The sequence below is a fragment of the Polaromonas sp. P1_F4 genome (assembly GCF_056405675.1).
The window spans coordinates 109563-166415 of the sequence record NZ_JBFUBP010000007.1 but is presented as its reverse complement, the minus strand read 5'-3'; the positions used below and the strand labels follow the sequence as shown (position 1 = coordinate 166415).

Here is a 56853-nt window from a genome sequence, read left to right as displayed (position 1 = left end):
GGCACGCTGCCCATGGCCACGTCTGATCCGGCGCGCGCGCGCAACTGTTCGCTGGCCTATGCGCCGACGGGTCAATGCATCGCGCGGTACGACAAGATCCATCTTTTTCGCTTTGCGCAGGGAAAGGAAGACTATGACGAGACGCGTGTGCTGGAGCCCGGCGCGCAGCCCGTCCGGTTTGATCTGGCTTCCCGCGATGGCCATGTCTACGCTGTCGGCATGAGCATTTGTTATGACCTGCGTTTCCCGGAGCTTTACCGCGCGCTGAAGGCCGATGTGCTGCTGGTGCCCAGCGCGTTTACCTACATCACCGGGCAGGCGCATTGGGAAGTGCTGCTGCGTGCACGCGCCATTGAAAACCAGGCCTATGTCATTGCGGCGGCGCAGGGCGGCACGCATGAAAACGGCCGCCGTACCTGGGGCCACAGCATGCTGGTGGATCCCTGGGGTGAGGTGATGGCTCAGCAGGCTGAAGGCGCAGGCGTTGTTCTGGGTGAAATCTCCAGCACTCACACGGAAGGTGTGCGAAGCCGTTTGCCTGCATTGAACCATCGTTTCCTATGAGGCCGGCCGCGTGAGGCTTCCGTTTGCAAACGGCGTCAGCCGCGCCAGCAAGCGCTGGTCCCTGTGGGCGCTGCTGGTGGCGCTGCTGGTGGCGCTGCTGGGCATTCTGGTGTGGCTGGCGGGACGTTATGAGTCCAGCATGGTGCAAAGCCGGCTGGAGCATGACGCAGCGGAAGCCGTAACAGACATCCGCTCGGGGCTGACGCGCAATATCCAGACCTTGCAGGCGCTGCAGTCCAGCGACCGCACGCCGGAGCCGTGGCATTCATCCGCCGCTGAGCTGCTTCGCGAGCGCCGTGAAATCATGCGGCTTGAATGGCGCAACGAAGCGCTCGATGTGCTCGGGTTTGTGGAGACGCCCTATCGCACCTCGGTGTTCGAGCGGCTCGGGCGGGGCAGTTTGCAAACCGACGTGGGCCTGACCTGCACCACGGCCCGGCGCCTGAGCGGTGCGGCTTACTCCATCAGTTATTTCATGCCGCAGCGCGATGGCCTGGGCCTGGAAGTGCTCGACATGTGCCTGCCCGTCGTGGTGGCGGGGCGACTCACGGGCTATAGCGTGGTCACCTATTCGCTGCAGGACATTCTGGGGGAACTGGTTGGCCGCCAGCTCGCCCGGGGCATCGGTCTGTCTTTTACCGAAGCGGACGGCACGCGCCTGGCCCTGCAAGGCGTGCCTTCGCGCGGCAGCCGGATTTATATTGCGCAACAGCTGCTGGACCTGCCCGGCAATACGCTGGTGGTCAGGATGGAAAGCCGGCTGGGCACGCCGGCCCTTTTCCCCAATGTGCTCACCGCGCTGGTAACCGCCATGTCACTGGCGCTGCTTGCCGTGCTGTACCTCCTCGCAAGGGATATGCGACGCAGGCTGAAAGTCGAGCATGACCTCGGCGAAGCCCTGGCTTTTCGCAAGGCCATGGAGGACTCTGTGCTGACCGGCCTGCGCGCGCGCGACCTGCAAGGGCGCATCACTTACGTGAACCCGGCGTTTTGCAAGATGGTTGGCGTGGACGCCAAGGACCTGCTCAACCAGAGCTTTCCCTCACCCTACTGGCCACCCGAACTGGCCGGCGTGTACCAGCAGCGCCAGGAAATCCGGCTGGCGGGCAACAGCCTGCCCAGGGAGGGCCACGAGTCGGTGTTCATGCGGCGCGATGGCACGCGGTTCCCGGTGCTGATCATGGAGGCCCCGCTGATCAATGCCGTGGGCAAGCACACCGGCTGGATGAGCGCGATTCTGGACGTCAGTGAACAGCGCCGGGTGGAAGAGCTTTCCCGTGCCAGCCAGGACCGCCTGCAGGCCACCGCACGGCTGGCGATGGTTGGCGAGATGGCCTCGCTGCTCAGCCACGAACTCAACCAGCCGCTGGCCGCCATTTCAAGCTACGCCACCGGCTCGCTCAACCTGCTGCAGGACGGCATGGACCATGACAAGCCGCTGGCAGCGAACGCCAGCTCAGCGGTGGCGCCGTTGTCGGAAGATTTGCAGCTGGCCATGCGCCGCATTGCAGAGCAGGCTGAACGCGCGGGAAAGGTCATCAAGAGCGTGCATGACTTCGTGAGGCGCCGCGATCAGGTGCGCGAAGCCGTGCAGCCTCGCGCCCTGCTGGACGCCATCATGCCGCTGGTGACCCTTCAGGCACGCAAGCTCGGCGTGCGCGTGGTGATCGAGGTCGACGAGACCTGCACGCCCGTGCTGTGTGACCGCACCATGGTTGAGCAAGTGCTTCTCAACCTCTCGCGCAACGGCATGCAGGCCATGCAGGCTGTGACACATGAAGGCGGGGCGGCGGAGGCGGCTTCGCGGGAAAAAGTGCTGACGCTGCGTATCCGTCCGGCCGCATCGAACGCGCAGAGCCGCTGGGTGGAATTTTCGGTGACGGATTGCGGTGAAGGCATTCCCAGTGAAGTGGCCGAGCAGCTCTTCACGCCATTTTTCACCACCAAGGAAGAGGGCATGGGGCTGGGCCTGAGCCTGTGCCGCACGGTGATTGAGCAGCACGGCGGCTTCCTGGGGTTTGAGCCCGGCCAGCCGCGGGGTACGATTTTCAGTTTCACCCTGCCGGCGGCGCTGCCGCATGATGCAGGTGCGCCTACAGCCTGAAGGACACAGCATGGAACCCATTCAAAATGCCACGGTTTATATCGTCGACGACGATGCCAGCGTGCGCGACGCGCTGGCCTGGCTGCTGCGCTCGCGCCGCCTGTTGAGCGAAACCTTCGACAGTGCCGAGGCGTTTGATGCGCGCGTGTCACAGCACTTCGCTGTCAAGTCGCCTTCCTGCGTGCTGCTGGATGTACGCATGGCGGGCCTGAGCGGCCTGGCCATGTTCGAGAAACTGATTGCTTACGGCTTGCTGCCCACGCTGCCGGTGATCTTTTTGACGGGCCATGCGGACGTTCCCACGGCGGTCGACGCGGTCAAGCGCGGCGCTTTTGATTTTTGCGAAAAGCCCTTTTCAGACAACGCGTTGGTAGACCGCATTGAACAGGCGCTGAACCATTCCGCCGGGGCACTGGCGCAGCACAGCGAGTCGACCGGCCTGCAAGCCCGGCTTGACGGCTTGACGGACCGGGAGCGCGATGTGATGAAACTGGTGGTGGGTGGGTTGCCCAACAAGCTGGTGGCGGACCAGCTTGACATCAGTGTGCGCACGGTGGAGGTCCACCGTGCCCGGGTTTTTGACAAAATGGGTGTCAAGTCGGCTGTGGAACTGGCCAATCTGCTGCGCAACCTGTAGCTGCGGCGCGGCGCCGGCTTATTCTTTTCCGGGCTCGGCAGGAGTCTCTGAATGGACTGGTTCCTTCAACTCGCCATTTTTGCGGCCCGAAAACATCGTCCACCACACAATGAACACCAGCAGCAGCAACGCCCCCAGGGCTTCGAGCAAAAGTAGGGCCATGACATTTCCTTGGATTTCAAAAAAGGCTTCGATGCCTGTGCTGCCGTCAATGCGCTCATTGCGGCTTGTCCCAATTATCGCCATGGTGGCGCTGCTCGCTTCCTGCGCAAGCCCGCCCCGGCCGCCTTCGACCGTCCCGGCGGGCGAGCCCACAGCCCCGGGCGTCCGCGCCGGCGATACCGGCCCATTGCCCGCGCCCATGGTGCAGGGGAAAAGCCGCTGGGTCGCGGTCCGCTGGGCCGAGTTGCCCGGCTTCGAAGAAGACGCGCTGTTTGAGGCCTGGAACGCCTGGCTCAAGAGCTGCGAGCGTCCCGGCCCAGGTTTTGCGCCCCTGTGCGGCGAGATCCGGCGCCTCAGCATTGCGCCTGCCGATGAGCAGCGCAACTGGATGGTCAGGCGGCTGCAGCCCTACCGGGTGGAGAGCCTGCAAGGCGTTGCCGAGGGGCTGCTGACCAGTTACTACGAGCCTGTGCTCAGGGCCAGCCGCCAGCCTGTTGCGGGCTACGAGGTGCCGCTGTACCGCCCTCCCGCATCGCTGGGCAGCCGCAAACCGTGGTTCTCGCGGCAGGAAATCGATACCCTTGCCGAAGCCAAAGCCGCGCTGCGCGGCCGCGAGATCGCCTGGCTGGCCGACCCGGTTGAGGCGATGTCGCTGCACATACAAGGCTCGGGCCGGCTGAACATCACGGAAGCCGACGGCTCGCAGCGTGTCGTGCGCGTGGCCTACGCAGGCACGAACGAGCAGCCGTTTCGCAGCGTGACCCAGTGGCTGCTGGAGCAGGGCGAAGGCCGCATGACGGCGCCCTGGGTGGAGTCCACCAAGGCATGGGTTGCGAAAAATCCGCAGCGCGCCCAGCAAATGCTCTGGAGCAACCCGCGCTACACTTTTTTCCAGGAGCAGCCCCTGAGTGAACTGGATACCGCCTTTGGGCCCAAGGGTGCGCAGGGCGTGGCGCTGACACCGGGCCGCTCGATTGCAGTTGACCCGGGAAGCATTCCCTACGGCACGCCGGTGTGGCTGGCGTCCCGCGGCGGCGCGGCCAACCTGCAGAAGCTGGTGCTGGCACAGGACACCGGCAGCGCCATCGTGGGTGCGGTCAGGGCCGACTACTTTGCCGGAACCGGCCCCGAAGCCGGCCTGCTGGCGGCACGTGTCAACCAGCCGCTGCGGCTCTGGGTGCTCTGGCCGAAGTGAGTGCTCGAAACGTTGGGCAAGCTGAAGGAGATTCCATGAAACAACTGTCGACCCGGACCGGGATGGGCTTTGTAGCGGTGACCGGAGCGCTTGTGCTGGCAGCCTGCGCGGCGGGTGGCGGGCCTTCGTTTGCCGCGCAGTACCGCTGCGAACACGGCGCTGACTTCAAGGTGAAGTTTGTGGACGACACCGCCGTGCTGGATAGCGCCGGCGGCTCGGACCTGCTGTTTCGCGACGCAGGCGGCCAGGGTGCGCAGCAGACGGTGTACAGCAATCCGCGCATACGCGCCGAGTTTGGCCTGGGCGCCAGCGGCCGCGAGGCGGTGCTGCGTTATCCGCTGCTGCCGCTGGTCGCGCGCTGCGTGCGCGACTGACTCCCCGGAGTCGCTCAAAACCCTCCCGGCGTTGTCGCGCCGCCCAGCCATGCCAGGACCGCTTCGCCGGGTTTTGTGAGCGGCTCTTTTTTAGCGCACGGAGAGGCGGACTTCCACCCTCATCCCGTCCCGACGGGTGGATTGCCGGCTGTCGGCGATGCCGCTGCTGCTGCCGGCGCCCGTATCGTCCGACTCGGCCACGGTGACCCATTCCCCGAGGCGAACGGTCAGCGAGGTGCTGGTGGACGATGAGGACAGGGGCGCCTGCGGCGACGAGCCTGTGCGGCTGGCCTGCCCCGCGGCCAGTTCCAGCTCCACGTTGTCGCCGCCGTACCAGGTGGGCCTGGCTGAAAAGCCGCTGTTGGCCTCGATGAACACGGTGCCGGCCTGGCGCGCCTGCACCAGCCGCAATGGCTGGCTGTTGCCCAGGTTGATGTTGGCGTTGCGCCCGTTGAGCACCAGCACGCGCTGCACCAGGTCGCGTGAATCGCTGCGCTGGCTGTCCTGGGCTGTGATCTGGGCATTGAGGCCCGAACGGCCCGGTTGCAGCACAACACCGCCCTGTGCGCCCAGGGCACTCTGGGAGCGCAGGCTGCTGCCGGCCTGCCGCACTTCTATCTGCAGGTTGCGCATGGGCAGCGCCTCCGGGTTTGCTCCTGAATTGATAGCTGGTTGCGCTTGCAGGGCGGGCGCCAGGGCCATAAAAAGCATAAAGGCCAAAGAGGCGGGACGGGCGGATGGTTTCATGCGGGGCTCCTTCAGGCGTTATCTTGCAGGTGTTTCATGTGCCGGCCATGTGCACAGCGAGCGAGTTTGGTGCTATTAAATAAATAGCTGGTTGCGCCCGTCGGTAAAGGGTTTCAGGCACTATTTTCTTGAATTTTAGGCTGTAACCCGCGTCAGGTGCCCGAGCGGCAGCGCGCTGCTGGCTTTGACTTCGCCCAGCGAAAAACTGGTGTGCAAGTCTTTCACATTGGGCAGGTTGATCAGGTTCTGCAGCGCAAACTTGCTAAAGGCTTCCAGGTCTTGCGCCACCACCTGCAGCTCAAAGGTGCCGGTGCCGCTGATGTAGTGGCAGGAGACGATTTCGGGCAGCTTTTTGATGGCTTCTTCCAGCTGGCGCGTTGCGTCGCCACTGTTGCGGTCAGCGTCCAGCCGGACAAAAGCCAGGACGCCCAGGCCGATCTTGTGGCGGTTGATCTCGGCCCGGTAGCCGGTGATGAAGCCCGATTCTTCCAGCGCCCGCACCCGCCGCCAGCAGGGCGCGGCCGACAGGCCCACACGGGAGGCCAATTCCGTGTTCGTCAACCGGGCGTCGAGTTGCAACTCATTCAGGATGGCGATGTCAAACTTGTCTAATGTTTCCATATTCGCCACTTTACAGCAAGATTCTTTCCGGAAGTGGCCTAAATCGGGCAAACAAAGCAAAGACATATCACGGCTGGCGGCATACACTTTGCATGCAACTAGAGGGCGCCCCCTATCCGGGGGACCCTTCTGCCAGCCTGCCCACAAGGCGGTACTAACAAACAGTCCTGGAGACCCACGAACATGAATGCGCCCTTACCTGAACACATCCGCAAAGCGCTAGAGACCGTCACGCTTGACGATAAATATTCTTTAGGCCACGGCCGCGCTTTCATGAGCGGCGTCCAGGCGCTGGTCCGCCTGCCCATGTTGCAGCGCACGCGCGATGCGATCGAGGGGCTGAATACGGCGGGTTTTGTCAGCGGCTACCGCGGCTCGCCGCTGGGTGGTTATGACCAGGCCCTGTGGGCCGCCAAAAAGCACCTGGCTGCACAAAACATCGTATTCCAGCCCGGCGTCAATGAAGAATTGGGCGCCACGGCCGTCTGGGGCACGCAGCAACTCGACCTGTACCCGCAAAGCAAAAAATTCGACGGTGTGTTCGGCATCTGGTACGGCAAGGGCCCGGGCGTGGATCGCTGTTCGGACGTCTTCAAGCACGCCAACATGGCGGGCACAGCCAAGCACGGCGGCGTGATCGCCATCGCCGGCGACGACCATGTGTCCAAGAGTTCCACCGCCGCGCACCAGAGCGACCACATCTTCAAGGCCTGCGGCCTGCCGGTGTTCTTCCCGTCCAACGTGCAGGACATCCTCGACATGGGGCTGCATGCGTTTGCCATGAGCCGTTTTTCCGGCGTCTGGTCGGGCATGAAAACCATCCAGGAAGTCGTCGAGTCCTCGAGCTCCATCCTGGTCGACCCGGACCGCGTGAAGATCATCATCCCGGAAGATTTCGAGATGCCGCCCGGTGGCCTGCACATCCGCTGGCCGGACGCGCCGCTGGAGCAGGAAGCCCGGCTGATGGACTACAAGTGGTATGCGGCGCTCGCATACATCCGCGCCAACAAGCTCAACTACAACGTCATCGCCGGCCCCAAAGACCGGTTCGGCCTGATCGCCAGCGGCAAGGCCTTCAACGACACGCGCCAGGCCCTGGCCGACTTGGGCCTGGACGAAGAGACCTGCCACCAACTGGGCATCCGCCTGCACAAGGTCAACGTGGTTTGGCCGCTGGAGGCCACCATCACGCGTGACTTTGCTGAAGGCCTGCAGGAAATCCTCGTGGTCGAAGAAAAGCGCCAGGTCATTGAATATCAGATCAAGGAAGAGCTCTACAACTGGCGTGCCGACGTGCGCCCCAATGTGCTGGGCAAGTTCGACGAACCCGAAGGCGACCAGTCGGGCGGTGAATGGGGCCGCTCCAACCCGAGCGACAACTGGCTGCTGCGCGCCAAGGCCGACCTGACGCCGGCCATCATCGCCAAGGCGATTGCCAAACGCCTGAAGAAGCTGGGCGTGCCGGCCGACATCATTTCCCGCATGGATGAGCGCCTGGCCGTCATCGAAGGGCGCGAGCGCGCCCTGGCCGCCGGCAAGGCCGACACCGGCGAGCGCGCACCGTGGTTTTGCAGCGGCTGCCCGCACAACACCAGCACGCGCGTGCCCGAAGGCTCGCGCGCCGTGGCCGGCATCGGCTGCCACTACATGGCGACCTGGATGGACCGCTCCACCTCCACCTTCACCCAGATGGGCGGCGAAGGCGTGACATGGGTGGGCCAGGCGGCCTTTACGACCGACGAGCACATCTTTGCCAACCTGGGCGACGGCACCTACTTTCACAGCGGGCTGCTGGCGATCCGCCAGGCCATTGCTTCGGGCGTGAACATCACCTACAAGATCCTCTACAACGACGCGGTCGCCATGACAGGCGGCCAGCAGGTCGGCGAGCGGCCCGAAGGCCATTCGGTGCTGCAGATCATGCAGAGCCTGTGTGCCGAAGGCGTGGCCAAGCTGGTCATCGTGACCGATGAGCCGCAAAAATATGACGGCGCGCCGCTGCTCGACGGTGTGACGGTGCACCACCGCGACGAGCTGGACCGCATCCAGCGCGAGTTCCGCGAGCTCAAGGGCACGACCGCCATCATTTACGACCAGACCTGCGCGACCGAAAAGCGCCGCCGCCGCAAACGCGGCACCCTGGTGGACCCTGAAAAGCGCGTGGTGATCAACGAGCTGGTCTGCGAGGGCTGCGGCGATTGTTCGGTGCAATCCAACTGCCTGTCGGTGGAGCCGCTGGAGACCGAGTTCGGCCGCAAGCGCCGCATCAACCAGAACACCTGCAACAAGGATTACTCCTGCGTGAAGGGCTTCTGCCCCAGCTTTGTCACTGTCGAAGGCGGGCAGCTGAAGAAGCCTAAAAAAGACAAGAAAGGCGCGCCCAGCAGCCTGTTTGCGATTCCTGAACCCGTGCTGCCGGTGGCTGAAAACGCCTGGGGCATTGTCGTGGGCGGCGTGGGCGGTACGGGTGTGATCACCATCGGTCAGTTGCTCGGCATGGCGGCCCACATTGAAGGCAAGGGCGTGGTCACGCAGGACGCCGGCGGTCTGGCGCAAAAAGGCGGCGCGACCTGGAGCCACATCCAGATCGCCAACCGGCCGGAAGCCATCTACACCACCAAGGTCGACACCGCCAAGGCCGACCTGGTGATCGGCTGCGACCCGATCGTGGCCGCCAGCAAGTACACGCTGACCGTCATGCAGCCGGGCCGCACCTACGTAGCCATGAACTCGCACGGCGCGCCGACGGCGGCCTTTGTGACCAACCCTGCCTGGCAGTTCCCTGGTGGCAATTGCGAGACGGCCGTGACTGCTGCAGTGGGCGCTGACTTGCTCGGTAGCTTTGATGCGGAGCAGGTGGCGGTGCAATTGGTCGGTGACTCGATTTATACCAATCCGCTGATGTTGGGCTTTGCCTGGCAAAAAGGCCGGGTGCCGCTGTCGCATGCTGCGTTGATGCGGGCCATTGAGCTCAATGGCGTGCAGATTGACAACAACAAGACGGCTTTTGAGTGGGGCCGGCGCTGCGCGCACGACCTGGCTGCGGTGCAGGCCCTGTTCAAGGCTGCCCAGGTGATCGAGTTCGTCAAGCGGCCCGCACTGGCCGACATGCTGGCCAAGCGGGCTGACTTCCTGACGGCCTATCAGAACGCGGCATATGCGCAGACCTACCAGGCTTTTGTGGAGAAGGTGCGCGCTGCGGAAGCGCCGCTGGGCAAGACGCTGCTGACCGAGGCGGTGGCCCGGTACCTTTTCAAACTCATGGCTTACAAAGACGAGTATGAAGTGGCGCGCCTGCACACGGACACCGGCTTTCTGGATAAGGTTAACGGCATGTTTGAAGGCGACTTCAAGCTCAATTACCACCTGGCGCCGCCCATGATTGCGTCCAAAAACGACAAGGGCGAGTTGCAGAAGAAGCAGTTCGGTCCCTGGATGCTGGGTGCGTTCAAGGTGTTGGCCCGCCTCAAGGGCCTGCGTGGCACGCCGCTGGATGTTTTCGGTCGTACCGAAGAGCGCCGCACGGAGCGGGCGCTGATTGAGGAATACCGTGCCAGCGTGGAAGAGGTTTTGGCCGGCCTGAGCGCTGAAAACCATGCCGTGGCGCTGGAAATTGCCCGGATTCCGGAAATGATCAAGGGTTATGGCCATGTCAAGGCGCGCCACCTGGCCGCCGCGCGGCCCCAGTGGGCCGCGTTGATGGAATCCTTTCGTACCCCCGGATCTACCGTCCAGCGGGTAGCGGCTTAAAGCCTGGACCAGCGCTGGCCTCGCCGCCGGTCCGGTGTTTCCTTCATGGGACGGCTTTGCTGCGGAGCTTGCAGCAGCCCCTTGCGCGCACCCCCGGCTTGAAAAGCCCCTGGCGCGCGCCAGTTACCCCTTTCTGCGGATGCCCCGCCGCATACAATCGTGAACTCTGTGCGCTGTCCGTGCCGGATGGCGCGCGCCAGTGTGTCTTTTAAATCGTTGTGGAGTTAGCCGTGTTCATTTCTTCCGCCTTTGCCCAAACCGCTCCCGCTGCCGCTGCCGGCGGTGACATGATGTCCTCGCTGACGGGCATGCTGCCTCTGGTGCTGATGTTCGTGGTGCTGTATTTCGTCATGATCCGCCCGCAGATGAAAAAGCAGAAAGAGCATCGCGCCATGATTGAGGCGCTGGCCAAGGGCGATGAAGTCGCCACCGCAGGCGGCCTGCTGGGCAAGGTGACCAAGCTGGGCGACGTGTACCTGACCCTCGAACTGGCGCCAGGCGTCGAAGTCCAGCTGCAGCGCAGCGCGATCATCCAGGTGCTGCCCAAAGGCGCTATCAATCCAGCCAAATAAGGCTTTCGCCGGCCGCAACGGCCGGCAGGCCTGACTTTGTTCATCCGTCCACCAGGAACAGCCCTCTCATGAATCGTTATCCGGCCTGGAAGTACGCCATCATTGTGATCGCGCTCATCGTCGCAGCCCTGTACACGCTGCCCAACTTTTTCGGCGAAGCGCCTGCGGTCCAGGTTTCCAGCGCCAAGTCCACCGTCAAGATCGACAGTACGACGATGGCGAAAGTGGAGCAAATACTGAAGGAAGCCGGCATTGCGGCCGATGCCGTCGCCCTGGACGATACTTCCGTCAGGGCGCGGTTTGGCGATACCGATACGCAACTCAAGGCCAGGGACGCGATCCAGAAAGTACTGGCGCCGGATTCCGAAGATCCTCCGTATGTCGTTGCGCTCAATTTGCTATCGCTCTCACCTCCCTGGCTAGCCCGGCTTCATGCTTTCCCAATGTACCTCGGGCTTGACTTGCGAGGCGGCGTGCATTTGATGCTGCAGGTGGATATGCAGGCCGCGCTAACCAAGCGCGCCGAGTCCCTGGTTGGCGACCTCCGGACATCGCTGCGTGAGAAAAATATCCGGCACGGCGGCATCGCCCGTAATGGACAGGCCATTGACATCAAGGTGCGTGACTCTGCCACGCTGGCATCAGCCAAAGCCCTGATTCAAGACCAGTTTCCCGACCTCCAGACTGCTGAGGTCCCCGAGGGCACGGAATACAAGCTTACGGCTACGATCAAGCCTGAGGCGGCGCGCCGCATTCAGGACCAGGCTCTCAAACAGAACATGGTGACCCTTCACAACCGGGTCAACGAGCTGGGCGTGGCAGAGCCGGTAATACAGCAGCAGGGCATAGATCGCATTGTTGTGCAACTACCGGGTATTCAGGATCCTGCCCGGGTCCGGCTAATTATTGGCCGTACCGCCACCCTGGAAATGCGTCTGGTGGATGACAGCGCTGAGGCCCGTGCAGCCATGACCGGGGGAGGCATGGTGCCCTTCGGCTCGGAAAAATTCCCCGATATCAGCGGCAATCCGGTGATTGTGAAGAAGCAGGTTCTTGTTACCGGCGAGAGCCTGACGGATGCCCAGGCCGGCTTCGATTCGCAAAAGCAGGAGCCCAATGTATCCCTGACGCTGGATGCCAAGGGTGGGCGGGTGATGCGCGAAACAAGCCGCGAGAACATGGACAAGCCGATGGCCATCCTGCTGTTCGAAAAGGGCAAAGGGCAGGCTATTTCGGTGGCAACCATTCGTGGTGAACTGGGTACACGGTTCAGCATCTCGGGCGCCATGAATATCAATGCCGCCAACGATCTCGCCCTGTTGCTGCGTGCGGGCTCGCTGGCCGCCCCCATGGAAATCATTGAAGAGCGCACCATCGGCCCGACGCTGGGCGCCGACAACATTGCCAAGGGCTTTCACAGTGTGTCGTGGGGCTTCGTCGTGATCGTGGCGTTTATGGCGGCCTATTACATGCTTTTTGGCCTGTTTTCCGGCCTGGCGCTAGCCGTCAACCTGCTGTTGCTGGTCGCGGTGCTGTCAATGCTGCAGGCTACCCTGACCTTGCCTGGCATGGCGGCCATGGCGCTTGCGCTGGGTATGGCCATCGACTCCAATGTGCTGATCAATGAGCGTGTGCGGGAAGAGTTGCGAAACGGTGCCTCCGCGCAAGCGGCGATTCATGCAGGTTATGAGCGGGCCTGGGCAACCATTCTGGACTCCAACACCTCGACATTGATCGTGGGTCTTGCGTTGCTGGCTTTTGGGTCCGGCCCGGTCCGCGGCTTTGCCGTTGTGCATTGCATCGGTATCCTGACCAGCATGTTCTCGGCGGTGTTTTTCTCGCGCGGCCTGGTCAACCTCTGGTATGGCCGCCAGAAGAAGCTCAAGACGGTTTCCATTGGCACCGTATGGCGGCCCGCCACTTCGGGTGTGGTTGCGAAGTAAGCCCGGCTCTTTTTCCTGAATTTCCCAAGGACTCCAGATGGAATTTTTCAAAATCCGGCGTGACATTCCGTTTATGCGGCACGCCCTGATCTTCAATGCCATCAGCTTTGCCACGTTCGCTTTGGCCGTATTCTTCCTGTTCTCGCGGGGCTTGCACCTGTCCGTGGAATTCACCGGTGGCACCCTGATGGAGGTGAACTACACCCAGGCTGCCGACGTCGGGAAAATCCGCGATACGGTGGCTGGGTTGGGCTTCGCCGATGTGCAGGTCCAGAACTTCGGCACCTCACGCGACGTGATGATCCGCCTGCCGGCGCAAAAGGGTGTAAGCACTGCGCAGCAAAGCGACAAGGTGCTTGCAGCCCTGAAAACTGCCAGCCCGGATGTGACGTTGCGGCGCACTGAATTTGTCGGCCCGCAGGTGGGCGAGGAACTCGCCCACGACGGGCTGAAGGCGCTCGCCATGGTCGTTTTCGGCATCATGGTCTATCTGGCTTTCCGCTTTGAATGGAAATACGCCGTGGCGGCCATCATCGCCAATTTGCACGACGTCGTGATCATTTTGGGATTCTTCGCTTTCTTCCAATGGGAGTTTTCACTGGCTGTGCTTGCTGCTGTGCTGGCGGTGCTGGGCTACTCTGTCAATGAGTCGGTGGTGATTTTTGACCGGATCCGCGAGAATTTTCGACGCTATCGCAAGATGAATACCACCGAGATCATCGACAACGCGATCACGTCCACCATCAGCCGTACCATCATTACCCACGGTTCCACCCAGATCATGGTGCTGTCCATGCTTCTCTTTGGCGGCCCGACCCTGTTTTACTTTGCCCTGGCGCTGACCATCGGCATCCTGTTCGGGATCTATTCGTCGGTGTTTGTTGCCGCTGCAATCGCCATGTGGCTAGGCATTCGGCGTGAAGACCTGATGAAAGGGCCGGCCAAAAAAGACGAGGATCCCAATGACCCCAACGCCGGGGCCACGGTGTAAGCTATGACTTAATCATCCTAGGGCGGCTGTGGCTCCAAGTAACAAAAATAGCAGGGTTCTGGTCGAGCAGGCACGTGCGCTGTTTGCGGAGCGCGCTGTACGCGTACTGCCTGCGCTGGCGAAAACCATTCAGGACAGGCTCACTGCCGCGGTTGATCAGCCCGGTAGCGTCCGGGAAATGCAGGACCGGCGTGATGCCTGGATGGCTTTCCAGAAAAGTGGTGCCACCTGGGTCCGTGGCACAACTGCCGCATGGACCACTGCCCAGACGATTCCCGCACCAAACTCGCCCTCGAGGTTTGCCGACAGCGGCAAATTTGAATTGATGGGTAACGACGTGATGGAGGACAAAATCCTTGCTTCGCGGCTCGCGCTTCGGTTGCTGGACTTCGCAAGCTGGGAGTTGAACGACCTGCGGTTGCGCATCCAAAACCTGGAGGCCGTCACGGAATTGCACAAGCAGGACATTCTTCGCCCCGAGGTGCTTGCACAGCACATGGTTGAACAATGGAGTCTTGCATCGCTGCCACGGGATGTCTGGCTTGTTGTCCAGGATGTCATCCAGAAGGACATGGGTACGCACCTGCTGGAGACTTACCATGCCACCAACGAGTTTTTGGTGCAGCAGGGGGTGATGGCGGAAATCGACTTACGGCCGCTGGTCAAACGCACTCCCTCCGCGGCGGATGCCGGGGCGTCTGCCAGGAAAGCCTCCAGTCCCGAGAAGGAACGCGGCAAATTCGGCGGCGAAACCGGGTTCAGGGCCGGCGGGTCTGAGGGCGGTGGTGCACGTGGTTTTGGTGGAGGCCAAGGCGATGGGCCTGGTGGCCGGGTTCAGGGTGTGGGTGGCGGGCGATCTTCAGCCTCTGCCGGCCGTCAGGGTGCAGCTTCTCCAGGTGCAGCGTCCGAAGGAGCAGGGTCGCAGCCAGGCGTATCCAGGCAAGGCGGCGCAGTCTACGATGAAACCCGCATGCAAACGGCGACGACGCCGCTCGCCAGGGCGCGCATGAGGGCCCAGGGCGTGATGGGGCACCTCAAGCGTTTGCTGTCGAACCAGGTCGCAGGCTTCGACGATACCCACCCCACGCAGGCTTCCCCTCAGCTCGCGCAGGCCATGGTGAGTGTGCAGAAGCTGGAAGAAACCGGTGCAGAGCGTACCTTGCTCGCAGATGCGCAAGGCCAGATCTATGGCCAGGTGCATGTCGACAATGCTGCTACTGCCTTGCGGGAACGAACCAATACGCTTAAGCAGGCGGCGTCCACCTCATCCGAGAAGGCGACGATTGAAATCGTGGCCCTGATGTTCCAGAGCATTCTTGCCGAAGACCGCATTCCGCCTGTGATCCGGGTCTGGTTTGCCCGTTTGCAGATGCCGGTATTGCGTGTGGCGATTTCCGAGCCAGAGTTCTTTGAGTCGCTGCAGCATCCTGCACGCCGGTTGATCGACCGCATGGGTTCCTGCGTATTGGGCTTTGACGTCACGGTGGCCGGCGGGGCCATGGAATCTGAAGTCAAGCGCATTGTGCAAGTGATAGAGCAGTATCCCGAAACAGGGCGCCGGGTGTTTCAGCTGGTTTATGACGAGTTCGAAAAGTTTTTATCCAAATTCCTTTCCGAGCATGGCAGCGCCGCCCGTGTTGTGAGTGTCGCGCAACAGGTCGAACAAAAAGAGACCATGACGATCCAGTACACCATTGAGATGCGGAACATGCTCAATGACATGCCGGTTCGTGACGAGATCCGCGAATTCCTCTTCAAGGTATGGGCTGAGGTATTGGCGATCGCCGCGATGAAGAACGGGCCGCAGCACGAGGAAACCATCACGCTCAAGCGGGCTGCCGCTGATCTGGTGTGGGCCGCGAGCGCCAAACCGAACCGCAATGATCGCGCCCGCGTGATTGCAGACCTGCCGAAATTGCTGCAGCTGCTGCGCCTGGGCATGTCCATGCTGGGCTTGGGTGTGTCTGACCAGGACGGGCACCTGAAGACCATCAGCGATACGCTGGCCGATGCATTCATGTCCAAAACCGACACCATTTCGCAGGAGCGGGTGGAGATCATGGCCAAACGGCTGATGAACCTGGAAGATTATCTTTCCGATGAGGACGTCGGCGACCTGCCGCTGGATACTGACAGCCTGGTCACCATGATCGGGATCGATGCTACCGACATTGAAGTGATCGCCGATGGCGGCAGCCAGCCCACGGAAGCCATGCGCGCATGGGCCCGGGAGCTCCAGGTAGGTACATGGTTCAGCCTGGACCACAACGGCAAGATCAGTCATGTGCAGTTTGCCTGGTGCAGTGATCGCAAGCAGTTGCACCTGTTTGCTTCTGCCGATGGCCGGAACTTCCTGATCCAGGCTCGTCGGCTCGCGGCCTACCTGCAGTCGGGTTTGCTGGTGCCTACTGAAGAGGAGGCGCTCACGGTACGTGCCACGCGCGACGCGCTTGCCAAGCTGGATGCAAATCCCGAGCGGTTGCTCGGCTAAGCGCCTCGTTGTCCGGCGTGCCCGGGCAACCGGTTCAAAAATGTCGTTTTTGTGCCGCAGTGCTATTCAGTGAGCAAGGCGACCTTCCGCGTCGTCGCACAATTCGTCCAGAACCAGCGCATCGGGTTCTTCGCCGAAGCTCCAATAGACCATCAATACGATGATTTTCAGGTCATCCAGCGTGACGGGGTCGCCCGGTGCCGCCATGGCACGGTCAATCACAATCTCGCGCATGTGCGGAGGCAATACGCCGGACGACTCAAGGAAGCTCACAAATCCCAGGCTCTGTGCGCCGAGTTGTGTTTGCTCGGCAACCGAATAAACGCGAAGGCTGTCGGGGGATTGGGGCTGAATGAGCGGATGTGCACCGGGCTCAGTGAGCTCTGACGGGGCACTGGCCGGCAGGCTGATTTGCGTGCCTTGGGCAGCGATATTCAAGCCGTCGAGCCAGACGAGGGCCGCCTGGATTTCTTCCGCCTCAAAACCCGCCGCTGTCAGTTTGCGGCCGAGCCGCTGAAGTTCGGGGCAAGCGTCACCTTGCCAGTAATTTTCGTAGACGTACACGAGTACTTCGAACATGCGTCCAATATAACGCAGTTGGCGGCAGCATTGTCAAGCCGGTGAAAAGAGTGCGGTGTTTATGCGTCAGCGCGTCGCTGGAACAGGCCGCCGGGAAGCCTGAACACCTGCCCGTCGAGTTCCAGCTCAAGTAGCTGTGCCTGCAGCAAGGCTGTTTCGATCCCGGTTCGCGCCTGTAGTGTGTCCAGGCTCACCACGTCGAATCCCAGCGCGGCGATCAGGGCGGTAGATGGAGGGGGTTCGACCAGGGGACCGGTTTCTTCCTCTGTTGGCGTATGCGCCGCTGCACCCGGCGCCATGCCCCGTGCAGGGAGATTTAATTCCTCCGATACGTCCTGCGCAGTTTCCACCAGCTTGGCTCCCTGCTTGATCAGTGCGTGGCAGCCGCGCGACTGGGGCGAATGGATGGAGCCGGGTATGGCAAACACTTCTTTGCCCTGTTCGGCCGCCAGCCGTGCGGTGATCAGCGAGCCGGATTGCAGAGCCGCCTCGATGACCAGAGTGCCCAGCGACAGGCCGGAAATGATGCGGTTGCGTCTCGGGAAGTTCGCGGTCAGCGGTGGCGTGCCGAGCGGGAATTCGCTGATGAGCATGCCTTGCTGCGCAATACGGTGCGCCAGCTCGAGATGTTTTTTGGGATAGACGCGGTCAAGTCCGGTACCCACCACGGCAATGGTATCTCCACCGGCCTGCATGGCGCCGTCATGCGCCGCGCCGTCGATACCCAAGGCCAAGCCTGACACAACGCAGAGTTTGGCACCGGCCAGGGCCTTGGCGAATTGGCGCGCATTAGCTTCGCCCTGCGGCGTCGGGTTGCGGCTGCCTACAATGGCTATATGGGCCACGTGGGATGGCGATAACGTCTGCGGCTGGGTTGCATGCTTGCCGAGCATGTAGAGCATCAGCGGGGGATCGGCGATATCGAGCAAGGCCGCAGGGTAGGCCTCATCTCCCAACGCGACCACCCGCCGGTCATCCCCAGCCTGCAGCCATTCCAGTGTCATTTGCAACTGGGCTGCCAGATTCGGAGGCGCTGTCTGGAGAGTTCGTGCCAGTTTCTCAGACCCCAGTTGTTCCAGAGTAGTCGAATTCTGGTCAAAAATCGCCTGCGCTGAGCCAAACACGGCTAACAGTTTGCGGGAATTCTCATTTCCTACCCCCGTCGAGAGGGTCAGGCGCAACCAGGCCCGGAGCTCTTGTTTTTCCACGTGATGGCCAGGGCTAAAAGAAAAACAGGATCAACGAATTCGAGAATATCTCGAATGTCGATGGACCTGGCTTGCCCAAGTTCTTGCGTTGCTTGTCCGCCGGTTAATTGGGGTTGACGAAGCGATCTCCAACCTTCACGCCATCAGTCACCTGTAAGACGAGGGCATAGGAAACGGCATCGAAAGTACGAAACACCATCAACAGGCCATTTCGCTCGTTGGGCAGCTTGATCTGCGCGCGGCTACTGTCAGTCTTGTCTTGGAGTCGTGCACCGTCCTTGAGGATGGCCATAACATGGCCACGCTCCATGCCATCCTTGGCGCCGCGATTGATGACTACGACCTGGTTTTCCGCCGCATTGGTCACGGCGCTGCCGTAAATCGAGACGATTTGTCCGGCAACGGCAGTGGAGGGTGCATGCGGTATGTAGTTCAGCAACTCGCGTGGTGGTTCCACCAACAGCCGGTCACCTACACGCATTTCCTCTTTGGTGGCAACAATGTCAATTGTGGCGGGCACGATTTCGGATTGCAGCTTGCCGTCTTTACCGGCTATCTCCGCAACGGATTCGCCGCGCGCTATTTCCGCCTTGCCGACGTATTGCGCCTCGTAGCCCAGAATCGCCTGGGTCGTCGGGTCTTTGAGCGGCGTTGCGTTGCGAAACACCCGGTAATTGACCGGTTCGCCTTTTTCAATACTCAGGGGCTTGCCGGTGGTGCTGCCGGCACCGTATTGGCTACGCGCATAGGCGCGATCTCCGCGGCTAAGCAGGACACGGCCTTCCTGGGCCGCCACAATGCGGGGAGCGTTGGACAGCATGGCCTCATCAACAATCAGGGCCTCATTCAGGAAGGGCTCGATCAGGTTGGGCGCGATCGTGGGAATGGAGGCGTCTGCCAGGGTTTCAAAGCGGGTGCGCGGAGAAACGCGTACGGTGTCTGTCGGCGGGCCATCGGTTTGGGCCTGGCGGGTTCGCAAAACGGCACGCCCATTGGATTTCTCCAGATAGAGCTGTTGCCCCGGGTAAATACGGTGAGGGTTGCGGATGTCCTGGAGGTTCATGCCCCATAGCTCGGGCCAGCGCCAGGCGTTTTTCAGGAATAAACCGGAAATTGCCCACAAGGTGTCGCCGCGCTTCACCGTGTAGGTATCAGGCGCATTGGGAGCCAGGTCGCCCAGGGGAACGCCTGTCTGGGCCACTTGGGCTGCCGTGGCTTTTTGGTCGGCCGTGATGGGAAAGTTCTGAGCATGCAGGCCGACTGAGATGCCCAAAAGAGCTGCGGCGGCTATTGAAATTTGACTGAAACGACCAGAAATTGTTTGCATCTTGTAGGCCTTCGGCGCTTTTATGGGGCTAGTACGGCGTTTTCGGGGTGCAACCCCGCGAAAAAACCGTGTCTATATCTTGATAAATCACTAACGATTTTGTACCTAAGCCCTTGATTAAGCAACGAATACACGATTCTGGGAATATCAGGATGCCGAAAAACAGGGAAAAGTGGCGAAAATAGCGACATCTCACCCATTGCCCAGCCTTCCTCCATGAGCCAGTTAACCATTCTTCGTTACCCCGACCCCCGCCTCCACACCGTTGCCAAGCCTGTGGCGGCCGTTGATGCACGCCTGCGCAAGCTGGTCGACGACATGCTCGAAACCATGCACGAAGCGGCGGGCATCGGCCTGGCGGCAACCCAGGTGGATGTGCATGAGCGCCTGGTGGTGATTGATGTCAGCGAAGACCGGACCCAGCCCCTGGTGCTGATCAATCCCGAGATCGTCTGGGCGAGCGAAGAAACGCGGGTGGGCGACGAAGGCTGTCTTTCGGTTCCCGGCATTTATGACGGCGTTGAGCGCTCCACGTCCATCAAGGTGCAGGCCCTTGACCTGGACGGGAAGCTGCAGATGCATGAGGCTGAAGGCATGCTGGCGGTTTGTATCCAGCATGAAATGGACCATTTGATGGGCAAGGTGTTTGTCGAATACTTGTCGCCGCTCAAGCGCAACCGCATCAAGACCAAGATGATCAAGCAGAAGAAGGACGAAGAGCGCGACGCCGTGCGCTGAGCGTTTCCGGTCGGCTTGCCGGATACGCGGGGCTTTGCTGCTGCCGCCCCGGATTTGCTTAGGGGTCTTTAGAATCGGACCCCATGCGCGTTATTTTTGCCGGTACCCCTGAATTCGCCCGAGTAGCCCTGGAAAAACTGCACGCAGCTGGTTTTGAAATTCCCCTCGTACTGAGCCAGCCTGACCGCCCAGCAGGCCGCGGCATGAAACTGCAGGCTTCGCCCGTCAAGCAATGGGCCGAAACCTCACACGCACCCATCGCCCAACCCAGAAGCTTGCGGCTGGACGGCAAATTCCCTGACGATGCAGCCGCTGCGCGCGAAGCCATCACCGCAGCGCGCGCGGACGTCATGGTGGTGGCGGCCTATGGACTCATTCTTCCGCAGTGGGTTCTGGATGTATCGCGGTTGGGCTGCCTCAATATCCACGCGTCGCTGTTGCCGAGATGGCGCGGTGCCGCGCCGATTCACCGGGCCATCGAAGCCGGTGATCCGGAAACCGGCGTCACCATCATGCAAATGGATGCCGGGCTGGACACGGGCGACATGCTCCTGACGGAAAAGCTGCGCATCGCACCCGGCGACACCACGGCCTCGCTGCACGACAAGCTGGCCAATCTGGGCGGGCGGCTCATCGTGGAGGCCCTCGAGATCGCTGCATGCGGAGGCCTGCAGGCAGTCTCTCAGCCCGCAGACGGCATCACTTACGCACACAAAATTGAAAAACATGAAGCATGGCTGGACTGGTCGCAAAGCGCTGCCGTACTCGAGCGGCGCATCCGGGCGTTCAACCCGTTTCCCGGCGCGGCCGGTGTTGTAGGCGGGCAAACCCTCAAGTTCTGGCGTGCCGAAGTTCTGGCGGATGTGCGCCGGCCGGGCGGGGCTCAGGCCGGTGAAGTCCTTGCCGCAGGGCCACAAGGTGTGGACATTTGTGCCGCCGATGGCGTTCTGCGTGTGAGCCGGCTTCAAAAAGCCGGCGGCAAGGCGCTGGATGCGTCCGAGTTTTTGCGGGGGTTTGAGATACGTCCCGGCATGGTCTTCATTCAACCGGATATCGCCAGACAGGGGTGAAAAAAATGACGGGACAGAAAAGGGCGGGTTTTTTGTGAAGACATTCTTCAAGCATCCGGACTTCCGGCTCGGGGTGAGTGAGCTCGCCACCGTCGCGCCGGGCATCGCCGCCTGGGGCCTGATGACAGGCGTGGCGATGGTCAAGTCGGGCATGAGCCTCATCGAGGTGCTGCTAATGGCGGTGCTGGTATTTGCCGGCAGTTCCCAACTGGCAGCCTTGCCTCTCATCGTAGCGGGCGCACCCATGTGGGTGATTCTGGCCACCTCGTTTTGCGTCAACCTGCGCTTCATGGTCTTTAGCGCCCACCTGCGCCCCTATGTGATGCACCAGAGCCTGTGGCGCCGCATGGCTTTTGGCTACGGCATGGCCGACCTGAACTATGTGCTTTTTACCAAACGCTTCCCGCACCCGGCCGCCGATGCTGCCGGCATTGAAGCCCAGGACGCCTACTGGGTCGGCAGCTGCGGCATGAGCTGGGTCAGCTGGGTGGGCGCCACACTGGTGGGCATTGCGCTGGCCAATTCCATTCCGCTGTCCTGGGGCCTGGGCTTTGCCGGCATCCTGGCGCTGCTGGGCATCATGTGGTCGCTGGCCACCACCCGACTGCGCGCGGTGTCTGCAGCCATCGCGGGTGCCGCCGCTGTCGCCACCTTCGCCTTGCCGCTCAAGCTCAATATCCTGGTGGGCATTGCCGTAGCCGTCATCGTCTGTCTGGTGCTGGAAAAATCAGCTCCGACCAAGCCTGCGGTATCCACTCCAGAAACCGGAGACGCAGCATGAACCAGACCGATCTCTGGACGGTGGTGACCATCATCGGCATGACGCTGATGACCGTCCTCACGCGCTCCTTCTTTTTTCTCTCCAGCAAGCCCTGGACTTTGCCCGGCTGGGCGCAGCGCGGCCTGCACTACGCGCCCATTGCTGCGCTGGCCGCAGTGATCGTGCCGGAAATGGTGATGACGCAGGGCCATTTCATCGCAACCTGGAAAGACGCGCGGCTGTTTGCCGTGGTCGCCGGCACCGCCTGGTATTACTGGCGCCACGGCGTGCTGGGCACCATCCTGGCTGGCATGGCGGTGTATTTGCCGCTGCATATGGGGTTGAATTGGTAGCCCCCACGGTCGCTCACTTCGTGTAGCTCCCTGCCCCCCAAGGGGGCCGCCCGCCCTTCGGCCCGGCAAAGCCGGTTCCGGGGCTCATGCTGGCCTGGTACGGATCGCTTCGCATCGCGGTTGATGGTGAGTGCTATCAAATCAGTAGCTGCTTGCGCTCGTTCTGCTTGGGCTGGAGGCCGATTTGATGCGTAAATTTACGTTTTCCCGGCTTTGTCTGACGGGCCCAGGTACATACAGGCACCTACAATTTGAGGCTTTGGGCGCTGTGGCCCAAAGCCTTTTTTATTCTGCGAGCGATTTATGAACTTCATCCGTTTCTCCGACCTGTGTGCCAGCGGCAAAGTTGCCGGCAAGCGCGTGTTCATCCGTGCCGACCTCAACGTGCCGCAGGATGACAGCGGCAACATCACCGAAGACACGCGCATCCGCGCTTCCATCCCCTGTATTCAAATGGCTTTGGACGCTGGTGCGGCGGTGATGGTGACGTCCCACCTCGGTCGGCCGGTGGAGGGTGAATTCAAGCCTTCTGATTCGTTGGCGCCTGTGGCCAAACGGTTGGGCGAGCTGATGAAACGTGACGTTCCGCTGGTGTCGGGCTGGGTGGACGGTGTGGATGTCAAACCCGGCCAGCTGGTGATGCTGGAGAACTGCCGGCTCAACAAGGGCGAGAAGAAAAACAGCGAAGAGCTGGCGCGCAAGATGGCCGCGCTCTGCGATATTTTTGTGCACGATGCTTTCGGCACGGCGCACCGCGCCGAGGCTTCCACCTATGGCATTGCGCAATACGCGCCTGTGGCCAGCGCCGGCCCACTGCTGGCCGCCGAGATGGACGCGATTTCCAAGGCCCTCTCCAGCCCGCGCAGGCCGCTGGTTGCCATCGTTGCCGGCAGCAAGGTCTCGACGAAGCTCACCATCCTCAAATCACTCGCCGGCAATGTGGACCAGCTCATCGTGGGCGGCGGTATTGCCAACACCTTCATGCTGGCAGCTGGTTTGAAAATCGGCAAAAGCCTGGCCGAAGCCGATCTGCTGACTGAAGCCAAAGCCGTGATCGAGGCCATGAAGGCGCGCGGCGCCGAGGTGCCCATCCCGACGGACGTCGTCACCGCCAAAACCTTTGCCGCTGATGCGCTGGCCACCGTCAAGGCGGCCACTGACGTCGCCGATGACGACCTGATTCTTGATATCGGCCCGCAAACCACGGCGCGGCTGGCGGCGCAGCTCAAGGCGGCCGGCACCATCGTCTGGAACGGCCCGGTCGGCGTGTTTGAGTTCGACGCCTTCTCCAAGGGCACCGAAGGTATTGCGCGCGCCGTTGCGGACAGCAGCGGGTTCTCCATCGCCGGAGGCGGGGACACGCTGGCCGCCATTGCCAAGTACGGTATTGAAAAGCGGGTCGATTACATCTCGACCGGCGGCGGGGCTTTTCTGGAAGTGCTGGAAGGCAAGACCTTGCCGGCCTTTGAAATCCTGCAAAAGCGCGCGGGTCATTGAGGCGCTACTTGCAAAATACGGCAAACCGCGGTTTGCAGGTTCAGGGCGCGACACGCTGCATGCAGCGGGCCACCCTCCGGCTTCTGGCCAATACCCCGGCTGCGGCGGTGGCTTGGTAACCGCTAGGTAACTCATTCGTGTAAAAATAAGAAACTAAATTACAGGAGACAGACATGAAGATGCAGCGCCGCGGCACCAAAATCGTTGCCACCCTTGGCCCCGCCTCCAGCGATCCGGCCTTGCTGGAGCAGATGATTCGCGCTGGCGTCAATTGCGTGCGGCTGAATTTCAGCCACGGCACGGCGCAAGACCACATCGACCGTGCCAGGCTGGTGCGGGAGGCCGCCACCCGCGCCGGGCGCGAGGTCGCCATCATGGCCGACCTGCAGGGCCCGAAAATCCGTGTCGGCAAATTTGCCGAGGGCAAGGTGCAGCTCGAGCAAGGCATGAAGTTTGTGCTCGACGCGTCCCGCACCGAGCTGGGTGACATCAACGGCGTGGGCCTGGACTACAAGGAACTGCCGCGTGACGTCAAGGCCGGTGACACCCTGCTGCTCAACGACGGCCTGATCGTCATGACTGTCGACAAAGTGAAGGGCGAGCAGGTCCATGCGACGGTCAAAGTCGGCGGCGTGTTGTCCAACAACAAGGGCATCAACAAGCAGGGCGGCGGCCTGACGGCGCCGGCACTGACGGCCAAGGACATGGAAGACATTCGCACCGCGATGAGTTTCCAGGCCGACTATGTCGCGGTAAGCTTTCCGCAGAATGCCAGTGACATGGAAATGGCGCGTCAGCTGTGCAACGTGGCCGGTGCCGAGCACCGCCACAAGCCGGGCTTGATCGCCAAAATCGAGCGTGCCGAGGCGATCCCCAATCTGGAAGCCATCTGCAGGGCCAGCGACGGCATCATGGTCGCGCGCGGCGATCTGGCCATCGAGGTCGGCAATGCCGCTGTGCCGGCGCTGCAAAAACGCATGATCAAGATGGCCCGTGAGCTGGACAAGGTGGTCATCACCGCGACCCACATGATGGAGTCGATGATCACCAACCCGGTGCCCACGCGCGCCGAGGTCAGCGACGTGGCCAACGCGGTGCTTGACGGCACCGACGCCGTCATGACCTCGGCCGAGACCGCCGCCGGCCGTTATCCGCTGGAGACCATCATCGAGATGGCCAATATCTGCGCTGAAGCCGAAAAAGCCGAGGACGTGAAACTGGACGCCGACTTCACCGGCATGACCTTTGACCGCATTGACCAGTCCATCGCCATGGGCGCCTTGTTCACGGCCCATCACCTGGGTTGCAAAGCCATTGTGGCGCTGACCGACTCGGGCTCTACGGCGCTGTGGATGAGCCGCCACCGTATCCATATCCCTATCTACGCACTGACGCCCAAACTGACGACCCAGCGCAAGATGGCGCTGTACCGCAATGTCAGGCCACTGCTGATGGACCAGAGTGTCGAGCGCGATACCGCACTCGGCGATGCCGAGGCGCATCTGAAAAAACGCGGCATCGTCGAAAGCGGTGATATCTACGCCATCACCTGCGGTGAACCCATGGGCGCGCCGGGCGGCACCAATATGCTGAAGATCTGCAGGGTAGCTTGAGCCCCCACGCTTTTCACTTCGTGTAATGCGCTGCCCCCCGAGGGGGCCGCCCGCCCTACGGCCTGGCAAAGCCGGTTCCGGGGCTCATGCTGGTATGAAGAATTCAGGGCGCAACTAGCGTGGGGTATTCCACCAGGGGGGCCAAGGGTCCGGCTTCGCCGGCCCCAGGCGCCGCCCCTTCGAGGGGGGAACAAGCTACACGCAGTGAGCTTGGACGGGGGGGTGGACGATGTTTACACGCAGTTACGGCATGCATTCAGACACAAGTTCGGTTATCCCACCCTATTCGGGTAAACGTTAGAATCAGGGCTTCGGTTACTTCGTGGTTACGGGCGTTTCCAGGCGGCTTTTACGCCGCACGGCCCTCGCGAGGAACCCGCCTTTTGGCAGTGTTTTTCTAACTTCTGGGGATATCACACATGGCACTCGTTTCTATGCGCGAGCTGCTGGACCATGCAGCAGTCAACGGCTACGGCATTCCGGCTTTTAACGTCAACAACCTTGAGCAGGTGCAAGCCGTGATGGAAGCGGCCAAAGAGACCGGCGCGCCCGTCATCCTGCAGGCCAGCGCAGGCGCACGCAAATACGCCGGTGAGCCGTTTATCAAACACCTGATCGAGGCGGCTATCGAGATGTATCCCAACATCCCGCTGGTCATGCACCAGGACCACGGCCAGAACCCTGCCGTTTGCCAGGGCGCCATCGACCTTGGTTTTTCGTCCGTGATGATGGACGGCTCGCTCGAAGCCGACGGCAAGACCATCGCCAGCTATGAATACAACGTCGAGGTGACGAAGAAGGTCTCGCAGCTGGCCCACAAATACGGCGTTACCGTCGAAGGTGAGCTCGGCTGCCTGGGTTCGCTGGAGACCATGAAGGGCGACAAGGAAGACGGCCACGGCACCGACGCCACCATGACGCGCGAGCAGCTGTTGACCGACCCCGAGCAGGCCGCCGACTTCGTCAAGCGCACGCAAATTGACGCGCTGGCGATTGCCATTGGCACCAGCCACGGCGCCTACAAATTCACCCGCAAGCCCACCGGCGACATCCTGGCGATTGACCGCATCAAGGAAATCCACAAGCGCATCCCGAGCACCCACCTGGTGATGCACGGCTCGTCCTCGGTGCCGCAGGAAATGCTGGCTGTCATTCGCCAGTACGGCGGCCAGATGAAGGAAACCTACGGCGTGCCCGTCGAGGAAATCCAGGAAGCCATCAAGCACGGCGTGCGCAAGATCAACATCGACACCGACATCCGCCTGGCCATGACCGGCGCGGTGCGCAAGTTCCTGGCTGAAAACCCCGAAAAATTCGATGCCCGCGAGTGGCTCAAGCCCGCCCGCGAAGCCGCCAAGGCCCTGTGCAAGCAGCGCTACATCGAATTCGGCTGTGAAGGCCAGGGCGCCAAGATCAAGGGCGACAACCTGCAGGTCGTGGCTGCCAAGTACGCCAAGGGCGAGCTGGCCCAGGTCGTGCATTAAAAAGCACCGAAAATTCCCGCGGCCCGCCCGCGCGGATTGGCGATAATTCAAAGCCCGTGGACTCTTCCTGAGTCGCGCGGGCTTTTTACTTTGACTCACCTTCGTTACGCTTCGCCCCCACCATGACCCAAGCACTCCATACCTCCGCCCTGACCTCCCTGCCCCTGCTGGCGCGCGGCAAGGTGCGCGACAACTACGCCGTGGGCAAGAACAGGCTGCTGATGGTGGCCAGCGACCGGCTGAGTGCGTTCGATGTCATCCTGGGTGAGCCGATTCCCGGCAAGGGCGCGCTGCTTACGCAGATGGCGCTGTTCTGGTTTGGCAAGCTCGGCCACATCTGCCCGAACCACCTGACCGGCGAGACGCCAGAAAGCGTGGTCACGCCGGCCGAGGTGCCGCAGGTCGTGAACCGCTCCATGCTGGTCAAGCGCCTCAAGCCCATCCCGGTCGAAGCCGTGGTGCGCGGCTACCTGGCCGGCAGCGGCTGGAAGGAATACCAGGAGAGCCAGGCCGTCTGCGGCGTACCGCTACCCGCGGGCCTGAAGAACGCAGGCAAACTGCCCGAGCCCATCTTTACACCGGCCGCCAAAGCCGAAGCCGGCGAGCACGACGAAAACATCAGCTACGAGCAGGTGGTGAAGGTCGTGGGTCCCGAGCTCGCCGCGCAGATCAAAAAGATCAGCATCGAGATCTACAGCACCGCTGCCGCCTTCGCCCTCACCAAGGGCATCATCATTGCCGACACCAAGTTCGAATTCGGGCTCGACGAAGACGGCACGCTCACGCTGATGGATGAAGTGCTGACGCCCGACTCCTCACGCTACTGGCCGATTGAGGGTTACGAAGCTGCCTACGCAGCAGGCCTGAACCCGCCGAGTTACGACAAGCAGTTTGTGCGTGACTGGCTGGAAAGCGTACGCATCAACGGCAAGCCTTGGGACAAAACGCCGCCCGCGCCGCACCTTCCGGCCGATGTGGTCGCCAAAACGGCCGCCAAATATCAAGAGGCCTTGGCCCGCCTGACGGCCTGAACCGCCGCTACGCTCAGCGCAGGACGGCCAATGTTTGAGTTCATCGCCGAGATCCTGATCGAGGGCGTGCTGACTCTTTTCTCAGAGTTGTTTGACCTCGGGTTGCGCAAATCGCTGCGCACACGCCCAAAGGCAAATCCATTAGGTGACCTTCTGGTGGGAACGGCGCTCGGTTTTGCATTGGGACTTGCCAGTGTCTGTTTCATCCCCCTGCTGGCCCTGCGTGAACCCGTTCTTCAATGGCTCAACGCTTTGCTCAGCCCGCTGCTGGCCGCGCTGTTGATTCTGCTGTGGCGAAGAAACAGGCCCAGGTCCGCTGCGCCGGGCGCGGCGCCATGGTCCGGGCGCGCCATTGTGTTTCAGGCCTTTATGGCCGGCATGGCGTTTAACCTCAGCCGGCTTTTGTTTGGGCACTAAAGCCCGCGGCAAGCCGGCCCCGGCGACGCCTTAGCTCAACACGACGCTGCTGAGGCGCCGGCGATACGTAGCCACGGTCGCATCTTCCGGCGGAATCTGCCCATCGGCCACCTTGGGTTTGGGCGCTTCCATGACGTCGAGCACGGCGATGTAGGTCTTGCGGGCCAGGTCTTCGTTCCAGGTCTTGTCGCGCATCAGGATTTCCAGCAACTCGTCCAGCGCCTCGGTCCAGCGCTGCTGTGCCATGAGCCAGCGGGCTTTGTCAAAACGTGCTTCGAAGTCGCGTTTGTTGGCCGCAATCTTTGCATCAAAACCGGTTGCGGCGCCCACCCCATGAGCGCCGGTAGCTACAAAATCCATAGCATCCATCCAGCGCTTGAGCGAGTCAAATCGCCGCACCACCGTGGTTTGCGCAATCACCGGTGCGAATGCCACCTTGGCGTCGTCTTCGCGGCCCAGCTGCAGCAAGAGCTTCACATAGTCAAATCGGGCGTTGTCGTCGGCCGGGTTGGCGGCGACGGTATGTTGCAGTTTTTCGAGCACGGCGGCAGGGTCGGTGCTTTCTTCCTCGAGCGTCAATTCAGGCTCTTCAGCCTGCTCCTCGGCCGGCGGCAAATGCTTGTCGAGGAATTCCTTGACCTTGCCTTCGGGCAGGGCGCCGGCAAAACCGTCCACCGGCTGGCCGTTCATCATCAATATGCAGGTTGGGATGCTGCGGATGCCGAAAGCGGCACCGAGTTGCTGCTCCTGGTCGGAGTCGATCTTGACCAGCTTGAAGCGGCCGGCGTATTCCACCTCCACCTTCTCAAGAATCGGGCCCAGCGACTTGCAGGGGCCGCACCAGGGCGCCCAGAAGTCGATCAGCACAGGCGTGGTCATGGATGCGGCAACGACTTCCGCTTCAAAGTTGGCAATGGTGACGTCGATCATGGTCTGGCAGAGTTGGGGTATCAGGGCCGGTTTTCAACCCGGTCGGCGCAGCTGGACGCCTGGGAGGCAAGAGCGTAGCACGCACGGCACGGCCCTAGCGGTGGCCTGCCCTTAAAATCAGGGGTTACGGGCAAGCAGCCTGCAACCCCGGCCTTGAAGGTCCCCGCATGACAACAAGCAACAATTCGGCAAAACCCCTGGTAGGCGTGGTGATGGGATCCAGCAGCGACTGGGAGACCATGCAGCACGCCGTGCAGATCCTGACGCAGTTCGGCGTCGCGCACGAAGCCCGGGTGGTGTCGGCCCACCGCATGCCCGACGAGCTGTTTGCCTATGCGGAAGGTGCCGGTGGACGCGGCCTGCAGGCCATCATTGCCGGCGCCGGCGGCGCAGCGCACCTGCCCGGCATGCTGGCCGCCAAAACCACCGTGCCGGTGCTCGGCGTTCCCGTGGCCAGCAAGCATTTGCAGGGCGTGGACTCGCTGCACAGCATCGTGCAGATGCCCAAGGGCATTCCGGTCGCCACCTTTGCCATCGGCAATGCCGGCGCAGCCAATGCCGCCCTGTTCGCGGTGGCCATGCTGGCCCTGCACAACCCGGCGCTGGCCGCCCAATTGCAGGCTTTCCGTGCAGAGCAAACCGCTGCCGCGCACGCCATGACGCTGCCGCCCGCATGACCGCCTCCGCCTCTTCCCGGGCCGCCTCCAGCCTGCCGGAGTTGCCTATTTTTCCCGGCACGGCCTCGGCCTCCGGCCAGCCCGCTACCCTCGGCGTGATGGGCGGCGGCCAGCTGGGCCGCATGTTTGTGCATGCCGCGCAGCGCCTGGGTTACTTCACGGCGGTGCTGGACCCCGATCCGCAAAGCCCCGCGGGCCTGGTGAGCCATCACCACATCCAGGCCGGCTACAGCGATGAAAAAGGGCTGACCCAACTGGCCGCACTGTGCGCCGCCGTCACCACCGAATTTGAAAACGTGCCCGCCGGCGCGCTGCAGGCGCTGGCCGCCAGCCGGCCCGTGGCACCCGGCGCTGCCGCCGTGGCCATCGCGCAAAACCGCATCGAGGAAAAATCCCACTTCACCGCCAGCGCTGCCGAATCCGGCGTGCTGGCCGGCGTTACCTGCGCACCCTACGCCGTGATTGAAACAGCCGGGCAGCTGAAGGCTGTGCCGGCCGGCTTGCTGCCCGGCATCCTCAAGACGGCACGCATGGGCTACGACGGCAAGGGCCAGGTCCGCGTCAAGAATGCGGACGAACTGGCCACCGCCTGGGCCGGCCTGAAGCAGGTGCCCTGTGTGCTCGAAAAAATGCTGCCGCTCAAGGCCGAGTGCTCGGTCATCGTGGCGCGCGGCTGGGACGGCAGCGTCGTGGGCTTTGCGCCCCAGTTGAACGTGCATGTCGACGGCATTCTCGCGGTGACGCAGGCTTATGAAGGAAATATGCCCGCAGCGCTTGCCGATCGTGCGCAAGCAGCTACCAAAACCATAGCAAAACACATTGACTATGTCGGCGTGCTCTGCGTCGAGTTCTTCCTGGTGGACGACGGCAGCGCCGATGGCGCGCTCATCGTCAATGAAATGGCGCCACGCCCGCACAACAGCGGCCACTACACGATGGACGCCTGTGACGTGTCGCAGTTCGACCTGCAGGTGCATGCCATGGCCGGCCTGCCGCTGCCGCAGCCGCGCCAGCATTCTCCCGCCATCATGCTCAACCTGCTGGGTGATGTGTGGTTTGACGCCCATGGAAAGATGCGTACGCCCGACTGGCAGGCCGTGCTGGCACTGCCCGGCACGCACCTGCATCTCTACGGCAAAACCGAAGCCCGCACCGGCCGCAAGATGGGCCATCTCAACATCACGGGCCCCGACGTCGCTTCAGTCAAGGCCGCAGCGCGCCAGGTTGCATCCATCCTGGGCCTGCCCGGCCTGGACCCCCTCTGATGATTCTTCCCGGTACGGACCCTGAGGCCATTCTTGAAGCCGCACGCCGCATCCGGGCCGGCGGGCTGGTGGGCTTCCCGACGGAGACGGTGTACGGCCTGGGCGCCGACGCTTCCAGCGATCAAGCCGTCGCCGGCATCTTTGAAGCCAAGGGCCGTCCGTCCGACCATCCGCTCATCGTGCACGTGGCCGATGCGGCGCACGTAGACGCTTACGCCAGCAGCGTGCCGCCGTTTGCCGCGCGCCTGATGAAAGCCTTCTGGCCCGGGCCGCTCACCGTGATCCTGCCGCGCAAGGAAGGCGTGGCGGCGGCCGCGGCCGGTGGCCAGGATTCCATCGGTCTGCGCTGCCCCTCGCACCCTGTCGCGCTGGCTTTTCTGAAGGCTTGCGACACCGGCGTGGCCGGCCCCAGCGCCAACCGTTTCGGCCGCATCAGCCCCACCACCGCGCAGCACGTGCAGCAGGAATTTGGCGACAGCCTGCTGGTGCTCGATGGCGGGCCCTGCGATGTCGGCATCGAGTCCAGCATCGTCGACTGCACGCGCGGGCGCCCCGTGCTGCTGCGCCCGGGCATCCTCACGCGCGCGCAACTCGAGGCCGCGTGCGGTGAAGCCGTGCTGGGGAAAGACGAATTCGAGCAAGAGGCTCTGGGCGATGCGCCGCGTGCTTCCGGCACGCTGGAAGCGCATTACGCGCCCGATGCCAAGGTGCGCCTGATGGACGCAGGCCCCATACAAACCGCACTCGATTTGCTGGGCGCCGACGCGGCCCACATCGCCGTGTACGCGCGCAGCATCGTGCGCATCAAGTCCGACAAGGTGCTGTATCGCCGCATGCCCGACGATGCGCTGGCCACCGCGCAGCAGCTGTTTGCCGTGCTGCGCGACTTTGATGCCAAGGGCGTCAAGCTGATCTGGATTGAAAACCCGCCGGCGGCCGCCGAGTGGGATGGCGTGCGCGACCGGCTGGGGCGCGCTGCCGCGAGCTGAGGCGCCCTTCCCGGGAGGCCGCTAGGGCGGTTGCCCAAATTTCGGGCATTGTGGCGCAATGCCGCGCCAAGCGGTGTTTTCGTCCACAAGTCCCACCGCCATCAACAGCCTTGTCCACAGGCGGCAGGGATAACTTGCAGGCACGTCGATGAAGCATCCGTGCCTGCCGCGCGGGGCGTGTGTGGCACCGGGCTATTCAGTCACCGCGTCCGTACACCAGCTTCATCACCAGAATGGCCAGCGCCAGGCCCAGCGTGACCGCGTTCGCCAGCACGATGGGCCAGGCGCCCGCCAGCACGCCGTAGGCCAGCCAGAGTGCCACGCCAACCGTAAAGGCGCTGTACATCGCCAGTGAAATGCCGCTGACATCGCGGCTGCGAAAGGTCAGCCAGGCCTGCGGCGCAAAGCTCGCCGTGGTCAGCACGGCGGCCAGAAAGCCCACGATGTCTGTTGCGTTCATCGCTTGCCCTCCTTGACGGCCCATTCCAGCATGGCATCCAGTGCCGGGCGCGCAGCGGGCGCGTTCGGATGGTTGATCAGCCCCACCACGATGTAGCGTGCGCCGCTGTCGCCATTGGCATAACCGGCAACCGCGGTCACGTCGCGCAGCGAGCCGGTCTTGACGAAAGCCAGCCCGGCCACCGGCCTGGCGCGTTCGCGCATGGTGGCGTCGGTGCCGGCCACCGGCAGCGAATCGGCGAGATCAGCGGCAAAAGGGCTTTTTGCGGCGTGCTGCAGCAGGGCCGACAGGCTGGCGGCGCTGATGCGTTCATCGCGGCTCAGGCCCGAGCCGTTGTCCATCAGCGGGGGCGTGCTGCCGGGCAGGCTTTTGCGCCACCAGGCGGTGAGCGCTGCGCGCGCAGATTCAAGCGTGCCGGCCTTGGGCTGGCCCAGGCCGGCCCAAAGCCCGAGTGTCAAAAAGAGGTGCTGGGCCATGATGTTGTTGGAGTATTTGTTGACGTCGCGCACCATTTCCAGCAGTGGCGGCGACTGGTATTCAAACCGCACTGCGGCCTTTTCGCCCGAGAGGGTGCCGCTCCTGCGCAGCACGGCCAGCTCTGCCGGCGTGGCGTCGCGCACCGTTCCCGTCAGCAGGCCACCCAGTTGCCGCCACGACCCTTCGATGGCGCGCGCCGCAAAGCTCACGGGGTCGGCATAGGCGCTGGGCCACACTTTTTCGCCGCAGGCCGAAGAATAGGTACCCAGGAATTCGATGTTGACGGGATTTTCAACACTGGCGCGCAGCTCGCTGCGCCAGTCGCCGCAACGCGCCACACGCACGATCGGCACGCTCGCGCCCACCTGCACACCTGCCAGCGGCGGCTCATAGCGCACCAGCGCGCGGCCGCTGGGCAGGTCCGGCGTGAAGGTCATCACGATGGTTTTGAAATTGATCAGCAGCGCATCGGGCCGGGCGTTGTAGGGGCGCAGCGGCTCGCCGTCAAATTCGCCCGGATCGGTGGGCGGCACGCTGAAGGCGCTGCGGTCCAGCACGATGTCGCCGCGGATCGCCCGCGCCCCTCCGGCCTGCACCTCGGCCAGCAAGGCCTGCAGGCGTTCAACGACCAGCTTGGGGTCGCCGCCGCCCTGCACCACCATGTTGCCGTTGAGCAGGCCGCCCGAGGTGCTGCCGTCCAGTATCACCTTCGTCTTCCAGGTGAAGTCGCGGCCCAGCGCGTCGAGCGCCGAATACGTGGTCACCAGTTTCATGACGGAGGCAGGGTTCATCGGCACATCGGCGCGCCAGCTCAGGCGCGGCACCGGTTTGCCGCTGCCGGCTTCCACCACCAGCATGGACACCGCATCGCGCGGCACCCTGGCGCGCGACAGGGCTTTTTCAATCGGGGCCGGCAGGCGTGCGGTTTGTGCCAGGCCGGGGCTTGCGGCCAGGGCTGCCATGGCCGCCAGGGCAGCCAGCGCAACAGTGTGTGTCGTGCGCGGGCGCAGCAAGTCGTGGGTCATGCAGGGATTATCGCGGTTGAGCGTTCTGCAAGGCGCTGCCGGTGGGCGCCGGGGTGGCCGGCCATTGGCGCGGATAATCAGGGCTGACCCATCGGCCGCAGCCTCCGGGTACCCGCAGATTGCTATGAATTTAATAGCTGCTTGCGCCCGATATATAGGGGCTTGAGCCCGATTTAATGCCTGAACTTGTGAAATTCCTCGCTTTTGACACCAGCACCGACCGCATGTCCGTTGCGCTGACCGACGGTGCGCGCGTCTGGCAGCACAACGGCCCAGGCGGCGCGCAGGCTTCCACCACGCTGATCCCCGTCATCCTGGCGTTGCTGGCCGAGGCTGGCCTGGCGCTGGGCGAGCTGGATGCCATCGCCTTCGGGCGCGGCCCCGGCTCCTTTACCGGCCTGCGCACCGCCTGCGCGGTGGCGCAAGGCCTGGCGCTGGGCGCGAACCAGGGCGCCGGTATTCCCGTGCTGCCTGTCGACACGCTGATGGCTGTGGCCGAAGAAGCGCGCTTTCAGCAGCAGGGTGATGGCGAAGCGTCCCTGCGCGTCACCGCGCTGCTGGATGCGCGCATGGACGAAATGTATGTGCAGGGTTTTGAGTTCAGCGGCGGGCACTGCCGGGCGCTCGGCGAATGCGGGCTGGTCCGGCCTGAAAACCTGGTGCCGGACACTGCGGCCGGTTTGTTCGCGGGCAATGTTTTCGCGGTGTACGCCGGGCGTTTGCCGGGCGGCCTTGCGGCATTTGCACAGGCCGAGGCCCTGCCTACGGCCACCGCCATGCTGCGCCTGGCGCCGCAGCTGGCTGCTGCCGGGCTGTGCGTCAGCGCCGACCTCGCCCTGCCGCTCTACGTTCGCGATAAAGTAGCGCTGACCACCGAAGAGCGCGACCAGGTCAAGGCCGCCAAACTGGCGGCCGCCCCACCCCTTTCATGAACGCCATCCTCAAGCCCCTCGAAGCCCAGTTCGAAGCCATGACACCCGCATGGCTGGATGAGGTGGTGCGCGTGGAAAAAACCGCGTATGACCACCCCTGGACGCACGGCAATTTCAACGATTCGCTCAACGCCGGCTACCAGGCGCAACTGCTCACTGCCGGCAATGCGCCCGACGCCGTGCTGCTGGGTTATTTCGTGGCCATGAAGGGCGTTGACGAAGTACACCTGCTCAACATCACCGTGGCCCCCGAACACCAGCGCCAGGGCTGGGCCCGCATCATGCTGGATGCGCTGGCCCTCTGGTCGCGCGGAGAGGGCGCGCAGTGGTTGTGGCTGGAAGTGCGCGTGAGCAATGTGCGGGCCAAGGCCATCTATGAACGCTACGGCTTTCGCCACGTCGGCACGCGCCGCAACTACTACCCGGACGGCGCTTCCACGCGCGAAGATGCGGTCGTCATGAGCCTGGCGCTATGAGCCTGGACCTCGACAAACGCCAGCGCGCCATGCTGCGCGAAATGGGTGTGCGCGTGTGGCTGCCGGTTGCCGCTGCGCCTGCTGAAGCTGCCGCTGCTATTGATTTGGTAGCTGCTGGCGCACGGTCAGTAACGCCTGCAAGTGAATTTGATCAAAAAGTCAGTGCGCCTTCCACGTCCGCTGGACCGCGAGAGGTTGCGCCGCCCGTGCGGCCCATGCAGGCGCCGGCTCGCCCGCAGGCCGAGGCGCGCGAAACCGCTGCGCCCGGCACGACGGCAGCGTGGCGCATGGGCGACGCGCAAGCCCTGTATGTCGACGCCGCCCATGCTGAAGGCGCACGCTGGCTGGTGCTGGCCGAAACGCCGGCGGCTGCACTGCAACGGGAGCCTTTCAACCCCTTTGAAGGCGATGCCGGCAGGCTGCTTGACAACATGCTGCGCGCTACGCGGCTGCACAAGGCCGGCATGGTGCTGCTGGCGCCGCTGGTCCGGCAGGCGGCATCCGGTGCGGGCGCCGGCCTGCCCGAAGCGCTGCCCGCCCTGGTGGCCAGCGCGCAGCCTGATGTCGTGCTCGTCATGGGCCGCCTGGCCGCGCAGGCGGTGTTGCAATCGACAGAGCCTTTCGGCAAACAGCGCGGCCAATTGCACAGCCTGCATGGAGCCCGCATGGTCGTGACCTACGACGCCACCTATTTGCTGCGCAACCCGGCCGACAAGGGCAAGGCCTGGGACGACCTGTGCCTGGCCATGAGTTTGGTCACCAACCCGGGCTGATTTTTATCAGGCCTTTGCTGCGCCACGGCTGGGCGTGGGGCCTGTTCGCCTTATTTCCGGGGCTGCGTTGCCACTGCAAGGGACTGGATGCAAGGCGCCCGGGCGCAGCCAAGGCTTTGGCCTTGCAAGCGCGGGCAACGCCGCAGACGGTCCCTTGCAGTGGCAACCCGTAGGGAAGGCCCGCCAAAGTGCGCCACTCGGCGTTGCACTCCTTACGTGTGCGCATGCACACGCGGCGTCGCGCGCCTTGATTGGCGCACTTTGTCAGGTCTTCGCAGCCCCGGAAATAAGGCGAACAGGCCCTAGCACCGAGGCAATCGCCACCACCATCAGCACCACGGCAGCCCAGTCCTGCCAGTGCAGCACTTCGCCCAGGCCCAGAGCGCCTGAAAACACCCCGAGGATGGGAATCATCATCACGCTCAGCGTGGAAGCCACGGGCGGCAGCGCGCGCGCCAGCGTGAACCACGCCGCGTGCGCAAAACCGAAGATCAGCACCGCGTTGTAAAGAATCGCGCCCCAGGTCGTGGGCGAAGGTGCCTTCCACTGCGGCATCTCAAACACGACGCCCAACACGGTCAGCATCACGGCGGTCATCACCGTCATCCAGAACGACAGCGTCAGCGTCGCGGCCGGTATCGTGGTCTTGCGCAGCAGCTGCGTGCCCAGCGCCCACACACAGGCGGCTACCAGTGCGCACAGCACCCCCAGCGGCCGGCCAGACAGGTTTGTCAGCTCATACCAGAGCAGCAGCGCCACGCCCAGCGCGGCGGCCGCCACACCCAGCCAGTTGCGGGCTTTTAGCGTCGCGCCAAAAAACCAGGCGCCCAGCAGCGCCGAAAAAATCGGCATGGTGTAGCCCAGAATCGCCGCACGCCCGCTGCTGAGGTTTTTCACTGCCAGGATGATCAGTGCATGCCAGACAAACATGTTGGCCGCAGCCAGCCAGAAGAGCTCACGCCACCTGCCCCGGGGCACCCCAAACGGCACCTTCAGCACCACCATGGCGATGCCCAGCACCGGAATGCCCAGCCAGATCGACATCGCCCGAAACGTCAAGGGTGGAAAGTCCGCAATCCCCAGTTTCATCACCGGCCAGTTCAGGCCCCAGACCAGGGTGAGCAGAACCAGCAGGATGAGTTGGCGTTGGGAGAGTTGCATGGAGTTATTGTGCCCCCACGCTTTTCACTTCGTGTAATGCGCTGCCCCCCGAGGGGGCCGCCCGCCTGCGGTCTGGCGAAGCCGAAATTGGCACACCCCTATCGGGCTCACTGCGTGTAGCCCTTTTCCCCTTGCAGGGGACGGTGCCTGCGGCCCGGCAAAGCCGGTTCCGCTGCACCCGCTGGCTTGAACAATTCGGTGGGTACGACCAGTGATGAAGGTATTTCACCAGTGAGGGCCGAGGGTCCGGCTTCGCCGGTTCCACGGCTCATACTGGGTTGAAGAATCGGTGGCGTAACCTGCCCGGCTGGGCTGCGCACCACGGGTTGAACGGCTACGCCGCCTCTGGCTCAGCGGCAGACCCTGTTCGTGCGGGCACCCCGTCGTCTTCTGGAATGGCATAGCGTGGCGCCAATGCTGCAAGCGACCTCAACACCGGGACGGGTACCAAGCGAAATAGCGGCGTCAGCCAGGGATATGGCACTCTGGATTTCAGAATGGCGCCGTAATCACACGAGGCTTCGTGGGGGAAGTAGTTCTCACGCACGGCCACAAGCTCACAAAACCCCTTGCCGTGGTAGTAGCGCAGCTGTGGATCAACCGGCAAACCGGCTCGCGTAGCCCGTGCATAGGCCTCTACCGATGCGCCTGGTTTACGTTGCAAATGACGCTTGAGCCCGGGCATGGGAGAGCCCAGAAACACTTCACGAGTGCCGCATTTCACCGCATACAGATAGTTAAAAGCGATCAGCTGCAAGGCAGCGCCGGCATCCACGCTGGTCAGGCTGATGCCGAACAGGCAGCGGGAGGCGTGCTTATTCCTCGGCACCTTGCCGTCCAGAGCGGCACTCTTTTGCCAGTCGCCCGGGTTGACCCACTCTGCCTCCGTAGTGGGCTTGCAAAACACCGATGCCAGCAATTCACCCGTTTCTGCGCAAAATGCACCCCCGCTCAAATCGGGATGCGCGGCAATGCGTGATCGAAAGTCTTCTGCGGTGGCTTGCTGCTCTTGCGTCCATTGCTTGCGCTCCAGATCCAGCAAGGACGGAATATCGCCGATACGCAAATTGCGGGTGATGTAGCTGCGCTTTTTGATGGTCGGTTTGGTTGTCATGGGTAACGGTATGCGCGGGTGTTAAAGGAGTTGATTGCTCGGAACATCAGGGGCTGGTGCCGGGCGTGCGGTTCCTGGGTGGCAGGAACAATTGCGAGTGCCCAATGGCTGGAAGTCATGCATCAGCTGCACAGCACCCGTGGCGAGCCACAATCCAACGACTCGTGCCTTGCTGCCGAAAAATCCGCTCAGAAAAATGCTGGCTTGCAAATTCACCACCTCATGCCACCAACCACGAGGCACGTAGATGGCATCACCCGGATACAGATCGACAGCAAACGGTGCGTCTGCCGGCACATCGCTTTGTGCCAGATCGCGCATGCCCACCGATGCCAGTTTGGCCCAGCGGTCATACTTCTGCGAGATCGCACCCAGGTGCTCCACGGTGCCGGGGCGTGCCAGGTAAAAGCGTTTGACTCCGCGCGTGAGCACCGCCAGGTTGTCCAGCAAGTCGTAATGCAAACCTGTGTGGGCACCTTGCGGGCCAATCCATGCGCTGCTGGAGACGATGTTGCCTGGCGGGAATAATGCGTCTTGCTGCACGTCCTGGCGCAGTGAGGGTATCTCCTTGAGCAGATCAAACTCTTTGAGGTAGCCGATATGCGAGCCTTCTTCCTGCGCGGCTGTCTGCAACTCCAGTTGTGCCACATAGTGGTCAAGTGTGGACGTCACAAACCGGGTACTGGACCTCTCCCGATTACCCACCACCAAAGTCACAGGCCTGGCCCCGCCCAGATGGGCAAGGTGCTGAAATGTCCAGCGCTCCAGCGCTGCCCAGTTGCGCCCCATGCCCCGCAAAACAACGGGGCCATGACCTATCCACTCATGCCCCTGGGGAGACACCATCTCCGGCACGGCCCCGAGCCTGGAACGAGGTATCTCCAGCGGGCATTCGCCTTGACTGATCCGCAAATTCACAACGACCTCCAGCACTTGCAATGCGGTGATCGTAAAAATTCACTGTGAAATCCTGATGACGCTAGCTCTTGTTTTTTGTTGCGTCGTGTAAAACGCCAGACAAGTAGCCACTGGCGACAATCGCGCGTTTGGCATACAGGGGTTCTCCATCAGGGGCACGGTGCAAGCTGCGGAGATCGTGGGAGCTTAAAATGGGACATGACTTTTCTCGACATGCTGGGCGCCGCAGAACGCCAGAACAGCTCCATGCTCTGCGTCGGCCTGGACCCTGAACCCACGAAATTCCCCGGCAAGCTCAAGGGCGACGCCAACAAGATCTACGATTTCTGCGCGGCGATTGTTGACGCCACTGCCGACCTGGTGATTTCCTTCAAGCCGCAAATCGCCTACTTCGCCGCACACCGCGCCGAAGGCCAGCTTGAACGCCTGATGGAACACATGCGCCGCGTGGCGCCGCAAGTACCCATCATCCTGGACGCCAAGCGCGGCGACATCGGCAGCACGGCGGAGCAATATGCCAAGGAAGCCTTTGAGCGCTACGGTGCCGACGCGGTGACGCTCTCGCCCTTCATGGGGTTTGATTCGGTGGCACCGTATTTGAAATACGAAGGCAAGGGCGCTTTCCTGCTATGCCGCACCTCCAACCCCGGCGGCGACGACCTGCAGAACCAGCGCTTCGCCTCGATTGAAGGTCAGCCGCTGCTGTACGAGCACGTGGCGCGCCTGGCGCAAGGGCCGTGGAACCTCAATGGCCAGCTGGGTCTGGTGGTGGGGGCGACTTATCCGGCCGAGATCGAGCGTGTGCGTTCGGTGGCGCCGACCTTGCCGCTGCTGATTCCGGGTGTGGGGGCGCAGGGTGGCGATGCCGTCGCGACCGTCAAAGCGGGCTGGCGGGCCGGCGCGCCAATCATCGTGAACTCGTCGCGTGCGATTATTTATGCCTCTTCGGCGGATGATTTTGCGGAGGCTGCGCGGCGCGAGGCGGTGAAGACTCGGGATGTGTTGGAAGCGGCTCGGGGTGAGGCTCTGAAGCTGTAGTCTTTCTTGTTCCAGCGCTTTTTGCTGAGTGTTGCTGGCCGGGGTTGCCCGGCATGCAACTCACTTTTCTTTGCTTCGCCAAAGAAAAGTAAGCAAAAGAAAGGCGACCCTGGTTCCTGCGTCCCTTCGCTGCGCTACGGGCAACCTGCGGTGCTCGGTCCAGCCGGGGTCAAAAACAACTCGCTTCGCTCAAGCAAGTTTTTGCCCTGATCCGTCTGGCCCTGCGCTCCTCGGCGCATCCACAAGGGCCAATCGGGAGCGGGGACAAAAATACAAAATCAACACAAATACCAACAAGGACTCGCCACGGCGAGTCCTTGTTTCTTCAGGTATTCGGATTCCTGTCTTCGGCTGTTGGTATTCCTTCTCCCCATCCCTTCTGTATGCGCCGAGGAGCGCAGGTTCAGGCGGATCAGGGATCGCGATTGTCTGAGCGAAGCGAGTTCGAGCGAGACCCCGCCTGGACCGAGCACCGCAGGTTGCCCGTAGCGAAGCGCAGGGACGCAGACAGCAGGGTCGCCTTTTCTTTTGCTTACTTTTCTTTTGGCGAAGCAAAAGAAAAGTGAGTAGCCGCCGGGCTACCCCCGGCCAGCAACCCTCAGCAAAGACCGCAAACACCGAAACAACAACAACCAAAAAAGAAAATAGCTATTAATTTAGGAGCTGCCTGCGCCCGTCCCTATTGGGTGTAAGGCCAATAAGACGATTAATTGGCAACCGTGAACCGGCGCCGAACATGCCGCGCGTTTTCAATCTCGTCCACGATGGCCACAGCCAGGTCAGGCACCGAAATACCGGCTGGCTTGTCACCCTGGCCAGGCAGCAGGTCGTCCGCGCCCAGCCGGTACTTGCCGGTACGTTCGCCAGGCGCCAAGCCAATGGGAGGCGAGACAAAGCTCCAGTCCAGTGAGGTTTCGAGCTTGAGCTGGTTCAGCGCCTGGCGTGCGGCGAGCGCGCCCTGCTTGTATTGCGCGGGAAACTCCGGCGTGTCCACGAGCTGCAGGCCGGGCGCCACATACAGGCTGCCGGCGCCACCCACCACGAGCAGGCGTTTGACGCCCGCCTGCTTGACGCCGCTCACGATGGCTTGGCTCGCCTCAAGGTGCAGGTCGTGGATTTTCGGCTCGCTCCAGCCCGGGTTGTAGGCGCTGATGACAGCATCGTGGCCCGCTGCCGCTTTGGCCACCTGGCCGGCATTCAGTGCGTCGGCGGCGACCACGGTCAGGCCGGTTTGCGGCGTGACTTTGCCGGGGTTGCGGGCCAGCACGGTGACCTTGTGGCCGCGGCTCAGCAGCTCGGAAAGAATAGGTGCGCCGATAAAACCTGTGGCGCCGATCAGTGCGATGTTCATAAAAACTCCTGCGGGTTAAAAGAGCCTCCAGTGTCATTACTTCACAACGTTCTGAATAGACGGCAAAATTCGCTAACACTGTGAAGTAGAGCTAACTAATGAGCGATAAATCCATGGACCAGCTCAAGCGCATGGCCATTTTTGCCGAGGTGGTTGCCAAAGGGTCCCTGACTGCGGCGGCGCGGCAGCTGGGCATGACACCTTCGGCCGTGAGCCAGCATTTGCGGCAGCTTGAGCAGTCGCTCGGCCTGGCCTTGCTGCACCGATCCACCCGGCGCCTGACGCTGACAGAAGCGGGTGAGCGCTACCACGCCGGTTGTGCCGCCATGGTGGCGGCTGCGCGCTCTGCGGAACAGGCGCTGGTGCGGCTGCGCGACGAACCCGAAGGCGAGCTGCGCCTGGCCGCGCCGGCCGGCTTTGGCAGCCTGCTGGCAGCGGCGCTAGCGCCGCTGCGCGGCTACCCCCGGCTCACGCTGCGCCTGCTGCTGGACGACAAGCTGGTGGACTTGATCGGCGAACGCGTGGATATCGCGGTGCGCGTGGGGGAGCTGGCCGACTCCAGCCTGGTGGCACGCAAGCTGGGCGATATGACGCGCCAGCTCTGCGCCTCGCCGGCCTACCTGGCCGAACGGGGCTGGCCCGCCGCGCCGCAGGATTTGTTGCGCCACGACTGGCTGGCCAGCAAACCCAACAGCAGCAACAGCGCGGACATGCTGGAGCTGCTGGGCCCGTCCGGCGAACGCGAAACCCTGAGGCTGGAAGGCCGGGTGCAGGCCTCGCAGGTGACGGCGCTGCATGCGCTGGCCATAGCCGGCTGGGGCATCAGCATGGGTGTGAGCGAGGACGACCGCAAAGCGATGGCCGAAGGCCGCTTGCTGCCGATACTGCCGGGCTGGCGCATGGCGGATGTTCCGGTCTACGCCGTCACGCCGCGGCGCGGCGAGCAGCCGGCCAAGGTGCGCTACACGCTGGAGCTGCTGGCGGCCTGGTTTGGCGGCGGGCAGCCCGGGGCCAGGCCTGTTGCGGACGCGGCCTGAACACCAGTGTGCGGCGGCTCAGGTCAGTTGCATGGAGCGCGCGGCATCCAGGTGCGCCTTCACACGCTGGGCCAGCGCGACGTCGCCGGGGGTCTCCGGCCGCCATTCCTGGGCGGGCAAGGCCTTGCCGTCCAGGTCTACCGCAACAAACACCACCAGGCATTCGGTGATGACCTGCATCTGCCCGACTTTCATGTCGCCGGCGCGCACTTCCACCGAGATGTTCAGGCTGGTCGTGCCGGTGTAGGCCAGGCGGGCTTCGACTTCGACCAGGTCGCCGATCATGATGGGGCGCTGAAAACGTATGCTGCCCACCGACACGGTGACGCAATAGCGTTTCGCCCAGCTGGTGGCGCAGGCGTAGCCGGCTTCGTCAATCCATTTCATGACGGTGCCGCCGTGCACTTTGCCGCCGAAGTTGACGGTGCTGGGTTCGGCCAGGAAGCGGAGGGTGATGGAGGACATGGAGGCTGCCGGTAGTTTTACGAGGTTCTCATGCGTGCTGCCAGGCGATGCCGGCGACACGCATCATATTGTCGCCCATCACGCCTTCGATCTCGGTTGCACCCAGGCCCACCCGGCGCAGCGCTTCGGGCAGCAGTTGCCAGGTTTCAACCGGTGTGTAAGTCATGCGTTGCACGGCGCGGTCGTAGCCGGCAGACCTGGGCCACCAGTAGGTGGGGTCGTAGTCGCCGGGCGGGTTGTCATTGAGCTCGTCCTGCCGGAAGCTGATGTCCAGGCCGATGCCCGCATGCTGCGCGCCGACCAGGCCCGCCACATAGGCCACATGCCGCGCCATGTCGTCAGCCGTCGGCGTGCGCGTACCCAGGAAGGCGGAGACGCCCGAGACGCACACCACGCCGCCGGTCGCGGCGCAGGCGCGTATCTGCTCGTCGGTGATGTTGCGCCCGTGCTCCACCAGCGCAAGCGGGTTGGCGTGGCTGAAGATCACCGGCTTGGCCGAGGCGGCCATGATGTCGAGGCTGCAACGGCGGCCGGTGTGCGAGCAGTCCATCAAGAGGCCCGCCTCGTTCACTGCCTGCACCATGCGCACACCCAGCGGCGTGAGACCGCGTGCTTCGTCGTGGCAGCCGTCGGCCACGCTGTTGTTGCGGTTGTAGGCGAAATGGATTTGCCGCACGCCGAGGTCGCGGTATAGGTTCACCATCTCGGGCCGCTCCTGCAGGGGCATCGCGCCTTCCAGGTCAAAGCCGATGGCAAGCTGGCCCGCCGCTGCGGCCTCGCGGATCTCGTCCACACTGGACACCAGCCGGTAGCGCCCGGGGTTCGCGGCGATCTTCGCGCGGAAGGCCGCAATGACCGCCATGATTTGCGCCACCGGGTTCATGTCCATGCCGACATTGACGGACACATAGTTCACGCCCGCGGCGCGCAACGCGTCCATCGGCGAAAAATCGGCTGCCGGGTGCAATGGCAGGCAGGCGTGGGCTTCCCAGTGGATCATGGCGTGGCGTGTGGTGTTGAAGAGAAATTAAAGCATGCGGCGCTGCGGCACGCCAGACCTGCCTGGTAACGATTTACGCCGTGGCGGATACGTCGGCCGCCGCGCGGCGTTTGAACCCGGTGGAGGCTTCCATCAGGCTCAGCGTATAGGCATTCGTGACTTTGTGTGCCGCCAGGTCGGCCGCAGGCAGCATCTCCACCGTCTGGCCGCGTTGCATCACCATCAGCCGTTCACACAGATGCGTGACGACGGCCAGGTCGTGGCTCACCATGACGAAGGTCAGGCCGCGCCTGCGGCGCAGTTCTTCCAGCAGGTTCAGCACCTCGGCCTGCACCGAGGCGTCCAGTGCCGAAGTGGGCTCGTCCAGCAGCAGGATTTGCGGCTCGAGAATCAAGGCGCGCGCAATGGCGATGCGCTGACGCTGCCCGCCCGAGAGCTGGTGCGGGTACCGAAAGCGAAAGCCCGTGCCCAGGCCGACTTCTTCCAGCGCACGTTCGATGCGCGCTTCCGCATCGCTGATGCCGTGGATGGCCAGCGGCTCGGCCAGGATGCGGTCTACCGTGTGGCGCGGGTGCAGCGATCCATACGGGTCCTGGAACACCATCTGCACCTGCCGCCTGAAGGCCTTGCTGCCGGGTGCGCTGTCCTGGCCCAATAACTTGACCGTGCCGGCCGTGCGAGGCGCCAGGCCGCAGATGGCGCGCAGCACGGTGGACTTGCCGGACCCCGATTCGCCGACGATGCCGAAGCTTTCGCCGGGGGTCACGATGAAGGAGGTATCGGCGACGGCGACAAAACTGTCGTACACCACGCGCAGGTTGCTGACTTCCAGGCCCAGCGATGCGGATGAAGCCACGGCGTTCACAGCGCCCACTCCGGTTGCCTGTCCAGCGTCGCCAGCGGATGCGTGGACGCGCCCAGCTGCGGCAGGCAGGCCATCAGGCCGCGTGTGTAGGGATGCTGCGCGTTCGCGAGGCCGCCGGCGGCCAGCTCTTCCACCACGCGGCCCGCATACATCACGAGGATGCGGTCGCAGAAGGTGGACACCAGCCGCAGATCGTGCGAGACCAAAATCAAGCCCATGCCGCGCTCAGCCACCAGCGTGTCGAGGATGGACAGCACCTGCAGTTGAACCGTCACGTCCAGCGCCGAGGTCGGCTCGTCGGCGATCAGCAGGTCCGGGTCGGCGATGAGCATCATCGCGATCATCGCGCGCTGGCCCATGCCGCCCGACACCTCGTGCGGGTAGAGCTTGTAGACGCGCGCCGGGTCGTCGATGCGCACGGACTCCAGCGCGGCGAGGGCACGCTTTTTGGCTTCCGCCGACGACACCCGGGTATGGGCTTGCAGCGTCTCCACGATCTGCGCGCCAATTGTCATGACGGGGTTCAGCGAAAACTTCGGGTCCTGCAACACCATGGCGATGCGGCCGCCGCGCAGTTCGCGGCGTTGGGCGGGCGGGCAATTGAGCAAGTCCACGCCGGCGAACTCAAGACGCTTGGCGCTGATGCGACCCTCCGGTGCGGTCAGCCCCATGATGGCGCGGCCGGTTTGTGATTTGCCGGAACCCGACTCGCCCACGATGCCCAGGCGCTCGCGGCCGAGCGTGAAGGACACGCCGCGCACGGCCTCAGTCATGCCGCCGTCGCGGCGCGGAAAGCTGACGCGCAGGTCGTCGACCACCAGCAGGGGAATGTTGGCGTCCGTCATTTGGCGGCCTTCGGGTCCAGCGCATCACGCAAGCCGTCACCCAGCAGGTTGAAGGCCAGGCTCACGACAAAAATCGCCGCACCGGGCGCGGCGGCCACCCACCACTGGTCCAGCACATAAAGGCGGCCGTTGGCGATCATCGCGCCCCACTCCGGCATGGGCGGCTGCGCGCCCAGGCCCAGAAAACCCAGCCCGGCGGCGGTCAGGATGATGCCGGCCATGTCCAGCGTGACGCGCACGATCACCGACGACACGCACAGCGGCATGATGTGGCCCAGCACGATGCGCCAGGGCGAGGCACCCAGCAATTGCACGGCCGCGATGTAGTCGGTCTGGCGTATCGTCAGCGTCTCGGCCCGCGCCATGCGCGCATAGGGCGGCCAGGAGGTGATGGCGATGGCAATCACCGCGTTCTGGATGCCGGGCCCCAGCGCCGCGACAAACGCCAGCGCCAGGATAAGGCGCGGAAACGCCAGAAAAATATCAGTGATGCGCATCAGCACTGCGTCGATCCAGCCGCCGGCATAACCGGCCACAGTGCCGACGATGAGGCCGAGCGGCGCGGCCAGCACCGCCACCAGAATCACCACCATCAGCGTGATGCGCGAGCCGATGATGATGCGTGAGAGGATGTCCCGCCCCTGGTCGTCGGTGCCGAACCAGTGTGCCCACGAGGGCGGCAGCAGGCGTGTGGTGCGCAGGTCGCCGGTGTAGGCCGAATACGGCGCCAGCAGGTCGGCAAAAATCGCCACGAGGACCAGGCCCAGCACGATGAAGAGGCCCAGCATGGCCAACCGGTTGCGCGAAAAATCGCGGCAGCCGTGGTACATGCGGCCCATGAAGGCCTGGCGGCGCGAGGCAGGTCGGTCGGTGCTCAGCCAGTCGCGCAGGGACGCGGGTTTTGAAGTCATGAGGAGACCTTCATCGGATGCGCGTCCTGGGATCAAGTAATTTATAGAGAACGTCAGAGAGCAAGTTCAAGCCCACAAAAATCGAGCCCACCACAATCGTGCCGCCCAGCACCGCATTCATGTCGGCGTTCTGCAGCGAGTTGGTGATGTAAAGGCCCAGGCCCGGCCAGGCAAAGACGGTTTCCGTCAGCACCGAACCTTCGAGCAAACCCGCATACGAGAGCGCAATCACGGTGACCAGCGGAACCATGGCATTGCGCAGCGCATGGCGCCAGATGATGCGCGACTCCGACAAGCCCTTGGCGCGCGCGGCAATCACGTACTCCTGCGCCAGCTCATTGAGCATGAAGGAACGCGTCATGCGGCTGATGTAAGCCAGCGCGAAATAGCCGAGCAGCGAAGCCGGCAATATCAGGTGTGAAAACACATTGCGAAAAGCCTCCCACTCGCCGGTCATGGCCGTGTCGAGCAGCAGCAGCCCGGTGATGGGCTTGAGTGTGTATTCATAACTCACGTCGATCCGGCCCGGCCCGGAGACCCAGCCCAGTCGCGCATAAAACACCACCAGCGCCATCAGCCCCAGCCAGAAGATGGGCACCGAATAGCCCACCAGGCCGATCACGCGCACCACCTGGTCCACCAGCTTGCCGCGCCGCACTGCGGCCCAGACGCCCAGCGGCACGCCCAGGCCCGCGCCTATCAGGATGCCCAGGCTCGCCAGCTCCAGCGTGGCCGGAAAGGCGCGCTTGATGTCCGTCATCACCGGGTTGGCTGTCAGCACCGAGACGCCGAAATCGCCCTTGAGCACCTTGCCGATGTAGATGTAGAACTGCTCATACAGCGGCTTGTCCAGCCCCAGCTCCTGGCGCACCCGCTCGATCACATGCGCCGGCGCGCGATCACCCACGATGGCCAGCACCGGGTCAATGGGGATCACCCGGCCGATGAAAAACGTGACCGCGAGCAGGCCCAGGTAGGTGAGCAAAATCACCACCAGGAAGTTGACTAAGCTCCTGGCGTGCGGCGTGAAGCGCTGGCCCGCCGTGCGCGTGGCTACCGCGCTGAGCGGCGCCACGCCGGCGGCTGTGGGGTCGGGAATGGCCAAAGTCGGTGGGCTATCAGCGCTTGGAGGCGTTGAACATGTAGTTGCTGTCGAAGGTGGGGCCCAGCTTCAGGCCGTCCACGTTGCTCCGGAAAGCCGCCACCTCAGTTTGCTGGTACAGCATGATGAAGGGGCTGGTCTTGCGGAACTCGGCCTGCAGGTCCTCGTACATCTTCTTGCGCTTGCCGGCGTCGCGCTCCAGCACCGCCGCGTCCGACTGCTTGGTCAACTCGGGAATCGCCCAGGCATTGCGCCAGGCCAGCGGCTTGGCCTTGGCATCGTCGGCGTTGTCGGGGTTGCGCGTGAAGGTGTCGGCGTTCGAATGCGGGTCCCAGTAGTCGGCGCCCCACTGGCCGATGTACATGTCGTGGGTGCGGGCACGGTACTTGGTCAATGTTTGCTTGCCGTCACCGGGAATAATCTCGACGTCAATGCCGGCCTGCTTGGCCGTCTGCTGGAAGGCCTCGGTGATGCCCTGTACCGGCTGGATGGTACGCATGTCGATGGTGACCTTGAAGCCGTTGGCAAGGCCCGCCTTGGCCAGCAGCGCCTTGGCCTTGGCCACGTCGAGCTTGTACGGCTTGACGGTGCTGGCGCCCAGCAGGCCCTGCGGCAAAAAGTTCTGGTTGATCACGCCGATGTTCTTGACCAGCGTGTCGCCGATGGCATCGTAGTCGACCAGGTATTTCAGGGCCTCGCGCACCTCGGGCTTGGCCAGGTTGGCATTCTTCTGGTTCAGGCTGATGTAGTAGACCGTGCCCTTGGGCGTGGAGGTCATCTTCACGTCCTTGTTGGTCGAGAGCGCGGCGATGTCCTGTGGGCTCAGGTTGCGGGCGATGTCGATGTCGCCTTTTTCCAGCAGCAGGCGCTGCGTGGCCGATTCTTTGACGTGGCGGTAGATCACGCGGGCCAGCTTGGGCTTGGCGCCGTAGTAGTTGTCGTTGCGTTCCAGCGCCACGATTTCATTGGCTCGCCATTCGCGCAGCTTGAGCGGGCCGGAGCCGGCGTAATTGGTTTTCAGCCAGGCGTAACCCCAGTCACCGTTGACCTCTTTCGATTGCACCAGCTTCATGTCGACAATGCCGGCCACGTTGGCCGTCAGGCAGTTGAAGACAAAGGTGGGTGCATAGGCCTTGTCGGTTTCCAGGGTCACCACGGTCGGGCTGGTGGCCTTGATCTTGTCCTTGACGTTGGTCTTGGAGAAACCGAACTGGGTCAGGATGAAGGCGGGGGATTTGTCCAGCATCACCGCGCGCTGCAGCGAATACGCCACTTCTTCGGCCGTCAGCGGGTTGCCCGAGGCGAACTTGAGGCCCGGCTTGATCTCGAAGGTGTAGGTTTTGCCGTCGGCCGAGACGGTCCAGGATTTGGCCACGTCGCCCACCAGTTTGGACGGGTCGTTCACATCCAGGCGCAGCAGGCGGTCATAGGTGTTGCCCATGATCTCGCCGGCGGACAGCTCAAAGGCCTCGGCCGGGTCCATGGTGATGATGTCATCGAAACCGAAGGCCAGCACCAGGGTGTCTTTGGGCGTGGCGGCCAGCACGGCGCCGGCGCTGCAGGCCAGCATGGCGGCTGCGGCAGTGGCGCAAAGAACGCGGCGGCTGAGGAGGGGAAGCATGTGGTTCAAGATGATTTCCTTCGGTTGGACAGTCAAAACAAACATGGCGGCTACGCGCTTGTGGCGATAGCGCCCCGGGGTCGTCGGGGATGAGCAGGAATCGTGCCCATGCCCCTTGTTGTGGCGGCCTGTAACTTGTACATACAAGTTGAGGTGATCGCGACTGATGCATTCTGCGCTGCCGCGTAGGCGCGTCAAGACCCGGGTTTTCCGCGATTGCCGACTTCCTGAAAACTGGCGAGCTGAACGGTGGCCCGATTTGTCGCCGCCCATGTGCGGCCAACACCGTTGCCCCGGAAAACGTGTCCAGACGCCGCCAGCGGGGTGGAGCGGTACGGCCTGCTGCCCTGCTGGCTGTCGGATGATGGGCCCGGCGGAATCCTGGTGGACGACCCCGCTGATCTCTGCAGGTTTTACCGGTATTTTGTTGTTGCTATTAAAAGCATAGCTGCTGGCGCCCGGCCTTATTGGTCTTAAGGCCGAAACTTCCCTTGAAAACAGCCTGAACCGGGCCTGATTTCAGTTTCGGGGGACAAATCCCCTTCTTCCCATGCGTTCGGGAAGCCTGGCAAGCCTTGTTTTTGTGGGTCAAAAGTGGCCTGAGGCCAATTAAATCGGGCGCAACAGGCTATGAAATTGATAGCGAATATTCAATGCGTCCGGATCCGGCAAAGGACACCTGCCGTCAGATCACCGGCCTTTACCCCGCCCCGTGACATTTCTTGTACTTCTTCCCGCTACCGCAATAACACAGGTCGTTGCGCCCGGGCGTGGCCTCCACCCGCACCGTCTCGACCTTGGGGCCCATGGTCTTCCACAGCTCACGCAAGTCATACACCGCCCAGATGGCCTCGCCAAACGCGTTGAGCCTGGCAATGCTGGTGCTGGGCGTGCCGTCTTCGCTCAGGGGTGACACCTCGGGCGGGGCGCTGTCGTCTTCGGTCATGGCGACCACGGCCTGCAGGGCACCATCGAGCCATTTGGCGGCGTCTTTGTCACGCGGCGCCATCCACTCGTCGGGCCAGCTTTCCACCGCAAACATGAAGCCCAGCGCCCAGACCTGCGCGAATGCGGGCAGGTCTTCACCCTTGAAGGCGGCACGTTCGTCGGGCGGCATGTCGGCCACGGCGCCGCGTATGTCCATGACCTCGGGGTGGTAGCAGTTGTCGTCTTCGAGCGAATCTACTTCGGCGTCCAGTGCCGTTTCGACTTCCTGCCAGCGCTGGCTCCAGAGCATGAGAAAGCGTTCACGTTGCGCCTCGCTGGCGAACGAACCGCCTTCCGGATCCGGCGCCTCGCCCTCAGCGGGGACGGCCAGCAGCACGGGCAGGTATTCGGCTGCCTCGATGGGCCGGCGCGAACAGATCACGGCGGCCATGAAGCCTTCGCAGAATTCCCACTGGGGTGTTTCGTCGTAACGGGTGCGCAGGTCATCGAGGATGGCATCGAGCTCGTCGAACGCCTCGACTTCCAGGAAAACCGGCTCCGGCGAGGGCTTTGAGGGGATGACGGATTTGGGGGTGGACTTCATGAAAAAAACAGTTATGAGCGTCACGTGAGGCTCTTATGATGCAAAGTGTATCTGGCGCGTCGCGGCTGCATGCCTGTGTTTTGTGCCCTTTTGTGATCCCCTCCCACGGAAGCCCTGTCATGTTTCTTCAGCGCCTGGATGCCTGGTTCCCCGTCCGTTACACCTTTATGGCCCTGTGCGGGCTTGCCGCGCTGCTGGGGCTGCTCGGCCTGATGGTTTTTGGCGTGGGGAAGCTGGCGCTGGTATCCCTGGTGGCCGGCGTGGTGCTGGTGTGTGTCGGTGTGCGCGACTTGCGGCAAACGCGCCATGCCGTGCTGCGCAACTACCCGGTCATCGGCCACATGCGTTTCCTGTTTGAGTACATCCGGCCCGAAATGCGCCAGTACTTCATCGAAAGCGACAGCGAGGCCACGCCGTTTTCACGCGCCCAGCGCTCGCTGGTGTACCAGCGCGCCAAGGGCGAACCCGACAACCGACCTTTCGGCACGCAGCTCGACGTGGGCGCGCAAGGGTATGAGTGGGTCAACCATTCGATGTCGCCGACCAAACTGCCAACCCACGACTTTCGCGTCTGGATAGGCGGCACGCCCGATCACCCGTCGCCCTCGGTGGAGCCCTGCACACAGCCTTACCACGCCAGCGTGTTCAACATCTCGGCGCTGAGCTTCGGATCGCTCTCGGCCAATGCCATCATGGCGCTGAACAAGGGCGCCAAACTCGGCGGCTTCGCGCACGACACGGGCGAGGGCTCGATCTCGCAGCACCACCGGTTGCATGGCGGTGACCTGATCTGGGAAATCGGCTCGGGTTACTTTGGTTGCCGCAACGAGGACGGCACGTTCAGCGAGGAGCGTTTCGCCACCAACGCACGCGACCCGCAGGTCAAGCTGATCGAGCTCAAGATGAGCCAGGGCGCCAAGCCCGGCCACGGCGGCATCCTGCCCGGGCCGAAGGTCACCGAGGAAATCTCGGCGGCGCGCGGTGTGCCGCAAGGCAAGGACTGCATCTCGCCCTCCAGCCACAGTGCGTTTTCCACGCCGGTCGAGATGATGCATTTCATCGCCAAACTGCGAAAGCTGTCGGGCGGCAAGCCGACCGGCTTCAAGTTCTGCATCGGCCACCCCTGGGAGTGGTTTGCGATTGTGAAAGCCATGCTGGAGACCGGCATCACGCCGGACTTCATCGTGGTGGACGGCGCCGAGGGCGGCACGGGCGCTGCGCCCGTCGAGTTCACAGACCACGTGGGCGCACCGCTGCAGGAGGGCCTGCTGCTGGTGCACAACACGCTGATCGGCGTGAACCTGCGCAGCCGCGTTTCCATCGGTGCCGCCGGCAAGGTGGTGAGCGCTTTTGACATGGTGCGGCTGATGGCGCTGGGCGCCGACTGGTGCAATGCCGGGCGCGGTTTCATGATGGCGCTGGGCTGCATCCAGGCGCAAAGCTGCCACACCGGAAAATGCCCCACCGGCGTCACCACACAAGACCCGGTTCGCCAGCAGGCGCTGGTGGTGCCCGACAAGGCCGAGCGGGTGCGCAACTTTCACCGCAGCACGCTGCATGCGCTGCAGGAGCTGGTGCAAGCCGCGGGCCTGTGCCACCCGCGCGAAGTCAACGCGCATCACATCGTGCGGCGGCTGACGGATACCGAGGTACGGCTGCTGAGCAACCTCATCATGCAGGTGGAGCCCGGCGCGCTGCTGGGCTCGCTGGAAAAACAGAACACGGTGTTCAGCTACTACTGGCCGCTGGCCAGCGCGCACAGTTTTCGCGCCAACGGCGTAGGGCCCGGGGGGCACATGCCTGCGCAGGCCAACGGCATCCGTGTGCCGGTGACGGGTGATGCCTCGGCGGTATCGGGGGCAGTTCCCTCCGGCGCCTCCGCAGAGCGCGCTGCGGGTTGAACGCCCCTCACGGCGTTTCAGGGCGATGAACGGGTTGCTATCAATTAAATAGCTGTTTGCGCCCGTATTCCCTGGGTCAGGAGCCTTTTTTTCATTGAAAGCACATGCCGGTCCTTGCTGAGCAGCAAGGCCTTGCCGGCCACCGCCAGGTCGATGAACTTCTGGTCGTCGGGGTCGCTGCAGGTGACGCCCGCCTTGGCTGCCACCTCCGTCAGGCGAGCATGCCGGTCAAAGGCGGCGAGCACGTCACCGGCGCTTAATTCGTAAAACGCCAGGCGGGGAATGATTTGCGGATAGGCCAGCACGCGCTCAAGTTCGTCGCGCATGGCCTGCGTGGCCAGCCAGTCGAGTTCGCCGGCCTCCAGCGCTTTTTTCAGCGGCTGCGCTGCCGCATCGTTGAAGACAAACACGTCGAGGACGATGTTGGTGTCCAGCACCACAGGCTGGCGCACTGAGGCCGTCACGCCGCCGGCTCGTTCGGTGGGGTGGGGGTGGCTGCGCCGGGCTTGCCGCGTGCGGAGCCCGCCACCATGTCAAAGCGGAACAGGCGGCATTCGATGGGACCGTTCCACATCGGCACGCGCCGCGATTCTTTCAGACGCATCTTGCCGGGTAGTTTGAGGTCGGGCGTGAGCACGTGAGCGGTCCAGCCGGCGTAGTTTTTCTTCCAGTGCGCGGCCAGTTGCGGGAAGAAGTCCGTCGCTTCTTCGCCCCAGGCGTTTTGTGCCTGCTCGCGGCCGGGATTGGCAGAACGGTCCCGCGATGTCTCGAAGGCGGGTTCTTCACGCGTGTCGCCCTGATCACCGCTGTCCCGGTTCAGCGGCTGGCCAAATTCGTCGATGGGCTGGTTGCGGTGGTCCTGCTGCACGCGTCCTTCGGCATGTCCTTGCTGGCGGCGCTGGTCGCGTCCCTGCAGGCCGGTGATGCCGGCCACGCCTGCCACATCGATCCGTTCGCCGTAAGGCGGATTCACCAGCATCACGCCCGAAGGCGCGGGCGGCATGCGCTGCAGTGCGTCGCCGCCGCGGAATTCCACCGCATTGGCTACGCCGGCACGCTCGGCATTGCGTTCGGCGAAATCGACCATGCGGAAGGACACGTCGCTGCCGAACACCGGCGCGGTGGGTTCGGTGATGGCGGCTTCGGCCTGGTCCAGCAGGCCATCCCACACATGGCCCTGGAAGGGCAAGTATTTCTGGAAGGCAAAGCGTCGGTTGATGCCGGGCGCAATGTTGCAGGCGATTTGCGCGGCTTCAATCGCGATGGTGCCCGAGCCGCAGCAGGGGTCATAGAGCGGCACGCCTTCTTTACAGAGCTGATCCCAGCCGCTGGCGGCAATCATGGCGGCGGCCAGGGTTTCTTTCAGCGGGGCATCACCCTTGTCTTCGCGCCAGCCGCGCTTGAATAGTGGCTCGCCCGAGGTGTCGATATAAACCGTGACGGTGTCCGTCGTCAGGTGCACGTAGACGCGCACGTCGGGCCAGCGCGTGTCGACGCTGGGCCGCACGTCGTCGAACTTGGCGCGAAAGCGGTCGGCGATCGCGTCCTTGATCTTCAGCGCCGCGAAGTTCAGGCTTTGCAGCGGACTGTGCTGGGCGGTGATCTCGACCTTGAAGGTCTGCTTGGGCGTGAACCAGATTTCCCAGGCCACATTGGCGGCAGCGTTGTAGAGGTCTTGTTCGCTGCGGTACTGGTTGTGCTGCAGCTCGATCAGCACACGCTGCGCCAGGCGGCTGTGCAGGTTGAGCTGCAGCGCGTCGCGCCACGAAGCCTGCAGCTGCACGCCGGCGCGCCAGGCTTTGCCGTCGATCCCGGTGACACGCTTGACCTCGGTGGCCAGCAGGGTTTCGACGCCTGCGGCGCACGGTAAAAACAATTGGAGTTGATTCATGACTGACTTTGAGGGACGGGCAGCGCGGCCTGGTTGGCGGCTAGAGTGATTTGCGCAGGTTGGCGGGCGCGATGCGGAGCGCCTCGCGGTACTTGGCCACGGTGCGGCGTGCGCATTCAATGCCCTGCTCCTTGAGCATTTCGGAAATCTGGTTGTCGCTGAGCGGCTTCTTGAGGCTTTCTGACGAGACAAATTGTTTGATGAGCGCGCGCACCGCTGTGCTGGAAGCATTGCCGCCGGTTTCGGTGCCGAGCGCGGAACCGAAGAAATACTTGAGCTCGAAAGTGCCGAAAGGGGTGCCCATGTACTTGGCCGTGGTCACGCGTGAGATGGTGGATTCGTGCAGGCCCAGTTCGTCGGCAATTTCGCGCAGCACCAGCGGGCGCATGGCGAGTTCGCCGTGCGTGAAGAAGTTTTTCTGCCGCTCCACGATGGCGCTGCTCACGCGCAGGATGGTGTCAAAGCGCTGCTGGATGTTCTTGATGAACCAGCGGGCCTCCTGCAGGCGCTGCTGCAGCGCCTGGCCGCCCTGGCCCTTGTGCTGCTTGAGGGCATTGGCATAAATGTCGTGCACGCGCAGGCGCGGCATGACGTCGCCATTGAGCGAAACCTTGAAGCCCCGGCCCGATTTGATGACGATGACGTCGGGCACGATCAGGTTGCGCTCCACGTTTACAAAGCGGCGTCCGGGCTTGGGGTCGAGCCGGCCTATCACCGTGATCGCACCCTTGATGGCGGCTTCGGTGAAACCGCACAGGTGAGACAGGCGCTTGACGTCGCGCTTGGCCAGCAGCTCCATCGGTTGCTTGCACATGGCAATGGCGGCGCGGGTTTCCTCGCAGTCCTTGCAGTCCAGCAGCTGCAGACTCAGGCATTCCGCCAGGTTGCGCGCACCGACACCGGCAGGCTCCATGTGGTGCAGCAGCTTGAGCGCCATCGCAAAACGCTGCTCCAGCTCTTCCGCCTGCGCCATGTCATCTTTTGCTAGACCGGCCGCGAGCGACGCCAGGCTGTCTTCAAGGTAGCCGTCGTCGTTGAGCGATTCAATGAGGAAGTGCAGCGCGGCGCGGTCTTCTTCCGACAGGCGCAAGCTCAGCGATTGCCGGTGCAGGTGGTCCTGCAGCGACTCATGGCTGCCCGTGAGGTCGGAGGCCTCGGCTTCGCTCTCTTCATTGTTGTTCTTGCGCGCCGGTGCGTCACTTCCCCACTCGCTGTCGTCGGGCGCGGTTTCTACCGTGCCATCGCCTTCCCAGCTTTCCTCGAGCTTGGGCTCCGCACTGACTTCTGCGTCATTCGGGGTTGCAGCACTGGTCTCGTCGGCGCCGCCAGCTATCGAATCCGTAGCAGATTCAAACTCGCGGCTGTCCTGGCTGACCGGCGTGTTGATGTGCTCCAGCCCAAACTCTTCGCGCACCGCCGTCTCTTCCGACACTTCCAGGAACGGGTTTTCGTCGAGCATCTGCTCGACCTCCTGGCTCAGCTCAAGCGTCGACAGCTGCAACAGCCGGATCGACTGCTGTAGTTGAGGTGTCAGCGCAAGATGCTGCGAGACGCGTAATGACAGACCTTGTTTCACTGGACTTTCAAACTTGCGGAAGGTTGAGGCGATACGTCTTTAACCAGCGGGCGCCGCGGAACTGGCTTTGCCAGGCCGCAGGCGCCGTCCCTGGAGGGGGAGAGGGAGCTACACGAAGTGAGCGACAACAGGGGGGAGCCATCTTCTTACATCTTGAAGTGCTCGCCCAGGTAGACGCGGCGCACATCGGCGTTGTTCACGATTTCGGAAGGCGTACCCTGGGCCAGCACGTGGCCGTCGCTGATGATGTAGGCGTGGTCGCAAATGCCAAGTGTTTCACGCACGTTGTGGTCG

General features: G+C 63.1%; 53 protein-coding genes (2 of these 53 running past the window's edge). 28 read left to right on the top strand and 25 right to left on the bottom strand.

All coding sequences use genetic code 11. From position 1 onward, the window contains the following. The 3 genes in view from AC1DYQ_RS15630 to AC1DYQ_RS15620 are tightly spaced (at most 10 nt apart) and all read left to right on the top strand, a layout consistent with a single transcriptional unit that may run on beyond the window. Positions 1-564, top strand: the 3' portion of a protein-coding gene (locus AC1DYQ_RS15630; protein ID WP_477687525.1) for a carbon-nitrogen hydrolase family protein. The gene continues 243 nt to the left of window position 1, outside the view; only the last 564 of its 807 coding nucleotides appear in the window; its start codon lies off the left edge, out of view; it ends in the stop codon at positions 562-564. Between the two features lie 10 nt (positions 565-574). Next, positions 575-2668, top strand: coding sequence for a two-component system sensor histidine kinase NtrB (locus tag AC1DYQ_RS15625; RefSeq protein ID WP_477687524.1), 2094 nt, complete (start codon positions 575-577; stop codon positions 2666-2668). A 10-nt stretch (positions 2669-2678) separates the two neighbouring features. Then, a complete protein-coding gene (locus tag AC1DYQ_RS15620) occupies positions 2679-3305 on the top strand; it encodes a response regulator transcription factor (RefSeq protein WP_477687523.1) in 627 nt (208 codons plus the stop codon). An 18-nt stretch (positions 3306-3323) separates the two neighbouring features. Here AC1DYQ_RS15620 and AC1DYQ_RS15615 read toward each other — a convergent pair whose 3' ends face one another. After that, positions 3324-3551 carry a hypothetical protein gene (locus AC1DYQ_RS15615; RefSeq protein ID WP_477687522.1) on the bottom strand — a complete coding sequence of 76 codons (228 nt, stop codon included), beginning with the start codon at positions 3549-3551 and terminating at the stop codon, positions 3324-3326. On the opposite strand from AC1DYQ_RS15615, the gene mltA reads away from it, so the two are divergent. Together mltA and AC1DYQ_RS15605 are read left to right on the top strand one after the other, a co-directional pair. Beyond that, the gene (gene mltA, locus AC1DYQ_RS15610) at positions 3550-4662 is read left to right on the top strand and encodes a murein transglycosylase A (protein WP_477687521.1); all 1113 of its coding nucleotides are present in this window, start codon (positions 3550-3552) and stop codon (positions 4660-4662) included. The genes AC1DYQ_RS15615 and mltA overlap by 2 nt on opposite strands. A 35-nt stretch (positions 4663-4697) precedes the next feature. Then, the gene (locus AC1DYQ_RS15605; RefSeq protein ID WP_477687520.1) at positions 4698-5036 is read left to right on the top strand and encodes a hypothetical protein; all 339 of its coding nucleotides are present in this window, start codon (positions 4698-4700) and stop codon (positions 5034-5036) included. Between the two features lie 90 nt (positions 5037-5126). On the opposite strand, the gene AC1DYQ_RS15600 is transcribed toward AC1DYQ_RS15605, so the two are convergent. After that, a complete protein-coding gene (locus tag AC1DYQ_RS15600; protein WP_477687519.1) occupies positions 5127-5783 on the bottom strand; it encodes a hypothetical protein in 657 nt (218 codons plus the stop codon). A 135-nt stretch (positions 5784-5918) separates the two neighbouring features. After that, positions 5919-6404 (bottom strand): Lrp/AsnC family transcriptional regulator, encoded by a 486-nt coding sequence (locus tag AC1DYQ_RS15595; protein ID WP_477687518.1) that lies wholly within the window; start codon positions 6402-6404, stop codon positions 5919-5921. A 183-nt stretch (positions 6405-6587) separates the two neighbouring features. Between AC1DYQ_RS15595 and AC1DYQ_RS15590 the strand changes: the two genes are divergently transcribed. The 5 genes from AC1DYQ_RS15590 to AC1DYQ_RS15570 all read left to right on the top strand — a co-directional run bounded on the left by AC1DYQ_RS15590 (position 6588) and on the right by AC1DYQ_RS15570 (position 16151). Further along, complete coding sequence (locus AC1DYQ_RS15590; RefSeq protein WP_477687517.1) at positions 6588-10154, top strand: indolepyruvate ferredoxin oxidoreductase family protein; 3567 nt, start codon at positions 6588-6590, stop codon at positions 10152-10154. A 230-nt stretch (positions 10155-10384) separates the two neighbouring features. Next, entirely contained in the window at positions 10385-10726 is a 342-nt protein-coding gene (gene yajC, locus AC1DYQ_RS15585) for a preprotein translocase subunit YajC (protein WP_477656808.1), read from the top strand. A gap of 68 nt (positions 10727-10794) precedes the next feature. Next, positions 10795-12669: a protein translocase subunit SecD gene (secD, locus tag AC1DYQ_RS15580; protein WP_477687516.1), complete on the top strand. Its 1875-nt coding sequence runs from the start codon at positions 10795-10797 to the stop codon at positions 12667-12669. 37 nt (positions 12670-12706) lie between these two features. Further along, entirely contained in the window at positions 12707-13660 is a 954-nt protein-coding gene (gene secF, locus AC1DYQ_RS15575) for a protein translocase subunit SecF (protein WP_477687515.1), read from the top strand. 28 nt (positions 13661-13688) lie between these two features. After that, positions 13689-16151 (top strand): DUF1631 family protein, encoded by a 2463-nt coding sequence (locus AC1DYQ_RS15570; RefSeq protein WP_477687514.1) that lies wholly within the window; start codon positions 13689-13691, stop codon positions 16149-16151. A gap of 66 nt (positions 16152-16217) precedes the next feature. On the opposite strand, the gene AC1DYQ_RS15565 is transcribed toward AC1DYQ_RS15570, so the two are convergent. The 3 genes from AC1DYQ_RS15565 to AC1DYQ_RS15555 form a co-directional block, all read right to left on the bottom strand. Further along, positions 16218-16730 carry a Smg family protein gene (locus AC1DYQ_RS15565; RefSeq protein WP_477687513.1) on the bottom strand — a complete coding sequence of 171 codons (513 nt, stop codon included), beginning with the start codon at positions 16728-16730 and terminating at the stop codon, positions 16218-16220. Between the two features lie 59 nt (positions 16731-16789). Further along, positions 16790-17938: a DNA-processing protein DprA gene (dprA, locus tag AC1DYQ_RS15560; RefSeq protein WP_477687512.1), complete on the bottom strand. Its 1149-nt coding sequence runs from the start codon at positions 17936-17938 to the stop codon at positions 16790-16792. A gap of 103 nt (positions 17939-18041) precedes the next feature. Then, on the bottom strand, positions 18042-19265 hold the full coding sequence (locus AC1DYQ_RS15555) for a LysM peptidoglycan-binding domain-containing protein (protein ID WP_477687511.1): 1224 nt from the start codon (positions 19263-19265) through the stop codon (positions 18042-18044). Between the two features lie 216 nt (positions 19266-19481). Here AC1DYQ_RS15555 and def point away from each other — a divergent pair, with 216 nt between their 5' ends. The 9 genes from def (at position 19482) to AC1DYQ_RS15510 (ending at position 28228) form a co-directional block, all read left to right on the top strand. Next, positions 19482-20003: a peptide deformylase gene (def, locus tag AC1DYQ_RS15550; protein ID WP_477687510.1), complete on the top strand. Its 522-nt coding sequence runs from the start codon at positions 19482-19484 to the stop codon at positions 20001-20003. Positions 20004-20086: 83 nt separating this feature from the next. Beyond that, entirely contained in the window at positions 20087-21073 is a 987-nt protein-coding gene (gene fmt, locus AC1DYQ_RS15545) for a methionyl-tRNA formyltransferase (protein WP_477687509.1), read from the top strand. 34 nt (positions 21074-21107) lie between these two features. Continuing rightward, positions 21108-21854 (top strand): AzlC family ABC transporter permease, encoded by a 747-nt coding sequence (locus tag AC1DYQ_RS15540; protein WP_477687508.1) that lies wholly within the window; start codon positions 21108-21110, stop codon positions 21852-21854. Further along, the gene (locus AC1DYQ_RS15535; protein ID WP_457282408.1) at positions 21851-22186 is read left to right on the top strand and encodes an AzlD domain-containing protein; all 336 of its coding nucleotides are present in this window, start codon (positions 21851-21853) and stop codon (positions 22184-22186) included. The genes AC1DYQ_RS15540 and AC1DYQ_RS15535 overlap by 4 nt, the downstream gene beginning before the upstream one ends. 303 nt (positions 22187-22489) lie before the next feature. After that, positions 22490-23683, top strand: coding sequence for a phosphoglycerate kinase (locus AC1DYQ_RS15530; protein ID WP_477687507.1), 1194 nt, complete (start codon positions 22490-22492; stop codon positions 23681-23683). A gap of 179 nt (positions 23684-23862) precedes the next feature. Further along, positions 23863-25296, top strand: coding sequence for a pyruvate kinase (gene pyk, locus AC1DYQ_RS15525; protein WP_477687598.1), 1434 nt, complete (start codon positions 23863-23865; stop codon positions 25294-25296). 419 nt (positions 25297-25715) lie between these two features. After that, the gene (gene fba / locus AC1DYQ_RS15520; RefSeq protein WP_477687506.1) at positions 25716-26780 is read left to right on the top strand and encodes a class II fructose-bisphosphate aldolase; all 1065 of its coding nucleotides are present in this window, start codon (positions 25716-25718) and stop codon (positions 26778-26780) included. 122 nt (positions 26781-26902) lie between these two features. Further along, positions 26903-27811, top strand: coding sequence for a phosphoribosylaminoimidazolesuccinocarboxamide synthase (locus tag AC1DYQ_RS15515; RefSeq protein ID WP_477687505.1), 909 nt, complete (start codon positions 26903-26905; stop codon positions 27809-27811). Positions 27812-27841: 30 nt separating this feature from the next. Continuing rightward, the gene (locus AC1DYQ_RS15510) at positions 27842-28228 is read left to right on the top strand and encodes a hypothetical protein (RefSeq protein ID WP_477687504.1); all 387 of its coding nucleotides are present in this window, start codon (positions 27842-27844) and stop codon (positions 28226-28228) included. Positions 28229-28258: 30 nt separating this feature from the next. Here AC1DYQ_RS15510 and trxA read toward each other — a convergent pair whose 3' ends face one another. Continuing rightward, positions 28259-29158: a thioredoxin gene (trxA, locus tag AC1DYQ_RS15505; RefSeq protein ID WP_477687503.1), complete on the bottom strand. Its 900-nt coding sequence runs from the start codon at positions 29156-29158 to the stop codon at positions 28259-28261. Between the two features lie 167 nt (positions 29159-29325). Between trxA and purE the strand changes: the two genes are divergently transcribed. From purE to AC1DYQ_RS15490, 3 genes are read left to right on the top strand one after another with little or no spacing between them, the layout of a single operon-like run. Next, positions 29326-29835, top strand: coding sequence for a 5-(carboxyamino)imidazole ribonucleotide mutase (gene purE, locus AC1DYQ_RS15500; protein WP_477687502.1), 510 nt, complete (start codon positions 29326-29328; stop codon positions 29833-29835). Beyond that, positions 29832-31100, top strand: a complete 1269-nt coding sequence (locus AC1DYQ_RS15495) for a 5-(carboxyamino)imidazole ribonucleotide synthase (protein ID WP_477687501.1) — start codon at positions 29832-29834, stop codon at positions 31098-31100. The genes purE and AC1DYQ_RS15495 overlap by 4 nt, the downstream gene beginning before the upstream one ends. Then, positions 31100-32089: an L-threonylcarbamoyladenylate synthase gene (locus AC1DYQ_RS15490; protein WP_477687500.1), complete on the top strand. Its 990-nt coding sequence runs from the start codon at positions 31100-31102 to the stop codon at positions 32087-32089. Before AC1DYQ_RS15495 ends, AC1DYQ_RS15490 begins: the two co-directional genes overlap by 1 nt. Positions 32090-32285: 196 nt before the next feature. Here the strand turns inward: AC1DYQ_RS15490 and AC1DYQ_RS15485 are convergent, their stop codons facing one another. Further along, entirely contained in the window at positions 32286-32549 is a 264-nt protein-coding gene (locus AC1DYQ_RS15485) for a SemiSWEET transporter (protein ID WP_457282398.1), read from the bottom strand. Then, complete coding sequence (gene dacB, locus AC1DYQ_RS15480) at positions 32546-34051, bottom strand: D-alanyl-D-alanine carboxypeptidase/D-alanyl-D-alanine endopeptidase (RefSeq protein ID WP_477687499.1); 1506 nt, start codon at positions 34049-34051, stop codon at positions 32546-32548. The genes AC1DYQ_RS15485 and dacB overlap by 4 nt, the downstream gene beginning before the upstream one ends. Positions 34052-34227: 176 nt before the next feature. Between dacB and tsaB the strand changes: the two genes are divergently transcribed. The 3 genes from tsaB to AC1DYQ_RS15465 are packed head-to-tail and all read left to right on the top strand — an operon-like array spanning position 34228 to position 36232. Beyond that, positions 34228-34983, top strand: coding sequence for a tRNA (adenosine(37)-N6)-threonylcarbamoyltransferase complex dimerization subunit type 1 TsaB (gene tsaB, locus AC1DYQ_RS15475; protein ID WP_477687498.1), 756 nt, complete (start codon positions 34228-34230; stop codon positions 34981-34983). Next, positions 34980-35459: a ribosomal protein S18-alanine N-acetyltransferase gene (gene rimI / locus AC1DYQ_RS15470; protein ID WP_477687497.1), complete on the top strand. Its 480-nt coding sequence runs from the start codon at positions 34980-34982 to the stop codon at positions 35457-35459. Before tsaB ends, rimI begins: the two co-directional genes overlap by 4 nt. After that, positions 35456-36232, top strand: coding sequence for a uracil-DNA glycosylase family protein (locus AC1DYQ_RS15465; protein WP_477687496.1), 777 nt, complete (start codon positions 35456-35458; stop codon positions 36230-36232). The genes rimI and AC1DYQ_RS15465 overlap by 4 nt, the downstream gene beginning before the upstream one ends. A gap of 264 nt (positions 36233-36496) precedes the next feature. Here AC1DYQ_RS15465 and AC1DYQ_RS15460 read toward each other — a convergent pair whose 3' ends face one another. From AC1DYQ_RS15460 to AC1DYQ_RS15450, 3 genes are all read right to left on the bottom strand, one after another. Next, positions 36497-37393 carry a DMT family transporter gene (locus AC1DYQ_RS15460; protein ID WP_477687495.1) on the bottom strand — a complete coding sequence of 299 codons (897 nt, stop codon included), beginning with the start codon at positions 37391-37393 and terminating at the stop codon, positions 36497-36499. Positions 37394-37727: 334 nt separating this feature from the next. Beyond that, the gene (locus tag AC1DYQ_RS15455) at positions 37728-38507 is read right to left on the bottom strand and encodes a hypothetical protein (protein ID WP_477687494.1); all 780 of its coding nucleotides are present in this window, start codon (positions 38505-38507) and stop codon (positions 37728-37730) included. 21 nt (positions 38508-38528) lie between these two features. Further along, entirely contained in the window at positions 38529-39353 is an 825-nt protein-coding gene (locus AC1DYQ_RS15450) for a cupin-like domain-containing protein (RefSeq protein WP_477687597.1), read from the bottom strand. A gap of 270 nt (positions 39354-39623) precedes the next feature. Between AC1DYQ_RS15450 and pyrF the strand changes: the two genes are divergently transcribed. Continuing rightward, positions 39624-40463 (top strand): orotidine-5'-phosphate decarboxylase, encoded by an 840-nt coding sequence (pyrF, locus tag AC1DYQ_RS15445; protein ID WP_477687493.1) that lies wholly within the window; start codon positions 39624-39626, stop codon positions 40461-40463. 706 nt (positions 40464-41169) lie between these two features. Here the strand turns inward: pyrF and AC1DYQ_RS15440 are convergent. Further along, entirely contained in the window at positions 41170-41814 is a 645-nt protein-coding gene (locus AC1DYQ_RS15440) for an NAD(P)-dependent oxidoreductase (RefSeq protein WP_477687492.1), read from the bottom strand. A 98-nt stretch (positions 41815-41912) separates the two neighbouring features. Between AC1DYQ_RS15440 and AC1DYQ_RS15435 the strand changes: the two genes are divergently transcribed. Further along, a complete protein-coding gene (locus AC1DYQ_RS15435) occupies positions 41913-42851 on the top strand; it encodes a LysR family transcriptional regulator (RefSeq protein ID WP_477687491.1) in 939 nt (312 codons plus the stop codon). An 18-nt stretch (positions 42852-42869) separates the two neighbouring features. Here the strand turns inward: AC1DYQ_RS15435 and AC1DYQ_RS15430 are convergent, their stop codons facing one another. From AC1DYQ_RS15430 to AC1DYQ_RS15395, 8 genes are all read right to left on the bottom strand, one after another. After that, positions 42870-43316 (bottom strand): acyl-CoA thioesterase, encoded by a 447-nt coding sequence (locus AC1DYQ_RS15430; protein WP_457282388.1) that lies wholly within the window; start codon positions 43314-43316, stop codon positions 42870-42872. Between the two features lie 28 nt (positions 43317-43344). Further along, the gene (locus tag AC1DYQ_RS15425; RefSeq protein ID WP_477687490.1) at positions 43345-44316 is read right to left on the bottom strand and encodes a dipeptidase; all 972 of its coding nucleotides are present in this window, start codon (positions 44314-44316) and stop codon (positions 43345-43347) included. 73 nt (positions 44317-44389) lie between these two features. After that, positions 44390-45154: an ABC transporter ATP-binding protein gene (locus AC1DYQ_RS15420; protein ID WP_477687596.1), complete on the bottom strand. Its 765-nt coding sequence runs from the start codon at positions 45152-45154 to the stop codon at positions 44390-44392. Between the two features lie 23 nt (positions 45155-45177). Next, a complete protein-coding gene (locus AC1DYQ_RS15415) occupies positions 45178-46026 on the bottom strand; it encodes an ABC transporter ATP-binding protein (RefSeq protein ID WP_477687489.1) in 849 nt (282 codons plus the stop codon). After that, positions 46023-46937 (bottom strand): nickel transporter permease, encoded by a 915-nt coding sequence (gene nikC, locus AC1DYQ_RS15410; RefSeq protein ID WP_477687488.1) that lies wholly within the window; start codon positions 46935-46937, stop codon positions 46023-46025. The genes AC1DYQ_RS15415 and nikC overlap by 4 nt, the downstream gene beginning before the upstream one ends. A 10-nt stretch (positions 46938-46947) precedes the next feature. Then, positions 46948-48042: an ABC transporter permease gene (locus tag AC1DYQ_RS15405; RefSeq protein WP_477687487.1), complete on the bottom strand. Its 1095-nt coding sequence runs from the start codon at positions 48040-48042 to the stop codon at positions 46948-46950. A 13-nt stretch (positions 48043-48055) separates the two neighbouring features. After that, on the bottom strand, positions 48056-49660 hold the full coding sequence (locus AC1DYQ_RS15400; RefSeq protein ID WP_477687595.1) for an ABC transporter substrate-binding protein: 1605 nt from the start codon (positions 49658-49660) through the stop codon (positions 48056-48058). Between the two features lie 700 nt (positions 49661-50360). Further along, the gene (locus AC1DYQ_RS15395) at positions 50361-51191 is read right to left on the bottom strand and encodes a YecA/YgfB family protein (protein ID WP_477687486.1); all 831 of its coding nucleotides are present in this window, start codon (positions 51189-51191) and stop codon (positions 50361-50363) included. A 119-nt stretch (positions 51192-51310) separates the two neighbouring features. Between AC1DYQ_RS15395 and AC1DYQ_RS15390 the strand changes: the two genes are divergently transcribed. After that, complete coding sequence (locus tag AC1DYQ_RS15390; protein WP_477687485.1) at positions 51311-53092, top strand: FMN-binding glutamate synthase family protein; 1782 nt, start codon at positions 51311-51313, stop codon at positions 53090-53092. A gap of 44 nt (positions 53093-53136) precedes the next feature. On the opposite strand, the gene AC1DYQ_RS15385 is transcribed toward AC1DYQ_RS15390, so the two are convergent. From AC1DYQ_RS15385 to lptB, 4 genes are all read right to left on the bottom strand, one after another. Then, complete coding sequence (locus AC1DYQ_RS15385) at positions 53137-53556, bottom strand: putative toxin-antitoxin system toxin component, PIN family (RefSeq protein WP_477687484.1); 420 nt, start codon at positions 53554-53556, stop codon at positions 53137-53139. Then, on the bottom strand, positions 53553-54983 hold the full coding sequence (locus AC1DYQ_RS15380; RefSeq protein WP_477687483.1) for a THUMP domain-containing class I SAM-dependent RNA methyltransferase: 1431 nt from the start codon (positions 54981-54983) through the stop codon (positions 53553-53555). The genes AC1DYQ_RS15385 and AC1DYQ_RS15380 overlap by 4 nt, the downstream gene beginning before the upstream one ends. A 40-nt stretch (positions 54984-55023) precedes the next feature. Further along, entirely contained in the window at positions 55024-56559 is a 1536-nt protein-coding gene (locus AC1DYQ_RS15375; RefSeq protein ID WP_477687482.1) for an RNA polymerase factor sigma-54, read from the bottom strand. A gap of 146 nt (positions 56560-56705) precedes the next feature. Next, positions 56706-56853, bottom strand: the end of a protein-coding gene (lptB, locus tag AC1DYQ_RS15370) for an LPS export ABC transporter ATP-binding protein (protein ID WP_477687481.1). Its footprint extends 644 nt past the window's final position; the window shows 148 of its 792 coding nt (coding positions 645-792); its start codon lies off the right edge, out of view — the gene reads right to left on this strand; its stop codon occupies positions 56706-56708.

Bases quoted from the DNA above. Each gene is read 5' to 3' on its own strand.
- AC1DYQ_RS15595 (WP_477687518.1), bottom strand. From the start codon at position 6,404: ATGGAAACATTAGACAAGTTTGACATCGCCATCCTGAATGAGTTGCAA.
- AC1DYQ_RS15620 (WP_477687523.1), top strand. From the start codon at position 2,679: ATGGAACCCATTCAAAATGCCACGGTTTATATCGTCGACGACGATGCC.
- AC1DYQ_RS15600 (WP_477687519.1), bottom strand. From the start codon at position 5,783: ATGAAACCATCCGCCCGTCCCGCCTCTTTGGCCTTTATGCTTTTTATG.
- AC1DYQ_RS15390 (WP_477687485.1), top strand. From the start codon at position 51,311: ATGTTTCTTCAGCGCCTGGATGCCTGGTTCCCCGTCCGTTACACCTTT.
- AC1DYQ_RS15510 (WP_477687504.1), top strand. From the start codon at position 27,842: ATGTTTGAGTTCATCGCCGAGATCCTGATCGAGGGCGTGCTGACTCTT.
- dacB (WP_477687499.1), bottom strand. From the start codon at position 34,051: ATGACCCACGACTTGCTGCGCCCGCGCACGACACACACTGTTGCGCTG.
- AC1DYQ_RS15460 (WP_477687495.1), bottom strand. From the start codon at position 37,393: ATGCAACTCTCCCAACGCCAACTCATCCTGCTGGTTCTGCTCACCCTG.
- AC1DYQ_RS15465 (WP_477687496.1), top strand. From the start codon at position 35,456: ATGAGCCTGGACCTCGACAAACGCCAGCGCGCCATGCTGCGCGAAATG.
- AC1DYQ_RS15440 (WP_477687492.1), bottom strand. From the start codon at position 41,814: ATGAACATCGCACTGATCGGCGCCACAGGTTTTATCGGCGCACCTATT.
- tsaB (WP_477687498.1), top strand. From the start codon at position 34,228: ATGCCTGAACTTGTGAAATTCCTCGCTTTTGACACCAGCACCGACCGC.
- AC1DYQ_RS15485 (WP_457282398.1), bottom strand. From the start codon at position 32,549: ATGAACGCAACAGACATCGTGGGCTTTCTGGCCGCCGTGCTGACCACG.
- AC1DYQ_RS15490 (WP_477687500.1), top strand. From the start codon at position 31,100: ATGATTCTTCCCGGTACGGACCCTGAGGCCATTCTTGAAGCCGCACGC.
- AC1DYQ_RS15615 (WP_477687522.1), bottom strand. From the start codon at position 3,551: ATGGCGATAATTGGGACAAGCCGCAATGAGCGCATTGACGGCAGCACA.
- AC1DYQ_RS15590 (WP_477687517.1), top strand. From the start codon at position 6,588: ATGAATGCGCCCTTACCTGAACACATCCGCAAAGCGCTAGAGACCGTC.
- AC1DYQ_RS15515 (WP_477687505.1), top strand. From the start codon at position 26,903: ATGACCCAAGCACTCCATACCTCCGCCCTGACCTCCCTGCCCCTGCTG.
- AC1DYQ_RS15430 (WP_457282388.1), bottom strand. From the start codon at position 43,316: ATGTCCTCCATCACCCTCCGCTTCCTGGCCGAACCCAGCACCGTCAAC.
- mltA (WP_477687521.1), top strand. From the start codon at position 3,550: ATGGTGGCGCTGCTCGCTTCCTGCGCAAGCCCGCCCCGGCCGCCTTCG.
- AC1DYQ_RS15535 (WP_457282408.1), top strand. From the start codon at position 21,851: ATGAACCAGACCGATCTCTGGACGGTGGTGACCATCATCGGCATGACG.
- AC1DYQ_RS15450 (WP_477687597.1), bottom strand. From the start codon at position 39,353: ATGGTGTCTCCCCAGGGGCATGAGTGGATAGGTCATGGCCCCGTTGTT.
- AC1DYQ_RS15495 (WP_477687501.1), top strand. From the start codon at position 29,832: ATGACCGCCTCCGCCTCTTCCCGGGCCGCCTCCAGCCTGCCGGAGTTG.
- AC1DYQ_RS15380 (WP_477687483.1), bottom strand. From the start codon at position 54,983: ATGAATCAACTCCAATTGTTTTTACCGTGCGCCGCAGGCGTCGAAACC.
- trxA (WP_477687503.1), bottom strand. From the start codon at position 29,158: ATGATCGACGTCACCATTGCCAACTTTGAAGCGGAAGTCGTTGCCGCA.
- nikC (WP_477687488.1), bottom strand. From the start codon at position 46,937: ATGACTTCAAAACCCGCGTCCCTGCGCGACTGGCTGAGCACCGACCGA.
- fba (WP_477687506.1), top strand. From the start codon at position 25,716: ATGGCACTCGTTTCTATGCGCGAGCTGCTGGACCATGCAGCAGTCAAC.
- AC1DYQ_RS15530 (WP_477687507.1), top strand. From the start codon at position 22,490: ATGAACTTCATCCGTTTCTCCGACCTGTGTGCCAGCGGCAAAGTTGCC.
- AC1DYQ_RS15400 (WP_477687595.1), bottom strand. From the start codon at position 49,660: ATGCTTCCCCTCCTCAGCCGCCGCGTTCTTTGCGCCACTGCCGCAGCC.
- purE (WP_477687502.1), top strand. From the start codon at position 29,326: ATGACAACAAGCAACAATTCGGCAAAACCCCTGGTAGGCGTGGTGATG.
- secD (WP_477687516.1), top strand. From the start codon at position 10,795: ATGAATCGTTATCCGGCCTGGAAGTACGCCATCATTGTGATCGCGCTC.
- pyk (WP_477687598.1), top strand. From the start codon at position 23,863: ATGCAGCGCCGCGGCACCAAAATCGTTGCCACCCTTGGCCCCGCCTCC.
- pyrF (WP_477687493.1), top strand. From the start codon at position 39,624: ATGACTTTTCTCGACATGCTGGGCGCCGCAGAACGCCAGAACAGCTCC.
- fmt (WP_477687509.1), top strand. From the start codon at position 20,087: ATGCGCGTTATTTTTGCCGGTACCCCTGAATTCGCCCGAGTAGCCCTG.
- AC1DYQ_RS15395 (WP_477687486.1), bottom strand. From the start codon at position 51,191: ATGAAGTCCACCCCCAAATCCGTCATCCCCTCAAAGCCCTCGCCGGAG.
- rimI (WP_477687497.1), top strand. From the start codon at position 34,980: ATGAACGCCATCCTCAAGCCCCTCGAAGCCCAGTTCGAAGCCATGACA.
- AC1DYQ_RS15415 (WP_477687489.1), bottom strand. From the start codon at position 46,026: ATGACGGACGCCAACATTCCCCTGCTGGTGGTCGACGACCTGCGCGTC.
- AC1DYQ_RS15455 (WP_477687494.1), bottom strand. From the start codon at position 38,507: ATGACAACCAAACCGACCATCAAAAAGCGCAGCTACATCACCCGCAAT.
- AC1DYQ_RS15555 (WP_477687511.1), bottom strand. From the start codon at position 19,265: ATGCAAACAATTTCTGGTCGTTTCAGTCAAATTTCAATAGCCGCCGCA.
- secF (WP_477687515.1), top strand. From the start codon at position 12,707: ATGGAATTTTTCAAAATCCGGCGTGACATTCCGTTTATGCGGCACGCC.
- AC1DYQ_RS15605 (WP_477687520.1), top strand. From the start codon at position 4,698: ATGAAACAACTGTCGACCCGGACCGGGATGGGCTTTGTAGCGGTGACC.
- AC1DYQ_RS15435 (WP_477687491.1), top strand. From the start codon at position 41,913: ATGAGCGATAAATCCATGGACCAGCTCAAGCGCATGGCCATTTTTGCC.
- AC1DYQ_RS15425 (WP_477687490.1), bottom strand. From the start codon at position 44,316: ATGATCCACTGGGAAGCCCACGCCTGCCTGCCATTGCACCCGGCAGCC.
- def (WP_477687510.1), top strand. From the start codon at position 19,482: ATGAGCCAGTTAACCATTCTTCGTTACCCCGACCCCCGCCTCCACACC.
- AC1DYQ_RS15565 (WP_477687513.1), bottom strand. From the start codon at position 16,730: ATGTTCGAAGTACTCGTGTACGTCTACGAAAATTACTGGCAAGGTGAC.